Below are 54,913 nucleotides of genomic sequence, written 5' to 3' on the forward strand. Positions count from 1 at the left end.
GTGACGACGCCGAGTCGGTCCGCGCCGTTGAGCTCGTCGGTCATGCTGGCGACGGCGTCGGTCGCCGCGGTGATCTTCCGCCGGTCCGCGGCGGACTCGTCACCGTCGTAGTGGTACTCGGAGAACCCGCTATCCATCGATCCGGAGGTGTCCAGCACGACGACCACGTCCATGGGCTCGTGGTCGAAGCCCTCCGCCGAGATCCCGGAGTCGAGCCCCACGGTCAGGTAGTGTTCCGTCTCGTTCGAGAGCGGGTCCTCGACCACGCCCTGGCTGTAGGACGGGCAGAACCGCCGGTCGCAGTCGCTCTCGCCGGTGTCGAAGTAGTAGTCGTGGTACAGCCCCTCGTAGGTCATCGCCGACGGTCGCGGGACGTACCCCTCCTCGACGTTGCGCCGGAAGGCGGTCGCGTCCTGCGCGCCGCCGACGGAGGCGCCCAGCGAGGCGCTCCTGCCGGACGACGCGGCGTCGCCGCCGGTGAGGCCGGCGCCGCCGCCGGCCCCGGAACAGCCCGCCGTTATCGTGAGCAGTGCCACGCAGACAGTCGCGAGCGCGGATCGCATGCGAACTACTTGCACGGTAATTGTAAATAGCGACGTCGATGGCTCTAACGGCGCTTTCAGTGAAACGGCTGTTTCAGTAACGCCCGCGCTTCACGCTCCGGGCGACGTCGGCGGGTCGGCGACGACCGGTGAGCTATCGGTCGACGTCGCCCATGATGACGTCGAGGCTACCGATGGCGGCGACGAGGTCGGCCAGGAACTCGCCCTCGGCGACGGTCTCCAGCGACTGGAGGTTCGAGAAGGAGGGGCCGCGGATCTTGAACCGCGCGGGCGTGTCCGTGCCGTCCGAGCGTATGTAGATTCCCAGTTCGCCCTTCGCCGTCTCGACGGCGCTGTAGATCTCCGCGTCGCGGTCGGGCCGCAGCGTCCGCGGAACGTCGGACTGGATCTCCCGCTCGTCTTCCGGCCAGTCGGACAGCAGATCGACGCACTGCTGGACGATCCGGGCGGACTCCTCGACCTCGCGCAGGCGCACGAGCAACCGCGAGAAGTTGTCGCAGCCGTCCTCGGTGACGACGTCCCACTCCAGTTCGTCGTAGTAGCCGTAGGGGTCGTCCCTGCGGAGGTCGTAGTCGACGCCCGAGCCGCGAGCGACCGGGCCGGTACACCCGTAGTCCTTCGCCACCTCCGACGGGAGGACGCCGGTGTCGACGGTCCGCTTCTGGAGGATCTCGTTGCCCGTGATGAGGTCGTGGTACTCGGCCATCTTCTCGGGGAGGCCGTCGAGGAACGCCCGGATCTTCCCGAGGAACGCCCCGCGGGGCTCGGGCAGGTCCCAGGCGACCCCGCCCAGCCGGAAGTAGTTGAACATCAGCCGCTGGCCAGTCAGGTCCTCCAGGATCGACTGGACGATCTCGCGGTCCCGGATTGCGTACATGAACGCGGCGCAGAACTCCCCCACGATGTCCAGCGCGAACGTCCCGACGGCCAGGAAGTGCGACAGCATCCGGGAGAGCTCGGCGCTCATCGTTCGGACGACCTGCGCGTACTCCGGCACGTCGAGGTCGGCCAGCCGCTCGGCGGCGCGGGCGTAGGCCCACTCGTTGCAGAGGCCGGCCCCGCCCCAGTCCCAGCGGTCGGGGTAGGGCATGATCTGGTGGCGGTAGGTGCCCTGCTGGCACATCTGCTCCTCGCAGCGGTGGATGTAACCGATGTCGGGCTCGACGTCGACGATCTGCTCGCCGTCCAGCGACACCAGCAGGTGGAGTACCCCGTGCGTGCTGGGGTGGTGCGGTCCGATGTTCAGCAGCATCGTGTCCGAGCTGACCCGGGTGTCCTCGAAGACCTTCTGGTGCTCCCTGTACGGCACGATCTGCGGCTGGTCCTGGTCGTAGTCTTCCCTGAGGGGATGGCCCTGCCAGGTCTCCGGCAGGAGGATGCGCCGGAGGTCCGGGTGGCCCTCGTACTCGATTCCCAGCAGGTCGTAGGCCTCCCGCTCGTGCCAGACCGCCGTCTCGTAGACGGGCGCGGCGCTCTCGGAGACCGGGTCGCCCTTCGGCGTCGGGACGACCACGGAGACCTCGTCCGTCCGGTCCTCGTACGTCGCGAGGTGATAGATCGTCTCGAAGCGGTCGTCGTACTCCTGTGCGGTGACGCAGGTGCAGTGGTCGTACCCCTGCTCGCGCTTCAGCGCCGAGAGGACCGACTGGACCGCGTCGGCCCGGATCCTGATCGCCGGCGCGTTCAGGTGTTCCTCCCGCCCCAGGACCCCGTCGAGCCCCACCGTCACCGAGTCGGACGTGCCGTCGTGGATCGCCTGCTGCATTGGCTTTCGTACGGATCCAGGCCCGCCACCCACCTCGCCGTGGTGCCTCACCGACGAGGCGAATTTAAGTACCACCGGGGACACCCGGGACCGTGAAGTACGTCAGGCTCTCGCTCGACCACGACTCCGAGGCCAGACACCCCATGCACCAGTTCGTGGTCGACCACGAGGGGTTCGAGGCGTCGCGGCTGGTCGCCGCCTCGCCCGTGGTCGACGGCCTCCGGTCGGCCCTGTTCCACGTCCGCGGCGGCCCGATCGAGGACTACGAGGCCGCGCTCGACGGCGTCGCGTCGGTCACCGAGTACGCCGTCTCGCCGTGCCCCGACGACTCGTTCTACCTGTACACGCGCGACGAACTCTCCCCGGAGGGGCAGCGACTGGCCGACGCCTTCGCCACCGTCGGGCTGGTCCTGCTCTACCCCGTCGCCTACCGCGCGGACGGGACTATCCGCGTGAGCGTCGTCGGCCCGGGCGAGACGGTGCAGGCGGCACTGGCGGACCTGCCCGCCGGCGTCGCGCCCGACGTGCTGGAGGTCGGCGAGTACGGCCACCGCCGGCTCGCCGACGGGGAGCGCCTCACCGACCGGCAGTTCGAGGCCGTCCGCGCGGCCGTCGACTGCGGCTACTACGGCGATCCCCGCGACGGGAGCGTCGCCGACGTGGCCGAGGAACTCGGCTGCGCGCCCGGTACCGCCGCCGAGCACCTGCGGCGCGCCGAGCGGCGGGTGATGGCCGCGCTGGTCGACGGGTCGCAATCGCTTTCGGGACCGATTCCGTAGCCGGGCGCATGACCGACCTGGCGGGACTGGACTGGCGCGTGATCGGGGCGGAGGCCCGCCCCGGCGCGGAGACGATGGCGCTGGACGAGGTGGCGGCGGCGACGGCGGGCCAGGGCGGCCCCGCCACCGCCCGGGTGTACCAGTGGTCGCCCAGCACGCTCTCGCTGGGCTACTCCCAGGACCCCGAGACCGTCGACTGGGACTACTGCGAGCGCGAGGGCGTCGACGTCGTCCGCCGGCCGACCGGCGGGGGCGCCATCTACCACGACGAGTTCGGCGACGTCTCCTACTCGATCGTCGTCCCGGCCGACGCCGTCCCCGGGGACCTCATGGCGTCGTACGAACTGCTCTGCCGGCCCGTGCTGGAGGCGTTCGCCGCCATGGGCGTCGAGGCCGACTTCGCGAGCGAGGAGCGCCCCGCCGTCTACGAACCCGCCTGCTACCTCCGGCCGCTGCACCCCGCACACGACGTCGTCGGACCGGACGGGCGCAAGATCAGCGGCAACGCCCAGTACCGCCGGCGCGACGCCGTGGTCCAGCACGGCTCGCTGACCTTTCGCCGTGACGCCGACCGCCACACCGCCGTCTTCGACGCGGACCTCGACCCCGACGCCTTCCGCGACCGCGTGACTGCGATCGAGGCCCACGCCGACGGCTCTCGCGAGGCGGCCGTCGCGACGCTGACCGACACGCTGACCGACTGGGCCGGCGCGGACCCCGGCTCGTGGACCGACGACGAACTCGACCGGGCGGCCGCGCTGGTCGACGCCAAGTACGGGACCGACGCGTGGACGCGCGACGGCGAGGACCCGACCTGACGAAAGATTCTCACGAAGGCAACAAACGGTAGCGTCGACGGTCCGGAACCTCTTTGCCGGGTCGCCACAGAATCCAGCGCATGCGCGTCGGAGCACACACGTCGATCGCTGGCGGGGCGTACAACGCGGTCGACGAGCAGGTCGAGTACGGCGGGACGTGCGGGCAGATCTTCAGCCACTCGCCGCAGGTCTGGCAGGACCCGAACATCGACGACGACGAGGCCGAGCAGTTCCGGGACCTGACCGACGACCACGGCGTCGGCCCGTGGGTCATCCACTCCTCCTATCTCGTCAACCTCTGCACCCCCAAAGAGGACCTCCGCGAGAAGTCCATCGACTCCATGCAGAAGGAGGTCGACGCCGCCGACAAGCTCGGCGTCGAGTACGTCAACGTCCACCTGGGCGCCCACACCGGTGCGGGCGTCGACCAGGGGCTGGACAACGCCGCGAGCGCGCTGGACGAACTGGACATTCCCGACGGCGTCACCGTCCTCGTCGAGTCCGACGCCGGCAGCGGCACCAAGCTCGGCGGCGAGTTCGAGCACCTCGCCGAGGTCCTCGACCGCTCCGAGCAGGACCTGGAGGTCTGCCTCGACACCGCCCACATGTTCGCCGCGGGCTACGACCTCTCGACCCCCGGGGGCGTCGCGGACACCGTCGCCACCTTCGACGACGTTGTCGGGCTGGACAAGTTGGCCTGCGTCCACCTCAACGACTCCAAGCACGACTGTGGCACCAACAAGGACGAGCACGCCCACCTCGGCGAGGGGAAGATCGGCGAGGACGGGATGGAAGCCATCCTGACCCACGACGACCTCGCGGGCGTCCCCCTCGTGCTGGAGACGCCCACCGAGGACGGGAAGGGCTTCGCGTGGAACATCGAGCGGGCGAGAGAGCTGGGCGACTCGTAGAGTCGCCGAATGAGCGAGCGGGAGCGACCGCAGGGAGCGACACGCGAGCTGGGCGGCGCGTAAGCGTCACCGGACAGGCGAGCGGGAGCGAGCGATCGACCTATTCAGACCGGCCGACCGTTTCTCGGAGCCCGTCGACGCCGACGCCGAACGCGAGCCACCCCGCGATCAGCAGGGCCGTCGCAGTGAGAAGGAACGTTCTCGACCTGCGAGCGAGCCAGACCCACGACGAAGACCTGACCGACGAACAGCACCGCTACGGTGCCGACCACGAACAGCCAGACGTCCGCGACGGTCGCGTCGAGCCGGTCGGCACCTCCCCGGACGAACCGGACGGCGACGACGGCGGCGGCGACCGTCCCGCCCAGCCACATGCGCACCTGCGTGAACGGATCGGGCGGGGCGAGCATCGGGGTGAGCCCGAACACGAGCGGCACCAGCGCGACGAAGGTCAAGAGGACGGCCAGCGAGTCTCTCATCGACGGTTCCGTGACGTCCATCGGTGAAAACAATGTCCGTCCACCGGCGAACTCGACCCCGGCCGCTCCGGAGCGGACGCGATCGAACGGTTCCCGGAACGACCCTCGACGCGGCGAAGACGGGCGAGGGGTCCCGCCGCTCTAGGTCGACGTTATTCCGATAACCGGGACATATCCTTCCCCGCGAGTCACCAAGGGTAGGTATGGTCGACGTCGTCGGACACCTCGGCATGGCGCTCGTGTGGCTCGCCCCCGCGTGGTTCTTCGTCGCGGAGGCCAGGACCGCGGTGACGTTCGTCGGCGCGGGCGTCTGGTTCGGGATGCTCCCCGACCTGGACCTCTACCTGCGGGGGATCTTCCCGACGGTACAGCACCACGGCGTGCTCCACACCGTCCTCGCCGTGTCTCTGGTCGCCGCCGTCGCGGGCCCGATACTCGGATGGATCCTGAAGCGGACGCTGGACGACAGCCGCTGGTTCTCGGAGCGCGCGGAGAACGACGCGTTCGCGCTCGGCTTCCTGGCCGTCTGGATCCCCGGGCTCGCGCACGTCTTCGCTGACATGCTGTCGGCCCCGGACATCGCCCAGGCGGTCGAGCCGTTCTGGCCGCTCTACCGGCAGTCGCTCGGCATCGACGTCGTCTGGTACAACAACCCCTGGTTCAACTGGGGACTGCTGATCGCTGGCCTCGCGCTCAACCTCGCCCTGTACTGGCAGTACTCGCGGACCGCGTCGCCGGTGCCCGCCGGCCAGTAGCGGCCCCGACCGCTCTCACCCCGCGAACTCGACGCCGGTCACCTCGAAGCGCGCGCCGCCCTCGTCGCCCTCGATCACGCTGCCCTCCCAGCCGTGGGCGTCGACGGAGAGGCGGCCGCCGTCGGCGTTGATCTCCCAGGCGTCGCTGGCGGCGCGCTCGAGGGAGACGGCGCTAGAGCAGGTCTTCGAGCACCCGATGAACGAAGCCGCCGGCGTCGTCTTTCGCCATCCCCTCCAGCGGACGCACGTGCCCGATACCTTCGCAGGTAATATCTGGCAACGGGCCTACGAGGCCTACGTGGCCGACCCGGACCCGCTGCCGGCGTCCTACGAGTCGGTCCCGCGGGCGGTGCTCAACGCAGTCCTCCACCTGCGCGAGAATCGGGGCCTGCGACCCGCCGTAGACGGGCGGTGTGTCGAGCGCTGCGAGCGAGCGACCGTCGCGGGCCCGGTCTGTCACGTCCGCCAGAGCTTCGTCTCGCCGGTGACGAGTTCGTCCTCCGTCGAGAACGGGCTCCACGTCCGGGTCGACGGCGAGATGATATCCGTCGGCGGATCCGGGGCCTTCGTCGAGGACGTCGAGGACGTCGAGGACGTCGAGACGACGCTCGAACCCGCCCGATCCGCGGTCGCGTCGGAGCGGTCACCGGGTCGGTTCGCGGCCCGCGGTGACCAGCAGCGAGTAGGCGATGACCGCGAACCCGACCGCTGTCAGCGCCGTCTCGACGACGAGCGCGGTGCCGGAGCCGACCGACAGGAGCTGGTCGGCGACGCCGGCCAGCAGCGACCCGAGCGTGACGACGCCGAACCCGGTCGCGAGGTAGGCCAGCCCCTCGGATCGGGTCCGCAGGGCGGCCCGCGCGGCGAGGGCGGTAACGAGGCCGCCGAGCAGCAGCGTCGCGGTCTTGAAGCCGATGGCGACGGGTGGAATGGAGTCGATCACACTTCTTCGCTGACCTCCTGCCAGAGCCGGGCGAGTCGTTCGTCGGGCGATTCCCGCTCGCGGAGGACCTCGACGTCGAAGGGCCGCTCGTCTTCGACCGCGACCCAGACCCCGGAGCAGTCGCGCTCGTAGGTCGTCACGTGGTGGCCGTCCGCGCGGACGCCGGTGGCCTCGGCGAGGAGGTCCGCTTCGGTGAGCCGCTCGAGCTTCCGGTAGGTCGAGGTCTGCGAGAGGTCGCAGGCGTCCGCGACCGCCTGGGCGGGCAGCGGCTCGTCGAGGGTCGCGAGGATGTCTCGACAATCGGGATCGGCCAGCGCCTCGAAGACCGCCTGTCGGTCCGCCGGTCCGTCGTCGGTCACGGCGGATCCCTCCCGGTCGTCTGCGGGGCCGAAGGGGCGGGGAGCGTCATGGTCTGGACTGGATGCGTTTCGTCGCAACGCTCCGGGCGGGCCGCCGTCATACTGTCGGTCTCGCCCGCGACGTGGCGGGCGAACGCCGCCCGCGTCCGGACGGTCGCAGTCCGTACCACCGGTTTCGTCTGTACGGCCCGACACATTAAGGGCGGCTGTCGCTTTTCAGATTCTGGAAAGCGGCGCCCGAATTATCCCGTCTGTGGGCGTAGCCCGAGCCGTAATGGAGCCCTCCAGTACCCGCAGACGGCTGCTCAGATCCGCCGGCGTCGCCGGCGTCGTCGCGCTCGGCGGTTGCGTCTCAGGACGCGGCGCCGACAGTTCGGACCCGACCGAGACGGCGGCCGACGGGGCCGCGACGGACCAGACCGGAACGGCGACGGATCAGTGCGAAACGGCGACGGAGTACACGCCCGCCTCAGAGCTGTCCCCGCCCGAGTCGCTCGAAGAGTGGCTCGCGGACGCGAACGGCTACGGCGAACCGATCCGGGCGGCGCCGCCGGAGACGGAGATTCTGGTCGGCGACCCGACCGACGGCGGCCTCGCGTTCGATCCGCCGGTCGTGAAGATCCGCCCGACGACGACGGTCCGGTGGCGCTGGACCGGCCACGGCGGCCCGCGCAACGTGGTCGCGCTCGACGGCACGTTCGACAGCGGCCGGCCCAACGCCCAGCGGAACACCGGCTACCACCACGTCTTCACCGAACCCGGGACGTACGCCTTCGTCTCCGAGCCCCAGCGCGAAGCGGGGATGATCGGTGCCGTGATCGTCACGAACACGCTCGACACCGGCAACGGGAAAGTCGACGAGTGGCTCTACGAGGTCGGCAACTCCGACGGGACCATCGCCGACCTGACAGACGCGGACGCCCCGACGGTGGCGGTCGGCGCCGAGGGCAACGGCGGCAACTTCGCCTTCGATCCGCCGGCTATCCGCGTCTCGACCGGGGCGACGGTCACCTGGGAGTGGACCGGCGAGGGCGGCGCCCACGACGTCGTCTTCGAGGACGCCGACGTCAGTTCCGGCGACGTCGTCGCCGACGCAGGCGAGACGTTCGAGCACGCGTTCGACGAACCCGGGACGTACCTGTACGTCTGTCGACCCCACGAGGGGATCGGCATGAGGGGCGCCGTCGTCGTGGAGTAGCTTCCGACCGGCTTTTGACCACGGGCGCCCACGTCCGGGACGTGCGGCAGTTCGACGCGGAGTATCTCGACCGGACGCGCACGGGCATGTGGGCCGACTCCCGCGAGGCGCTGGCGGACCTCGCGCTCGACGACTGCGAGCGCGTCCTGGACGTGGGCTGCGGGACGGGCGTGCTGACGCGGGTGCTCAGAGAGGAGACGCCCGGCGAGGTCGTCGGGCTCGACGCCGACGCCGACCTGCTCGCCGCCGTCGACCCGCCCGTCGTCCGGGGCGACGCCACTCGCCTGCCGCTCCGGGACGACGCCGTCGACCTGGTGGTCTGCCAGGCGCTGTTGATCAACCTCCCCGATCCGGCGGCGGCCCTGCGGGAGTTCGCGCGCGTCGCCGACGACCGGGTGGCCGTCGTCGAACCGGACAACGCTCAGGTGTGCGTCGAGTCGACGGTCGGGGCCGAACCCGCGCTGGCCCGGCGAGCCCGGGAACTCTACCTCGACGGCGTCGACACGGACGTCTCGCTGGGCGCGAGCGCGGCCGACCTGTTCGAGCGCGTCGATCTCGATGTGGCGTCGACGCGGCGCTACGACCACGTTCGGACGACCGCGCCCCCCTACTCGGAGTCGGCCCTGGCGGCGGCCCGCCGGAAGGCCACCGGCGAGGGGCTCGACGACCGCCCGGAGGTCGCGACCGGTGCCGACGACGCGGCCGCCTACGACGCCCTCCGCGAGGACTGGCGCGAGATGGGACGGACGGTGATCGACCAGATGCAGGACGGCGACTACGAGCGCCGCGAGACGGTCCCCTTCTACGTCACGGTCGGCCGCGTGCCTGAGTGATCCGGCCGCCGGCCGCGCGTCGGAGTGATCGGACTGGCGACGGTGCGTCAGACCACGTCGCCGCGGACGGACGCGCCCTCCTGTTGCTCGCGGTAGGCGCGGACGGCGTCGGCGGCCGTCTCGGCCTCGTCCTCGTCCATGCCGAGCATCTCCAGCGCGCCCGACAGCGTCGGGAAGGCCAGTTCGCTCTCCCGGAGCTTGCGGAGCGCCTCGTCGCTGCGCTCGCCCTCCGCCCACAGGCAGACGCCCCGTGGGTCGAGGATCTGCTCGTAGTTCTCCCGCGCGCGAGCCCCGTCGAGGCGCTGGGTGACGTTGTCCTCGAAGGAGGCGTTGCACACCTCCAGGTGGATCGGCTCGCCGTCCTCAAGCAGGTGCGCGGCGAGGCACTTCTCCGGGGCGACGTGGCCGTTCGCGTTCGCGCGGACGTAGTCGGGGTGCTCCTCGGCCCACTCGGCGCGGACGGTGGCACCGATCCCCGCGACGCCGAGTTCCCGCTCGAACCGCTCGGGGTCGCCCTCGTCGCGCATGAGGATGTCCTTGGTGAGGTAGACGTCGACCCGCTCGACCGGGTCCAGCCCAAGCGCCACGTCGCCGAACACCCACACCTCGCGGACGGGAACGGGCATGGTCTCCCCGGCGACGGCGTCGACGATCGCCTCGACGCGGTCGATGGCCGCGTCGCGCGACAGTTCGGTCATCGGACGAGCCTACCGGCCGCGCGCCCAAAGACCCCTCGGACCGGCGGGCCGGCCGGGCCGTTTGTACGCCGCACGGCCACATTCATCATGTTTTACCGGGAAGGTAACGTAGATGGAAGGTATGCGCCTCCGGACGCGGGTCCTCGCGGCACTCCTCGTGGTGGCCGTCGTGCTCTCGCTGGTCTCGCTGGCGGGATTCACGTTCTACCGGGACGAGGTCATCGCCCAGGGGGAGCGCGACCTGGTCACCACGGCGGAGTCGGTCGCCGACCGGCTCGACACGGTCCTCGATGAGAAGGAGGAGATGGTCTTCCTGTGGTCACACAGGCCGGGCATCGGCGACCACGGCTCGGCGTCCCAGCAGGTGGCACTGCGGACGTTCGTCGCCACGACGGACTTCAGCGGGGCGTCGGTCATCGCGCGCAACGGCACCATGACCGCCATCGACGGGGTGGGCATCGAGCGGGAGGAGGACATCGAGGGGCAGAACTTCAGTGATCGACAGTACTTCCAGCGGGCGATGCGCGGCGAGACGTACGTCAGCGATCCGGTGCGCGCCGAGAGCGACAACGTCGTCGTGACTGTCAGCGCGCCAATCGTCCGGGCGGAGCAGACGCTGGGGACCTTCAACGCGGCCTTCCACGTGCAACGGGGGGACCTCCCCCGGACGCTCGGGGTCGTGACCGACGAGACGGAGCACGTCGTCGTCGAGGCCGACGGGACCACCGTCTTCGAGACCGGCGACCCGCCGGCGGACGCCGCCATGCGGGCGACCGCTACCGTCGAGAACACGGGCTGGACGGTCGTCGCGACCAGCAGCGACGCCGCGCTGGCCGCGGAACTACGGACGGTCACGCTCCTGCAGCTCGGCACGCTCGCGGCGGTCGTGGTCTCGATCGCCGCCCTGGGCGGGTGGCTCTACCGCGAGTACGTCCACAACTTCGAGCGCCTGGTGGCGGGGTTCGGCGCGCTCGTCGTCGGCGACTACGGGACGACCGTCTCGCTGTCCGGGTCGACCGAGTGGCAGGAGGTCGGCGACCACTTCAACGAACTCAGCGAGACGCTGGCCCGCCGGCGCGTCGAGGTGGCCGTGCTCAATCGGGTGTTGCGGCACAACCTCCGGAACGCGATGACCGTCGTCACCGGGAACGCCGACTACCTCGCCGACCACGTCGAGGACGACCGACTGGCCGACGTCGCGATGCGGATCCGGGACCGCAGCGAATCGCTGCTCGCGCTCGCGGAGCGGGCGCGAACCGTCGAATCGACGCTGCGCGGCGGCGGGCGGGCGCCGCCGTCCCGTCCCGTGGCCGACGTCGTCGAGGAGACCGTCGCCGGTCTCCGCGAGGAGCACCCCGAGGCGACAATCACGGTCGAGCGGGCCCCGCCGGGCGTCGCGGTCCCCGGCGGCGACCTCGTCTCGGTCGCCGTCGACGAACTGGTCGCAAACGCCATCGACCACGGCGGCGGGACGGTCCGGATCGCCGCCGACGCGGACGAGGAGGCGGTCTCGATCGTCGTGGCCGACGACGGGCCGGGCATGCCCGTCGTCGAGCGGCGGATCCTCGAGGAGTCGTTCGTCGAGAGCTCCACCGAGCACGGCTCCGGGCTCGGCATGTGGATCGTCACCTGGATCGTCGACCGCCTCGACGGCGACGTGTCGGTCGACGTCGACGCCGGGACCACGATCACCGTGCGGCTCCCGCTCGCGGATGGGATCGATCGGAACGACGTCGCAATATCGTAATCCATTCACACGGGCGCGCGCACGAGACGACCATGTCGTGGCTCCTCCTGCTCGTCGCCGGCCTGTTCGAGGCGATCTGGGCCATCGGCCTGGAGTACTCCGACGGGTTCACGCGGCCGGCGCCGACCGCTGTCACGCTGGTCGCGCTGGCCGTTAGCATGGTCCTGCTCGCGCGGGCCGTGCGCGACCTCCCCATCGGGACGGCCTACGCCGTGTGGACTGGCATCGGCGCGACGGCGACGGCGATCTACGGGCTCGTCGTCCTCGACGAACCGGCCGGCCCCGCGCGGCTGTTCTTCCTCGGCCTCGTCGTCGCGGGCATCGCCGGACTCCACATGACGAGCACCTAACGCTTAGGTGGGCGGCACGAGTCCGGCGACGCATGATCGACGGCGAGGTCCGGACCGACCTGCTTGCCGGGTTCGAGCAGCACGGGCGGTGGATCGAGTGGTACGGAACGGAATAGCGGCGTTCGGAACGCGACGCGGAGCCACCCTTTTCTGCCGGGCGTCCCACCTCGTCGCATGGAATTCCGGACGTTCGGGGACGGCGGCGACCCGGACTGCCTGTTCGTCCTCGGCTGGGGGAACCGCCCGTCCCACGAGCCAGTGCGGTGGCTGATCGACCGACTCGTCGGCGACGGATGGCGGGTCCACGCGGCGACGCTCCCGCCGCACGTCACCGACGTCCAGCGCCAGTGGGTCCGGCCCGTCGAGCGCTACGCGGCCGACCTCGACCGGCCGGCTCTGCTGGGTCACAGCGCGGGCGGCCTGACCGCCGCCCACGCCGACGTCGACGCCCGCACGCGGACGTACCTCAGCCCATGGTGGGGCGAACCGCCCGCCAGGCAGAACCCCGTCGTCGACCTGCTGGCGCGCGTCCCCGGCGACTACCGGTTCCTGCCCAGCGGCATCGACGACGGCTCGCTCCTCGGCGTCCACGCCACCGAGCGCCAGCTCCGGGAGGGACCGGACCGCGTCTCGCCGGCGTTCCTGCGAGCGACGCGCCGGGCGCACCGGACGCTACCGCGGATCGGCGACGGCGCGCTCGTCTTCTGCTCGCTGACCGATCGGATCGTCTCGACCCGCGCTATCGGTGAGCGCGTCCCCGCAGACCGGACCGTCCTCTACGACGGCGGCCACGAACTGTTCTCCTCCCGGTCCCGCGAGGAGCACCTGCCGACGCTGCTGGCCGCGCTGGAGCAGGGGGTCGCGGCCCTCGACTAGACGTGGCCCTGCGTCGGGCACAGAGCGAAACCCTCACCCCCGCCCGCGCGTAACGCCGACCAACGATGGCGGACTGTGACAAGTGCGGCGCGCCCGCCGCCATGCACGCCGCGTACTCGGGGCTGCACCTCTGCGAGGACCACCTCTGCCGGTCGGTCGAGGAGCGGGTCCGCCGCCGCGTCCGCGAGGACAACCTGGTCCCGCGGGACGCGACGCCCGAGGACCCCGAGACGTGGGTGATCGGGCTCTCCGGGGGCAAGGACAGCGTCGTCCTCACGCAGATCCTCCAGGAGACCTTCGCCGAGGATCCCCGAATCGAACTCGTCGCCCTGTCGATCCACGAGGGCATCGAGGGGTACCGCGACAGGTCGCTGGACGCGTGTGAGGAACTGACCGACGACCTGGGGATTCGCCACGAGGTCGTCGCCTACGAGGACGAGTTCGACGTCCGGATGGACGACGTCGTCGAGGACGACCCGGAGGGCATGGCCGCCTGTGCCTACTGCGGGGTCTTCCGGCGCGACGTCCTCTCCCGCTACGCGGAGGACCTGGACGCCGACAAGCTCCTGACCGGGCACAACCTCGACGACGAGGCCGAGACGGCCCTGATGAACGTCCTAGAGGGCGACGTCGACCAGATGGCCAAGCACTTCGACGCCTCGCTGGGCCCCTTCGCGGGCGGGGACGCGGAGCGGACCCGCGCTGAACAGGACCACCACATTCCACGCGCGAAGCCCCTGCGGGACGTCCCCGAGAAGGAAGTCGCCCTCTACGCCCGCTTCCGGGACCTCCCCGCGCACATCACCGAGTGTCCCCACGCCGAGGAGGCCTACCGCGGCGAGATACAGGAGCTGATGCTCGGTCTGGAGGAGAACCACCCCGGGACGCGCCACTCGATCATGGCCGGCTACGAGAAGCTCGCCGCGCTCGCCGCCGCCGAGTACGGCGGCGACGCCGACGACCGCGAGTTCGGCGAGTGCGACCGCTGCGGGGCGCCGACGGCGAGAGAGCTGTGCCGGAAGTGTTCGTTGCTCGACGCACTCGAAGCGGTTTAGCGCGAGAGCGTTGAGCAGCGAACATCGCGAACTGTTGGACGCACTGGAGGCCGTGTAGGCCGAGAGCGTCGAGAAGCGACCGTCGTGAGCGACTGACGCACAGCGGCTCGGGGGCACTAACCCGATCGGTCTCGTCCTTCACTCGGCGAGCGACGCGAGCCGGAAGTCGGAAGACACGTACCGTGGTCCGTAGTCACGCCTCGTCGTCGTCGGTCGGGTGACCGAGTGCGACGTCGAAGGCGTCGGCGTCGTCGAGGTCGCAGGCGAGACGGTCGATGCGCTCTCTGAGGTCGGCCAGTCGGCTCTGGACGCGGACGCGGTCCGCCGCGTCGCCCCCGTCCGACAGGTCGGCGTAGTGCTCAGCGAGCCCGTAGTAGCGATCGAGCAGCCGGTCGTATCGGGCGCGGCGGTGGAGGCGCTCGACGGTCTCCCGGAGGTCGGGCGCTGCGACCGGCGTCTCCAGACGTGCGTCGAGGCGGTCGTCGGCCGCTGCGTCCGCGGCGACCAGGCCAGCGACCTCGAAGTGCAGCCCCTGCTCGTCGCGGTGACGGAGCGCGGCGTCCAGTGTATCGGTTTCCACGCCGCCGACGACGAGGACGGAGACGTCCCGGTCGAGGCTGGCGCTCTGTTCCCGCTCGTCGCGAGCGGTCCGGACCGGCCACTCTTCGCGGAGCGCGGCCGTGATCCGTCGACTCCGGTCGGGGTCGGCGACGGAGACGAGGACGACGTCGGAGGTCGACGTCACGGTGAAGGTCGTCTTGCTCATGGTTTCGGTAGCACCCGTCCGGCCGGCTGTCGGTGGCCACCCGGCGCGTCGATTCGTCCGTCCGTGCGTCTGCTGGCGTCTGGCACGTCACTCACGCTCGAGGGCAGTCTCCGTCGTTGCACTCGACGACCACGTCGAACAGCGTCGAGAACAGGGCGATCGTTTCCTCGTCGTGCGCGGCGCTATCGATGTGGAAGTGTGCTCGAGCGCCTTCCGCCTGCACGCGGGACACGAGCACGTGGAGGAACTTGAACGCGGTATCTCTGTCGACGTACTCCAGGAGATCGGTGATCGAGTCGAAGCAGACCGCCGTCTCCGGGCCGGACTCGATCTGCTCTACGATCGTCATACCGAAGCTGTCGAGTGGCGTCACGTCGTCGACGCGCTCGACGGTCGATAGTTCCAATTTGCCCGCCGTTCCCGCCTGGGCGGCCGCGGACCGCGATGCGCCGTTCACTGAAACGAAGGCGTACGACGGAGCAGTTCCCACGTCTGCTCGCCACGTCGAGTGCTTGCTCTCCGGCGAGTCCGCGATCGTGACCCCGACCACCCGGTCCGGGTCCGTCTCTCCCGCCCGCAGTACATCGCAGCACAACTCGTCGTGCGCGTCGTCGAGTGCTGGCGTGACGACGAGCACGTTCGACGCGTCGGCGACTGCCGAGCTTCCGTCGAAGTCCTCGGTCATACAATGGGTCGTCTGCCTAATCGCGGTACGGTTGGTCCGGCCATCGAGTTACAGATCTAAACTGTCCGCGGATATTTTTATCGATTGGCCCGATATTCTGCCATCTTATTATCAGCGAACGTGTTATTACATCGTTAATCCATCTGCGTTAAATATCATAATTATCTAATTAATTTTATAGTTCCCGGCCCTGTTTCTACGAGTGCGTATGAGCCAGACGATGTCTGTCAAGGAACGGATCGCATCGCACCCGAAGCTGATCGGTATGCTGTTCACGACGCTGCTGTTCCTCTCGAAGGCGGGCGCAGCGGCGGCGGGCAAAACCAACTACGCCGGTCCCTGACGACTCCTTGGACGCCTGATCGTATTGAGAACGATATCCCGCTACTGTACTCAACCACGGTGGGATTAACTCCAGAAGTGCTTCTCGCTGGAATCATCCGTTCTGTCTACTGACAATCGGTAGAGCGGACACTGTACTCGCACTCTCTCTACACAAAGCCGAGAGTGGTTGGTCTCGGAGCTTCACAGCGCTTCTATCGGTACGTCGTCACTCCAGTAGAGCGTACCGTCGACGACCACAGGGAATACCTGTGTCTGCAGAAGCTCCCTGAGTTCTGACTCAGAGAGCGAATACGTGTCGAGTTCACCGGAATTGAGATAATACTTGGTTACGCCAGAGACGTGAGGACGCGTAATTGCCCCAAGCTGGTAATGCTTTGACGGATATCCCGTGATCGAGACGCTGTGTTCGTTCTGCTCCCCTGTACGCACCGTCGCCGAGAACGGTGAACCCGTTCTGCTCTCTACGGGAGTCATGTTACCGTCACCGACGACCATGTACCGCTGGGCGAGGCGGTTCCGTTTTTCGAGCAGATCGAGCATCGAGAGCAGCGAGAACCCCTGGTTCAGGAACCGGGCGATACTCATACCGATCTCCGTGGCGGTGGGATTCAGGACGTCGGTCAGGGTGACGATGCCACCGAGAGCGCCGGCGTCGACGAGAGCGCGACCCTGCTCGTAGGACTGGCAGGCGTTGAGCAGAAAGGCGTTCACGTCGACCTGGTCGAGCGTTCGGGCGTCGAGGTGGCCGTCGACGCACCGTAGCCCCTCCTCGTCGGCGTGGCCGATGTAGTGGAGGAAGTCCGCTTCCCGTTCGAGGAGGGCGGCCAGCTCCGCGGTAGTGAGCTGATCGTACGTGCTGATGTCGAACTCCAGCCACTCGCGGGCCCCGTAGGTCCCCTCGACGGCGTTCTCCTCGTCCATCTCGGGGTCGTTGCAGACGACGCGCACGCGGATCTGGCGCTCGGGGTCCGACTCGAAGTCGAGGCGCCGGTAGTACTCGTCGACGGACATCTTGCTGGCACCGATCGGGACCCCGTCGCCGACGTACGTCTGCTCGATGCTGTCCGCCGGCTCGGGCGTGAACACGTTCCCGTCCAGCGAGCCACCCGAACCTCCCGCGTCGCGGCGGCCCGTGGACCGCCAGACGGCTCCGCGCTCGCCGCCGAACACCGACTTCACCGCCGGGGACAGCGACTCCGTCGACTGGCCCGCCGCGGCAGGGTCGTCGGGACAGCGGATCACGGCGAGTTCGTCGGCGAGGAACGGGAGGACGGGGACCGACTCCGGGTCCGGGACGACGTCGGCGGTCAGTTTCCACTTCGGAACGGCCGGAGCGACGTCGTCGTACGGGACGTCCAGGTAGCGCCCGACCCGCGCACCGATCGGGAGCTCGTACAGCCGCTCGAAGTCGAGGTCGACGGCCGCTTCGACGAGCGCTCGCTCGTGTAACGGGACGTCGTACAGCCCCTCGGTACGGGTCACGCAGTCGAGCAGGAACGTCTGCTTCAGGACGCGCTCGACGGTCGCCTCGAACCCGTCGCCCCGGTCGAGCGCGAACGGCTCGCCGTCGGCGATCAGGATCGGCTCGTCGCCGATCTCGACGGTCGCGCCGAGGTAGTAGGCCAGCGGCGCGATCGGGAAGAGGCGGTCGAAGGCCGGCGGGACCTCGATCGCGACGTCCGCGTCGGGCGGCTCGATGCCGTCCGGCACCGACAGGCCGTCGCCGACCTCGACGAGCGGCGGGTGGCCGCGGAGCGTCGGGAAGGATCGCTCGCAGCTCGTCGTCTTGAGCGCCGATCCCAGGTGCGACAGCGCCGCTGCGACCGACCCGGGATCGCTCGCCGTCTCGATGGTCGCCGCCGGGTGTTCGTGCAGGGACCGGACCCCGACGCGGACTGCGGCGGCGCCGGGAAAGGAGAGCGACACCCCGTCGTCGCCGGGCTCGAAGGCGACCCCGCCGGTCACGTGCAGGTACAGCTTCATCTTGGCCGACGAGATCTCGAGATAGTACTCCCCGGGGTCCACGCTCGTCCGCTCGCCGCTGGTGCAGTCGGCGACGATGTTCATGTCCGCGTCGCGTACGAGCGCGCCGACCTGGTAGAGCGTCTCGAGTCGACTGACGGGAATCGATGCGGCCGTGTCGACGGGCGGTTCGAAGGCAGACGGGTCGATCGGCTCCGGTTCCACCGCTCGCGGCGTCAGCAGCGTGAACTGCACGCCCTCGATCGGGTCGGTGAGCCTGATACCGCGAGGTCCGCTGGTCGATCGGATGGCAGGTGAGCGGTGCGTTGTCATTGTCTGGTCGTCCCGCGTCCGGCCGACGCTCGGGACCGGAGCGATCGGCAGACCGCCCTGTGTCAGCGTGGACGGGACGCAGGCGAAAAAGCGCTTTCGCAGTCGACGATCAGAAGGCAAGCCGCGGTGACTGACTCGACAGGCGATCGCGGTCGCCGACCGTCAGTCGTTCGTCCGGATGACGTCGAGGCCGTTGTTCTTGTCGTCGGCGTCGCGGCCGCCGTCGGTGTGGCCGTACGCGCCCTGATCGTCGAACTCCTCGACGTTCTGGCTGGCGTCGAAGGTGGACTCGTCGTCGACTTCCTGGATGGCCTGGCGGGACTTGTCGGCCTGCTTCTGGGTCGAGGGGCCCAGTACCTGGGCGGACTGGACGCCGGTCATGATCGCCATGACGCGGACCTTGCCCTTGTACTCCTCCTGGATGCGCGCGCCCCAGATGACGTTGGCGCTGGCCTCCAGGCGCTCGGTGATGTTCTGGGCGATGCCCTCGGCCTCCTTCAGCGTGAGGTCGGGACCGCCGGTGATGTGGACCAGACCGCCGCTGGCGCCGCGGTAGTCGACGTCCAGCAGCGGGTGGTTCATGGCGTCCTTGACGACCTCCTCGGTCTTGTTCTTGTCCTGGGTCTCGCCGACGAGCATCACCGCGACCCCACCCTGATTCATGATGGAGGTCATGTCGGCGTAGTCCAGGTTGATGAGGCTGGGCTGGGTGATGGTCTCCGAGATGCCCTTGACCGTCTCGGCGATGATCTGGTCCATCACCGAGAAGGCCTTGCCGATCGGCAGGTTCGGCACGTAGTCGAGCAGGCGGTTGTTGTCCAGCACGATGATCGAGTCGGCCTCGTTGCGGAGTCGCTCGAGGCCCTCCTCGGCCTTCACCGTGCGGGCGCGCTCGACGTTGAACGGCGTCGAGACCATGCCGACCACGATGGCGCCCTGCTCCTTGGCGATCTTCGAGACGACGGGCGCGGCGCCGGTACCGGTGCCGCCACCCATGCCGGCGGTGACGAACACCAGGTCGGCGTCGCCCAGGACGTCCTTGATCGTGCCCTGGGCCATCTCGGTGGCGCGCTCGCCCATCGAGGGGTCGCCGCCAGCGCCGAGCCCGTTGGTCAGGGACTTGCCGACGAGGATCTTCGTGTCGGCCTCGATCATCTTGAGGTGCTGCTTGTCGGTGTTGATCGCGACCGTGTCGGCGCCCTCGACGCCGATGTTGTACAGGCGGTTGACGGTGTTGTTACCAGCGCCGCCGCAGCCGACGATGACGATGCGGGGATCGCCGAACCCGTCGACGTCCTCGTCGTCGAGCGCCTGCTGCTCGGCCTCGTCGCGTTCGAGGGCCTCCTTGACGATGTCCTGCATCGTCAGGCCCTCGCCCACGTACGGCGCTTGCGCTTTTCGGACGGACGGTCCTGCCCGCCTTCCTGCTCGGCGAGCATCTCCCGTACCGCGGCCCGGATGGCCTCGCTACGGTTGGGGTACTCCCCCGTTTCGACCATTCGTTCGACCTCTTCGATCTGCTGTTTTGGAATCCGCAGTGTCACACGCTCCATGTTTCGTTCCCCGGTAAGACGGCCTGCGTTTACACGTGAGATCGGCCGGGTGTGCGGCCAAACCGCGGGACGGCGGCGATCTCATCGCCGCGCGCCGCGGGGTGTAAGACGACCGTCTTACGCACCAGTTACCACATGGGCATATCGTATAAAACTTCTGGCGAGCGTATGACGTACATGCGTTTACCGACGTAAACGCACTCTCGCGACTGTTTTCACCGTCTTACGGACTGTCGAGGACGTCCGCTGCGGGGGTGCGGCGGCCGCAACTGGGACAGAACGCCCAGTCCGACCGGAGCTCGTCGCCGCATTCGCAGAAGACACGCCGGGCGGCCTTCTCGCCGCAGTTCGGGCAGTACACGTGGTCTCCCGTCACGTTTTCGCCGCACTGGGGGCACGTCTTACGTCCGCTCGGAGCGCCGTCGTCGCCGCTGTGCTCGTCCGTCTTACGATCATCCGCCGCGTGTGACGCGTCGCGGCGGGCCTCGCGCGCGCTCTCGTCGACGCCGGCGTCCGACGTCGCGTTCGCCGCGTCGAGGGAGATGTTGACGTTCACGTCGCGGCCACCGCGGCCGTCGCGCCGGTCGAGGTGTTCGTTTACGCGGTCCCGGATGATCGCGTCGACGCGGTCGACGAGCAGATCGTCGATGCTGTCGTCCCCGCCGGCGTTCACGTTCCCGCTGGCGTCGGCGTCCGCACCGGCATCTCTCGCCGGAGGGGTACCGTCGCTCTCGCCGAGGAACTCCCGGAGCGCCCGACGCATGACCTCGCTCTTGGAGTCGTCGAACTCCTCGAGCCGGTCGACGAGGTCGTCGTCGGCGCGGAACGTGATCTTGCTCATCCGACTCGTACGAGTCGTTGCAGGCCGGGTATTTCAATCTTGCCGACCTGCGTCTGACGCCTGTCTGACCGGGGCTTCGGCCCGGTGGCCCGTAGCGCGACGGCGGCCGGGGGCCTCACCTGGTCCGCGAGATGGGTTCGGGGTTGGCCTCGTGCCACTCCTCACAGAACGCCGCGATCTCCGCGACGCCCGCGTCGGGGTCGACGTCGACGGGGACCTCGCGGCGGGTCCTGCTCTCCAGTTCCGCGTCGCCGGCGCGGCTCTCCTCGTTGGGCTCCTCGGCAGTGAGGTACGCCTCTTCCACGACGGCGACCGGCTGGCCGGTCTGGGTGCGGCGGGACTCGTCGGTGTGCACCTCGAACTCCCGCTCCAGCGTGTGGACGCGACCGTCGTCGTCGCGGTAGGTGTACGAACCGAAAAAGCCCACGTCGGCGTCGGCCGACTCCGCGAGGTTCCGCCGCTGGAATTCCCGGTCGATGACGTTCGTCCCCGGATGGTCGCTGGTGTCCATGTGGTCGTGAGCGAAGTCGGAGAGCCACGTCCACCCGTGCTCCTCGCCGAACTCGGCGACGGCGTCCCCGAGCGTCTCGTTCTCGTCCAGGTCGCGCCGCTCCGCCTCGTCGACTGTCGCGTGTCCGGCGTCCTCGTCGACTTCGGCCCGGTAGACGGCGTGATCGTCCGGGTCGTACACGCGCGGGTTGCCGAAGCCGGCGCCGCCGCCGACGCCGATCCACTCGAAGTCGTCCCGGCGCTGGCCCTGATAGACGATCGGGTAGTCCCGGTAGTGAGTCGTCTCCTCGTCCTCCGGCGTCTGGTTGTCGGACATGGAGTACTACACCTAGTAACCGGGTGTCCTTCAGAAAGCGGACGCATATACGTTCTAACGTCGGCTTACTTGCCATGAACGCGCTACGCTGACGATCGAGTGGACTCTCGTGCGCGGACGTGAGATCGTATCACACCGGCGCTATCGGCCGTTCTACCCCGCCGCCGTCGGTCGGAATGATAACCGTTAAGTTCGACAACCCCGCTACGTTCGAGTGCAACTGACCGCCCTTAGCTCAGACTGGTAGAGCAGTCGACTGTAGATCGACTTGTCCCCCGTTCAAATCGGGGAGGGCGGACTTTTCCTGCGAACGAAGTGAGCAGTGAAAAGTCTCCGTGACACGATTTGAACACGCCAGTCGCAGCCCCGCGCAGCGACCGGAGGGAGCGAGCAGGAACGTCTGGCATCTGTTCAAATCGGGGAGGGCGGACAGGGCGCCCCTCCGCCACGAGTCACCGTGCGTACGCGTCGAAGGGGTTGTCCTGCGTCAACCGCGTCACAGTCCCCTCGCCGACGCGCTCCCGGAGCTTCGGGAGGAAGGTCTCGGGGAGGTAGGTGTAGGGCCGCTGCTGGCCGCCGCCGGGTTCGGAGGGGTCGTACCAGCCGCGGTCCTGGCTGAGGAGGAGGCGGTCGCGGTGGCCGGCGTCGAGCATGCGCTCGATCAGGTCGAGGTATCGCTCGTCGTCCTGGTCGTCGCCGCCGATCCAGTCGTACTCGACGTAGGCGCCGCGGTCGGCGACCGCCTCGTGATGGTCGGCGTCGTCGGCCTGCGCGTGGATCCAGATGAACCGGTCGGCGTCGTAGCCGGCGTCCTCGATCACGTCGAGTTGCTGGTGGACGACGCCGCCGTGGAGCGTGTGGATCCCGATGGCGGCGCCCGTGTCAGCACCGGCGCGGGCGGCCGCACGCAGGATCTTCGCCTCGTCGGCGGAGAGGCCGGTGGGATCGTCGTCGTCGGTGCTGACCTTGATCCAGGCCGCGCGCACGCCGGTGTCCTCGACCCCTTCGGTCAGTTCGGACAGCAGCCACTCGTAGAGGTCGTCCTCGCTGGCCTCGCGGGCCCAGTCGGGGATCTTCGGCTCCTGGTAGATCCCGGTCGGGACGACGACGGGGAACTCCGCGGCCTCCGAGACCGCGAGATCGACGTCGACCCGGCGGCCGACGCCCTCCGGCGTGGCCTCGACAAGCGCCGTGACGCCCGCCGCCCGCGCGCGCTCGATCTCGGGCGCCATCACGTCGACCACGTCGTCTGGATCGGCGTCGGTCCAGTTGGCCGCCGCCATCGGCCCGAGATCCACGAAGACGTGTTCGTGCGGGAGTATCAGCCCCAGGTCCTCGCGGTCGTACGCGCCCAGCGTGGTGATCAGTTCGCTCACGTCGGACTCCTCCGGCCACACGGACATAACTTCGACCCCGCGCGGCGCGGTCGAACGAGATTGTCCACGGTGCCGTCCGCGAGCGACGCCGGAACCGCCGGCCAGTAGACGAGAGATCCTCTCTGCGGTGACAGATTCGGCCGGTAGGGGGCCGTACGCTCGGGAGATGACGACGGACACTTGTACCGGGACGCACCTGAACGCGACCGTGAACGGAGAGGAAACCGAGCAGTCAGGCGCGGACGCGGAGGGGGCGTCGTTCGTAGAGTACGGCATCGACGATCGCCCGTCGCTGTCGAAGTCGACGGTCCTCGGCCTCCAGCACTACCTCACGATGGTCGGGGCGAACGTGGCGGTGCCGCTCATCCTGGCGGAGGCGATGGGGATGCCGGACACCGTGACGGCCAGGTTCGTCGGGACCTTCTTCGTGGTCTCGGGGATCGCGACGCTGGTCCAGACCACGCTCGGCAACCGGTACCCCATCGTGCAGGGGGCACCGTTCTCGATGCTGGCACCGGCCATCGCCATCGTCACGACGGTCAGCGTGACCGGCCCCGAGCCGGCCTGGCAGGTGCGCCTCCAGGCGCTCCAGGGCGCGATCATCGTGGCCGGGGCGGTCGAGGTGGCCATCGGTTACTTCGGCATCGTCGGGAAACTCAGGCAGTACCTCTCGCCGGTAGCTATCGCGCCGACCATCGCGCTGATCGGCCTCGCGCTGTTCAACGTGGGTCAGATCACGTCCGCGACGAACGACTGGTGGCTGCTGGGGCTGACGCTGCTGTTGATCGTCGCGTTCTCGCAGTTCCTGGACCGGCGCCACTGGGCGTTCCGGCTGTTCCCGGTCATCCTCGGGCTCGCGATCGCGTGGGCCGTCGCCGCGGCGCTGTCGGTGGGCGGGATCTACCCGCCGGACGCGCCGGGCTACGTCGACCTCGGGACGGTGGCCGAGGCCCCGCCGCTGCTGCCGATCTATCCCCTCCAGTGGGGGATGCCCACCTTCCAGCTGTCGTTCGCCATCGGGATGTTCGCCGGCGTGGTGGCCTCGATCGTCGAGAGCTTCGGCGACTACCACGCTGTCGCCCGGCTGGTCGGCAGCGGTGCCCCCAGCGAGCGCCGCATCAACCACGGCATCGGCACGGAGGGGCTGATGAACGTCTTCTCCGGGCTCATGGGGACGGGCGGGTCGACCTCCTACTCCGAGAACATCGGGGCCATCGGCCTGACGGGAGTGGCCTCCCGGTTCGTCGTCCAGGTCGGCGCGCTCGCGATGCTGGTCGTCGGCTTCGTGGGCTACGCTGGCCAGCTGGTTGTGACCATCCCCGACCCCGTCGTCGGCGGGCTGTTCGTGGTCATGTTCGCCCAGATCGTCGCGGTCGGGCTGTCGAACCTGGCGCACGTCGACATGAACTCCTCGCGCAACGTCTTCGTCGTCGGGTTCGCGCTGTTCGTCGGGCTGGCGATCCCCGAGTACGTGGCGGCCGTCGGCGACATGGCGACGTTCCGCGAGGGGCTGGCCGGCGTGCCCGTGCTGGGTGCCGTGCTCGGAACGCAGGTGGTCGCGAACACGACGTACGTCATCGGGAGCACCGGTATGGCCGTCGGCGGGCTGGCCGCGGTGGTCCTCGACAACGCGCTCCCGGGGACGGACGAGGAGCGCGGCCTCGCGCGGTGGGAGCGTCGCGCCGAGTCGCCGACGGCGTTCCGGCCCATCTGGCGCAACTGGTTCGGCGGCGACGCCGACTCCTCCGACGCCGACTCCTCCGACGCCGACCGGTGACCCGCCGGTCTGACGCTCCTTCGTCGGCAGTGATCGACTTCGTGCTCGCTCTGGTACGTGCGTGGCTTCGATCCGGCCCAAATCGTGCAGCAGTTTATATCTGTCTGGCACGTAACTCGCAGCGACCCGGTAGACGACGTTTACCACCAGACGGCGGTCGGACGAACGAACCGTAAACGATCGGCCCGCTTTTTAGTGGTTCCCGACGACCTCACAGGCGTGGTCGCCGATGGGAGTGTTAGACAAAGCACGGGACCTCTCCCGCCGGGGGAAGTCCAAGCGCCGCCCGTACGTGTGTGTGACGTGCGAGACGGCGTTCGAGGTGCAGTACCACGCCTGTCCGGCGTGCGGGGGATACGACGTGCGCCGGACGGAGTGGGTGGGTGACTGATACGGACTGCTGTAGCTGCGTTCCGGTTCGCCCGCACGACTACGGGCAGTCGCGCCGGCAGTGAACTGCAGCAGTCCGGACAACTCCCCGCGTCCACCAGGCACGACGCCTGACACCGGTCCAGCGCTCGCTGGGCCGTCCGGCACAGGCGCTTGCCGTGCCGGCCGCACCCCCTCACGGTTTTCGATCTTCCAGCAGCTGCCGGTCCGCGCGCACTGGGTTCGGCCGACCGTCGCCCGACGGTCACGCCGAACGAGCGCTCGGTCCCGGTCAAGTATGGTGGCTCAGGTACGGAATACGACCAAAAGGAGCCATTAAATTGTGATGTTGCGTAGGACGGATTTACAGTGACAATAGAGTTGCCTATTCTGGCTCGCCGAGCGGCCCCTCGGCGTCGACCGGCTCGGCGGTAGCCCGTCTGGTGTCGTGGTTCCGACGGTCGCCGCTGGGCCGCTTCGCGACCCGCGGTACCGCACTGTTCAAGTGCACTTGCCCGAATCACACTCGCGTGGCGGTATCGTTCGACTGCTTCGGGACGTTGGTGACCGTCGACCGACCCGGAGAGCCGTGGGCGGCGGTGGCGTCGGCACTGGCCGACCGCGGCGTCGCCGTCCCGGACGACTGGGAAGCCGCGTACCGGCAGTCCCACCGCGAGTACGACCCGGGGCGGGAGGCGCCGCTCGACGAGCACGTCAGGCTGGCGCTGGCCAGCCGCGGCGTCGACGTCGACCGGGAGACGGCGCGCGAGGCGACCCTCGCGGCCTTCGACGGCGCCGTCCGCCGCCGTCCGGGCGCGGACGCGGCCCTCACCGCCGCGCGCGAGCGCGGCCCGGTCGCCGTCTGCTCGAACTGCAGCGTCCCCGGCCTCGTCGAGCGGACGCTGGCGCGGGTCGACCTCGACGTGGACGCAGTCGTGACGAGCGTAGACTTCGGCTGGCGCAAGCCCCACGAGCGAATCTTCCGGGCGACGGCCGACGCCCTCGACGTGCCTCCGACGGCGCTGTGCCACGTCGGCGACGACCCGCGGACGGACGGCGGAGCGGAGCGGGCCGGCGGGACGGCTCTCGTCGAGGCCGACCCGGACCTCGCGCGGATCGCCGACCGGCTCGGAGACGGGGACGTGGCTGGTGAGAGCGAGGAGACGGGAGGATGGGAGGGATCGACGTGCTGATCGGTGCCCTCGCGGTGGGCGTCGCCGGCCTGCTGGAGGTCGGCGTCGCCGAGCCGCCCCGTCGCGCCCATCCGGTCGCCTGGTTCGGCCGGGCCGTCGCCCCGCTAGATCGGACGTGGGAGTACCCCCGACCCGTCGGGCTCGTCGGCGCCGCAGTCCTCCCGCTGGCCGCGGCCGTCGCGGTGGGCGGCGCCGTCGCCCTGGCCGCGACCGCACACCTCCGACTCGGGGCCCCCGCCGCCGGGCTGGCGCTGTTCGCGACGACGAGCCTCCGGATGCTGCTGGGCGAGGCGCGGGCGGTCGTCGCGGCGAGCGAGATCGACCTCGACCTGGCTCGCCGGGACCTGCGCGCGCTGGCCGGCCGGGACGCCGACGCGCTGTCTGCCGGCGAGGTCCGCAGTGCCGCCGTCGAGAGCGCCGCGGAAAACCTCGCCGACGGACTGGTCGGGCCGCTGCTGTTCTTCGTCGTCGGCGTCGCGGGCGCCGCGGTCGCGGGGGCCCCGACCGCCGCCGCGCTCGCGGCCGGCGCGGGCGGCGCGGCGTGGGTCAAGGCGGTCAACACGATGGACTCGATGCTGGGCTACCGCTCGAAGCCGGTCGGCTGGGCGCCGGCCCGGCTGGACGACGCCGTCCAGTGGGTGCCCGCCCGCGTCGCAGCGCTCGCGCTGGCCGTCGCGGCGGCCCGCCCGCGCTCCCTCGCCGACGCCCGGGACTGGCTCGACGCCGTGCCGTCGCCCAACTCCGGGTGGCCGATGGGGACCCTCGCGGCCGCCGCCGGTTGTCGGCTGACCAAGCCGGGCGCGTACGACCTCAATCCCGACGCGGACCTCCCGGACGCCGAGACGGCCCGCGGCGCCGTCCGGACCGTCGCGCTCGCTGGCGCGCTCTCCTATCTCCTCGCCGCGGGGGTGGTCGCGTGGCTCTGACCGCGGTACGCGGGGCGCTGGGCTTCCTGACGCGCCTGCCGGTCGGCACGGACGACCGCGCCTGGGACGCGTTCCGGCGGACGCCCGCGGCCTTCCCGCTGGCGGGCTACGTCGCGGGCGCGCTCGTCGCCGTCCCCGTCCTCCTCCCGCTGCCGGACCCGACGGTGGCCGCGGCGTTCGTCGCGACCGTCGTCCTCGTGACGGGCGTCAACCACGCCGACGGGCTCGCGGACCTGGGCGACGCCGCCGTCGTCCACGGCGACCGTCGCGAGCGCCGCGAGGTCATGCACGACACGGCGGTCGGCGTCGGCGCCGCGCTGGCGCTGGGCGTCGGACTGGTCGGGCTGACGACGGCCGGACTCGCGCTGGCGGCGCTGCCGACCTTGCCCGCCGTCGGCCTCGCGCTCGCGGCGGAGGTGGGCGCGAAACTGGCGATGGCGACGCTGGTCTGCGCGGGCGAGCCCAGCCACGAGGGGTTCGGCGCGCAGTTCCTCGGGCACGCGGACCGCGGTGACCTCGCCGTCCCGGTTCTGGCCGCGCTGCCGGCCGCCGTCCCGGTGCGGATTCCGGGCCTCGTCGCCCTGCTCGCCGCGGTCGCCGTCGCCCTCGTCGTCCGCCGGTGGGCTGCCCGGCGGCTGGGCGGCGTCGGGGGCGACGTCCTCGGCGCGACCAACGAACTCGCGCGGATCGCCGCGCTGCACGCGGGGGTGGTCGCGTGGACGCTGTCGTGATGGCCGGCGGCAGGGGCACCCGCCTCGACGCCGACCGGGAGAAGCCCCTGGTCCGCGTCGGCGGGCGGCCGATGGTCGACCGGGTGATCGACGCGCTCCGGGCCAGCGGCGTCGGTCAGGTCTACGCGGCCACCTCGCCCCACGCGCCCGCGACGTGCGAGCACGTCTCCGCGCCCGCGATCGAGACGCCCGGCGAGGGCTACGTGGCTGACCTCGAGGCGGTCCTGGCCGACGACCAGATCGAGCGGCCCGTGCTCACGGCCGTCGCCGACCTCCCGCTGCTTTCGGCCGACGCCGTCGACGACGTGCTGGCGGCCCACGAATCGGGGTCACTGACCGTCGCCGTCCCCGCAGACCTGAAGGCCGAACTGGGCGTCAGCGCCGACACGACGTTCGAACGGGAGGGGAGCGAGGTCGCGCCGGCGGGCCTGAACGTCGTCGGCGACGGCCCCGACCGGACGCTCGCGATCGAGGACCCGCGCCTCGCGGTCAACGTCAACCGTCCGGGCGACCTCGCAGTCGCGCGCGGCCGGGCCTGAAACGGGCGTTCTTCGGGGTCTCGACGTTCGTCCAGCGAACGGACGCGGCGCGAAACCGTTATCCCGCGCACTCTCGACGTCCCAGACATGGACCCCGACGCCGTCGACGACCTGCATTCAGGTGCCCACGAGGGCAGCGGCGTCGACGAGTCGGGACACGTCCCCCACGGCAGCACCGACGACCCGCAGCTGCTGGACTTCAGCGCGAACACGAATCCCCGGACGCCGGAGGGGGTGGCGCGGATCTACGAGGCGGCGCTGGCCGAGGCCAGGGCGTACCCGTCGACGGACTACTGCGGGTTCCGGACGGCCGCCGCCGAGTACGTGGGCTGCGAGGGCCGTCAGGTGATCCCCACCGGCGGGGGCCTCGGCGCGATCAGGCTGACGCTGGAGACCTGCGTCCGCCCGGGCGACACCGTGCTCGTCCCGGCACCGAGCTTCGGCGAGTACGCCCGCGAGGTCCGCCTGCAGGGCGCCGAGCCGGTGTTCGTCGACCACGACGCCGTCGACGAGCAGGACCCGGCCGATCACGCGGCGGCCGTCGTCTGCAACCCGAACAACCCGACCGGTGACGCGTACGACCGCGAGCGGCTCCGCGCGTTCGCCGAGCGCTGCCGCGAGTCGGGGACCGTGCTGCTCCTCGACGAGGCGTTCATGGACTTCGCCGACCGACCTTCGCTGGCCGGGACCGACGGCGTCGTCGTCGCCCGCTCGCTGACGAAGATCTTCGGGCTGCCGGGCCTGCGGGCCGGCTTCGCCGTCGCGACGGGCGACCTGCGGGACCGCCTGGACGTCGCCCGGACGCCGTGGACGATGGGCGGCCCCGCGGCCACCGTCGGCACCTACTGCCTGCGCCGGGAGCCGTTCGTCGTCGAGACCCGCGAGCGGGTCCACCGGGAACGGGCGCGCATGCGCGAGCGCCTCTCCCAGCGGTTCGCGGTCACGGGCTCCGACGCCCCCTTCCTCCTGCTCGAACTCGATTCCCCGGGCGACGTCGACGACGTACTCTCGACGCTACGGGAGCACAACGTCACCGCCCGGGACGCCCGCACGTTCCGCGGGCTGGACCGCCACGTCCGCGTCGCCGTGCGGACCCGCGAGGAGAACGGTCGCCTGCTCGACGCGCTCGATGTTTGAGGCGACCGTCCGCGACGGCGTCTGTCGCTGCCGGCGGCCGAACACTCGCTGGCTGGCTACCGGCCCCGACGGCGGGTTCCGGACGGCCGACGCGGCCTACGACGTCACAGTCCCGGAGGGGTTCGACCGGACGGACCTGCGAGCGTACGCCGCCGAGCGGCGCGACGCGGCGGCCTTCGAAGCGCCCGGGCCGACGCTGTTGACCGGCGTCGACGTCGCCCACGCCCGCTGTGCCAGCGACGGGCCGGTGACCGTCCTGGCGACGGCGGGCGTCTCGAACCCGGCGGCGCTGCCCGTGGCTGGAGGCACCGTCGGGGAAGGAACTGCGGACGCGCCGGACTGGCGGCCGGGCACGGTCAACCTGATCGCCGTCACGGACCGAGCGCTGGGCGAGGGGACGCTCGCGGAGCTACTGGCCACCTGCGTCGAGGCGAAGGCGGCGACGCTCGCGGCGGTCGCCGGCTACCCCGGCACCACGAGCGACGCCGCGGTGGTCGGCTGCGACCCCGACGGCGACCCGGCCGAGTTCGCGGGCAGCGCGACCGAGGTAGGCGCCGCGACGCGGGCCTGCGTGCGCGACGCGGTCCTGGCGAGTCTCGGATCCAGGTACCCCGACGGCGAGTTCCCCCGTCGCGTCGCCGAGGCCGAGCACGGCGTCGTCACCGACCGCGAGCCCGACGTGTTCGCGCCGGCGTGAACCGGGTCCGCGGGACGGCCTCGCAGCAGCAAGCCGGTCGCTGATTGCCGTTCGCGGCGAAAGACGGACGTCGATGTCTCCGCCGAGGCCGCTCCACGGACTTGTCGGTGAGCCACTGCGTGCGTATCGCCCCGCCCGCTGTCGACACCGTGCGCGAGATGCACCGACGGTCAGGCGCCGGGTCCGCGGGAGCGCCGGCGGATGACCGCCGTCGAGACGGCGCTGGGAGCCGCCGTGCTCGTCGGAACGGTCCTCGATGTACTCTGGACGACGCTGTGGGTGTCCGGCGGTGCCGGGCCGCTCACCGCGCGCCTGGCCACGTGGACGTGGCGGGGGTGGCGGGCAATCGGTCGGGACAGCCTGCGAGTCCGCTCGCTTGCCGGCCCGGTGATCCTCGTGCTCGGCCTCTTCTCGTGGATCGCGCTGCTGTGGGCCGGCTGGGTGCTCCTCTTCTCGGGGCTCGAGGCGCCACTGCTCGACACCCGCGACGGCGGACCGGTCTCCCTGACCGAGCGCTTCTACTTCGTCGGGTACTCCCTGTTCACGATGGGCAACGGTGACTTCGCGCCCAGGGACGGGGCCCCGCAGGTCGCGACCGCGCTCACGACGGCGAGCGGGATGCTGTTCGTGACGCTGGCCGTCACGTACGTCCTCTCAGTGCTGGACGCGGTCACGCAGAAGCGCTCGTTCGCTCGGTCGGTCACCGGGCTCGGGACGAGCGGGGAAGCCATCGCGCTCGCGGGCTGGGACGGCGAGGGCTTCGACGATCTGGACCTCTCGCTGCAGGACCTCTCCGCCCAGCTCGACGCGCTCTCGTCGAACCACAAGGCCTACCCGATCCTCCACTACTTCTACAGCCCCGAGCGGGAGCGGGCCCCGAGCGTCGCCATCCCGGCGCTCGACGAGGCGCTGACCCTCCTCCGGTTCGGCGTCGACGAGGCCGAGCGACCGAACCGGGCAGCGCTGGGGAGCGCGCGGTCGAGCGTCGGAGGCTACCTCGACACGCTGACCACCACGTTCGTCTCCGCGGCCGACGAGACGCCGCCCCCGCCGTCGCTGGATCGGCTCCGGGCGGCCGGCGTTGACACCGTCGACGAGGACGCGTTCGCAGACGCGCTCGCGGACCTGCGCGAGCGCCGCCGGAGGCTGCTGGACGTGGCCCGGTCAGACGTCCGCGAGTGGCCGGAGTCGGACGGGGAGTGACGGCGAGCGTCGGTCGTCCGAGAGCAGAGCGGTGTTCAGTCCCCGTTGCCCGCCCGGCGCGCCTCGTAGGTCTGCCCGCGGAAGCGGAACCGGCGGCGGTCGCTGTCGTACCCGAGCGTCCGGTCGACGGCGCGCTCGTCGGTCCGGACGACGACGCGCTCGACGTCGTCCGCTGCGTGGGCGAGTGCGTTCCGGAGCGCGCGGTTGCGGTCGCGCATGAGAACCTCGGCGATGAGCCGCCGGTCTGCGGCCTCCCGAGTCGGAGACGACCGAGGGATCGACGGGCTTTGCTCGTCGGCGTCGTCGGCCGGCGCCATCGCCAGCGCCGCGTCGGCCGGCCGCTCGCCGTCGCCGTAGCTGTCGGTGGTCACCGTGACCGTCCCGCCGTCGCGCTCCGCCGCGGCGTCCCCGGTCGGGACCACCTCGACGGGGTCGCCCACCAGTTCGACCAGCGCGCCGCTGGCGTCGGCGTTGCGGCCGTAGCCCGCTACGACGGCGTAGATTCCGCCGCCGAGGAAGCCGGCCGTGAGGCCGCTGTGATCGTCGCAGGGGACGGGATCGCCGGTGAACGCGCGGAGCGGCCACGTTTTCCGGTCGCCGGGTGCGAGCCCGCGGCAGTCCGCCGTGTGTCCCCAGGGCGCGACGTGGTACCACTGCCCGTCGGCCAGCTTGTAGAGGTTCCAGTGGCCGCAGCGGAGCGTCTCGCGGCTGTGATTGACCATCTCGAACTCGATGCGGCCGTCCAGCGCCCGCCGCTCGACCGAAGGGCGCACGAACGCCCGCGTCGACGCGTCCGCCTCGTGGTACCACTGGACGGTCTGCTCGCTGTCGCCCCGGCTGATCACCGGCACCGACCGGCCGGCGAACCGGGACTCCGCCTCGGGTCCGGGGCCAGTCGTGTCCCAGACAGCGATCCGGACGGTCTCGTCGCGGCCGCGGAACTCGTAAGTTCCCGTCGGTCGCTCGGTCCCCTGCTCGCCGACGAGACGGTACTCCACGCGGACGCGCTCGCCGGGATCCAGTCGGCGGGTGTCGGTCATCCAGGGGCCGACGTCGGCGACGTACCAGTACCCGTCGTCGCGGGTGACCTCGGGCACCGTCTCCGCGAGGTCGTTGTTCGCCGTGGGGACGAGGTGGAGGCGCGCCTCGTGGTCGTACCCGTCGGGCTGTCTGCCGTGGACCCGTCCGACTGCGGGGAGCCACTCGACCCGGAACGTGCTCTCGAAGTCATTGGCGTTCTCGAGAACGCCGCGGACCCGCGCCGGGTGGTCGGCCGTGGCCGTGCGGTCGAACGCCAGGCGGACGTCCGCGTAGTCGTCGGTGTGGAACCGCGTCGGCCCCAGCGCGTACGTCCGCGGGCCGGTCTCCAGGTCGATCACGCTCGCCGGGTCGTCCGGCCAGCCGTCCGCCGTCGGGGACTCGTCGGTCGAGGAGCCGTCCGTCTCCGTGCCGTTCCCCGCCGATCCGTCGCCGGCCTCGTCGGGGACGGGCGCGGGCGTCACGGTCGACTGTTCGTCGCGGGGACTGCCGAGCACGCTACACCCCGAGAGCGTGGCCGTGCCGGTCGCCAGCGACGTGAGGAGGGCGCGTCTGCGCATGATCGGTGCAACCGGTGGCGACGGCATGGGCTTTCCGGAGGTTCAGTCGCAGTCGAAGCGTCGGGGCGTCGACCGCGGACGCTTAGTGGTCCCGCGCCGACGCCCGGATATGAGCGACGCCGACGGATCCCGTTCCGACGGACCCAGCGCCGAACCGATCGAACCGGCCGAGCCCGAGGAGCTCGGCCTCGTGCAGGTGTGGTGGGGCGACGGGAAGGGCAAGACCACCGCCGCGCTGGGGATGGGGATGCGCGCCGTCGGCCACGGCTACCGCGTCCACCTCCTGCAGTTCATGAAGGGCGGCACGGGCAGCGTCGAGGACGTCCGCGGCGAGTACAACGCCATCGCCGAGCTGCCGGGCTTCTCCTACGAGAACGCGGGCCACTACGGCTGGCACGGCTTCCTCGACGGCAGCGACGACGACGAGCACGCCGCCCGCGCGGAGGGCGCGCTGGCCCGCGCCCGGGAGATCGCCGCGGCCTCCGCCGAGGCGTCCGGCCCGCTCCCGCTCGACGGCCCCGCCGACGACGGCGTCCACGTGCTGCTCCTCGACGAGGTGCTGTACGCCGCGAACCGCGACCTGCTCGACCCCGAGGACGTCGTGGCGCTGGTCGAGGACGCGCCGGACGACCTGGAACTGGTCCTGACCGGCGGCCACGAAGAACCCAACTACCTCCGCGAGCACGCCGACCTGATCTCCGAGGTCGGCAAGCGCAAGCACCCCATCGACGCCGGCCAGGGCGCGCGGAAGGGGACGGAGTTCTGACGCCGGTCCCGCGGTCGCCCGGCGTCGGGATCAGGCGGGGATCCATCGCTCGACCGTCGCCTCGGGGTCGTCGGTCCCGGCCGGACAGACGACGGTACCGGTCCGCTCGGCGTCGGTCGGGACGTGGGCGAACGTCAGCGACTCGTTCGCGCAGTCGACCGCTACCGTCACGGACTCCAGCCCCTGACTGCCCGGGTTGTCGACGCTCACTGTCGCGGCCAGGCGGCCGTCGTCCGTCGCCTCGGTCCCCGCGACGGTCGCGACCGGATCGGCGCTTGCGGGCGTCGTGACGGCGTGCCAGGCGACGTAGCCGAACAGCAGGAGCGTGACGGCGACGCTGACGACCGTCACGACCCACTCCGCCGCCGACGGTTCGTCGCCGCCCCCGGAGAAGGAGCTCACAGTATCACCCGCGCGGCCGCGCCGCCGACGGTGGTCGGGAACGACAGGACGACGACCTTCTGGACGTTCACGGCGAGCGAGTAGGTGAGGTAGCCGAAGGCCCACAGCAGGAGCGCGGCGACGGACAGCCCCACGGCGAAGACGACGCAGACCTGTCCGGCGTGGATCAGCGCGGACCACTCCCGGTCGACCGTCCGACGGGACTGGCCGCGGAACTCCAGCTCGTAGAGGAGCAGGTACGTGGTGCCCAGCGTCAGCGCGGCGATCGCGCCGAGTCGCGCCCAGTCGGTCGACGCCGCGAGGACGTTCATCTCCACGCTCGCTGCCAGCGGGAACGAGAAGAAGATCCCGCCCGCGGCGAAGGCGGCCAGGTTCCCCCGCAGCGTCAGCGACTCGGCGTCGTCGCTCTCGTCGTCTTCCGTCTCCCGGAGGAGCCGGTTCGACAGCGCCGCGCCGAACCCGAGCGGGACGGCCTGGACGAGGGCCATCCGCGCGACCACGTGCGCCGGCGTCGACAGGTCGACGATGCCGTACGCCCACAGGACGACGAGGGCCGCGACGACGCTCTGGAGGACGAGCTCGGCGGCGTCGACCGCCAGCCGGATCGGATCGTAGCGCGCCTCGTCCCCGTCGCCCTCCTCCTCGACGCGGAACCCGCTGCTGCGGGCGACGAGCAGCACGAGAGCGAGGCCCGCGACGGCGTAGCCGAGCACCTGCCACGCCGGTCGCTCCCACGCGATCCACCACATCTCGACGGTGAGCAGGCCCATGACGCCGGCGGCGATCAGTGCGCCCGTCACTCCGCGGACCTGGTTCCGGAGGACGCGGCTGACCGACGTCACGGCCATCGCCTCGCGTTCCGTGTTCCGGACACGCCCCTCACTACGCCGCTCAGGGGCTTAAAAGCAGAGACGGGGTGTCCGGCGACGGGGCCGCCGGCGGGACGGTCCCGTCGACGAACCGGTCGCGGGAGTCAGGGAAGGAGCGCCTCGTCGCAGGACTCGCAGACGCGCAACCCGTACTTGACGTCGACGTGCGTGGCCGATTCGCAGAGTTCGCACTCCTTTCGGGCGGTGAACATGCCGGGCTGTTCGATCCGTTTGTCGAGTGGTAGGCGCCGGGACTGGGACCGTCCGCTGTGGGTATTTGGTCCGAGCACGGCGTTCCCGCTAGGCGCTCGACGCGGAAGAGTCCAAGGCGGGCGAGGGTAGTCACGCCGAGTCCAGCAGGTCGTCTACGAGGTCACGCGCCGCTGCCACGGACTCGTCGGCGTCCTCGTCGCCGGTCGAGTCGACCTCCGAGAGCAGGCGGTCGACCTGCTCCAGTCGCTCCCGTCGAACGGCGGGGTCGAGGTCGCTCCGCGCGAGGTCCCTCGCGACCGCCTCGGCCTCGCCGAGCCAGCGGCTCGCGGTCCGCTCGACCGGTCGCTCGGCCGTCGCGGCGAGGTGTTCGTGTAGCTCGCGCAGACGGTCGTCGGTCACGACTGACGATTGCGGGCGACGCGTCAAAAGCGCACTGTCGAACCACTCTTGGCCCCGGGAAACGCAGGGGGGAGCGATGGCCGAGACCCTCCTCGTCGCCGGCACGGCGAGCCACGTCGGCAAGTCGACGGTCGCGGCGGGCCTGTGCCGGCTGCTGGCCGACCGCGGAGCCGACGTCGCGCCGTTCAAGGCCCAGAACATGAGCAACAACGCCCGCGCGGTGGCGAACGCGACGGGCGAGGGCTGGGGCGAGGTCGGCGTCTCACAGTACGTCCAGGCTCGCGCCGCCCGGATCCCGGCCACCACCGACCACAACCCGGTTCTCCTGAAGCCCCGCGGGTCCGGCGAGTCGCAGGTCGTGCTCCACGGCGAGGCGGTCGGCCACTACGCGGCCGGCGAGTACTACGACGACCACTGGGACGACGCGCTCGCGGCCGCCCGCGAGTCCCACGCGCGGCTCGCGGCCGACCACGACGTCGTCGTCGCCGAGGGGGCGGGCTCCATCGCGGAGATCAACCTCAGGCACCGCGACCTGGCGAACCTGGAGACGGCGCGGTTCGCCGACGCGGACGTCCTGCTGGTCGCCGACATCGAGCGCGGCGGCGTGTTCGCGTCGCTGGTGGGGACGCTCGAACTCCTGCCCGGGGACGTCCGCGAGCGGGTGGTCGGCTGCGTGATCACGAAGTTCCGCGGCGACCGGTCGCTGCTGGCCCCGGGGCTCGAGGAGTTCGAGGAGCGGACCGGCGTGCCCGTGCTGGGCGTGCTGCCCCACGACGACCCCGGCCTCCCCGAGGAGGACAGCCTCGCGCTACCGGACGAGGGCGAGCGGGCCGTCCGCGGGGCCGACGACGGCGTCCCCGACGAACAGTCCGTCACGGTCGGCGTCCTGCGCCTGCCGCGCATCTCGAACGCCACGGACGTCGAGCCGCTGGTCCGCGAGCCCGGCGTCCGCGTCCGGTACGTCCCAATCGAGGATTCGCTGGACGGACTGGACGCCCTCGTCCTCCCGGGGACGAAGAACACCGTCGACGATCTGCTGGCGGTGCGCGACGCGGGCACGGACGAGCGGATCCGGGCGTTCGACGGCCCGATCGTCGGCCTCTGCGGCGGCTACCAGCTGCTGGGCGAGCGGATCGAGAACGCCGCCGTCGAGGGGACGGGCGAGCGGGAGGCGGTCGAGGGGATCGGTCGCCTCCCCGTCGAGACGCGCTTCCGCGAGGACAAGGCGGTCCGGGCGGTCACCCGCGAGATCGCCGGCGCGGGTCCGCTCGCCGGCTTCGAGGGCGAGATGTCGGGCTACGAGATCCACATGGGCCGGACCGAGCGCCGCGGCGGGACGCCGGTCGGCGAGACGGGCGTCGCGAGCGGGGCGGTCCTGGGGACATACCTCCACGGCCTGTTCGAGAACCCGGGCGCGAGAGATGCCTACGTGAGAAACACGTACGAGGCGGCCGGACGCGAACGGCCGGCGGCCGCGCGGGAGCGAGGATATCCGGCGGATAGCGCCGCAGACCTGTTGCGCGAGCACGTCGACCTGTCCGTCCTCCGGAGATGAGCGCACCGCGTCAGAGATGGCAGCCGCGCAGCCAGTTGTATACCAGAAAGCTTTCCCCGCGGTAGCGTGACCAGTGAACGAATTCATGGTCCCCTTCACGCGACGGCGCGCCCTCCACGGAGCCGCAGGACTGGTCGCCGCGCTAGCCGGCTGTAGCGGCACCGGTTTCGGCGAGTCAGAATCGACTCGAACACACGCGCGGGAGACGCCCGCCGACGAGCCCGGACACGGTTCGGAGGCCGATCCGCCCCACGTGGCGGTCCGGTCGGCCACTGATCGGCCACCGGTGTGGTTCGCCGACGAGGACGGCGGCGGCCGGCCGAGTGTCGCCGAGCGACACTACCACGGCGACAGGACGGTGATCGACGGCGAGGACCGGGCCGGCCGCGTCCGGGTCGCCGACGGGGTGGACACCGAGCCCGTCCGATCGTTCCTCGACGAGACCGACTTCGAGAGCGAGACCGTCTACCTGGAGGTCAACCAGGTCGAGGAGTGCTTCCGGCTGGAGCTGTGTAGCATTCAGTGGCAGCCCGACGAGGTCCGGACCGACTACGGGCGCGTCCTCCGTCCGTACGACGAGCGCTGCGAGGCCGACGCGAAGGTCTACGAGGCCCGCCTGATCCGCATCCCCGACGCGCTCGACCACGAGGACGTGAACGGCTACGGCTCTTCGGTCGGCGGCGGTGCCTGCGGCGAGCGGATGGCCCGCGCGAGGGCCGAAGGCGATAGCGCCAGCAGCAGTGGCAGCAGTAGCAGCAGCGGGGCAGCCGATGGCAACGCCAGCGCTTCCACAACGGGAGGTGCCCAGTGATGCGCGACGGCGGACGGATCACCCGTCGCGGACTGCTGGCGCTGGCGGGGTCGACCGCACTCGCCGGCTGTAATACCCTCGAGGGTATTAGGAGTGGCGGCGAGCCGACGATCAGCGCCTACGATCTGCCCGACGTCGACGAGGAGGCCGAGCCCGCGGTGGTCGCGTCGGTACCGGTCGAGATCGGTGCCGAGTACCTCGGCGGCGCCCGCGACCGGATCGACGACCTGCTGTCGACGCTGCCGACGCCGTTCGGCCCGGACGAGATTCCCAACGGTCACGTCCGGGAGCGACTCGTCGACGCGGCCGAGCACGCGACGACCGACCAGAGCGAGGCCCGCCGAGCGGAGACCGAGTTCGAGGCGCTCCGGTCGCTCCGGCGCGGGCGGGAGAACGCCCGCTACGCGGCCGCCGGGTGGGCCGTCGCCGACGAGGGGCTGACTGTCGAAGACGTCCGCGCGGAGCGACGGGAGGCCGTGACCGAGGCCGCGGAGTTCCGGGAGCGCCGCGAGTACGTCGGCGCGGACCCCGTGCGCGCGGCGCTGGTCCACGCCCGCATCGAGGACGCCCTGCGGTGGGCAGTCGAGGACGACCCGGTACACCGATCACAGCGGGACGGGGCGCTCCTGACGGTCGCCGAGTGGGGCGAGGCGGCCGAGTCGACGCGGGCGCACGCGGCGGATGCCCGCCACCTCCAGGAGCGGTTCGCCGCGTCGCTGCCCGACGACGCCGGCACCGTCGACGCGACGCTGACCGGCGCGGCCGAGGCGCTGCTCGCTGACGTCCGCGACCGGCAGTCGTCGCTGCCGCCGGAGCCGACCGTCGATGACCAAGAGCGGGCCACCAGACTCCTCGACGAACTCCACTGGGAGGCCGAGTCGGGGACGAAGCAGCTCGCGGAGGCGGCTGGACCGGCCAGCGCCGTCGTCGACGCGACTGGTCAGCTCGCCCACTTTCGGGCGTTCGACCAGGTCCGACAGCGCGTCGACGACGGCGAGCGGTTCCGCGTCGAGAGCGCCGAGGCGGTGCGGACCCTCCGGTCGGACGCGCTCGACGCGCTGCAGTCGGCTCTGGCGGAGAGCCCGTCGTCTGGGCTGGCGCGGACCGTCGTCGCCGACGTCGCCTGGCGCGTGGCGAACGGCGACCGGAACCTCGCCCGCCTGAACGGGGAGGTTCAGGCCTCGCGACTGGACCGCCCCGTCAGGGAGTACGTCGTCGCGACGGCAGTCGCTCGCGCCACACCGTGGGCCGTCGAGCAGGGCGTCGACGCGCTGGCGTCGAACTGACCGGTCGGAGCGGGCGGCCGCTGGTCCGGGGTGGTTCGATTCTCCGACAGTATTTTAAAATAAGGCGGCACAGTGGAGGTAGAATGGTCGAGGCGTTCGCGGTGGCCAGCGGGAAGGGCGGGACGGGCAAGACCACGAGCACGCTCGCCCTCGGCATGGCGCTGTCGGCGGACTACGACGTGACGGTCGTCGACGCGGACACCGGGATGGCGAACCTGCTCTTCCACGCCGGCCTCTCGGAGGTCGACGTCACGCTCCACGACGTGCTCGGCGGCGAAGCGCCCGTCGAGGCGGCGACCTACGAGCGGTTCGGCATGACGGTAGTCCCCTGCGGGACGAGCCTGGACGGGTTTCGCGACGCCGACGCCGCGCGCCTGCGGGAGGTGGTCGCGACGCTCGCGGCCGACACCGACGTCATCTTGCTCGACTCCGCCGCGGCGCTGGGCAGCCGCTCGGCCGTGCTGCCCATCGTGCTGGCCGATCGCGTCGTGGTCGTCCTCCAGCCGACGATCCCGTCGCTGTCGGACGCGCTGAAGGTCCAGGAGTACGCCACCTCCTACGGCACCGGCGTCGCCGGCGTGCTGTTCAACAAGGTTCGAGAGGACGACGCCATCGACCGCGTCGCCGAGCAGTCCGAGCGCTACTTCGAGGGGCCGACGCTGGCGACGGTGCCGGCCCACGAGGCCGCCCGGGAGGCCCGCCGCGCCGGACGCCCGCTGCTGGCCCACGCCCCAGACTCGCCGCCGGCCGAGGCCTTCCGCGCGGCCGCCGCGGGCATCGAGGTGCGCGACCGCGCCTCGGAGGACGTGGCGGATCGGTTCCGCAGCGCGGTCGTCCCCGAGTCGCCATGAACCTCCCCGACGGTCGCCTCCTGAAGTCCCGGGTCGTCGACGACCCCCGGGACCCGCTCGCGGCGGCGCTGGACCGCGCGGTCACCGGCTACGCCGTCCTCGAACCGCAGGAGGCGCTGCTGCTCGACACCGGGGGCACGGGCGTCCTGACGTTCCGCGACGGCGTCCCCGAACTGGCCTACCACACCGGCACGGACCGGGGCGGCCCCGAGGCGCTCGCCGACCTCGCGACGCCGGGGTCCTATCACGTCGAACTGTACGACCTGGCCCCGGACGCGCTCGACGCGCTGGGCGACCCCGACGCGCTCTCCGTGCCGCCGGGGATGCCCGCCGAGCGACTGGCCGGCGACCCCGCGCTGGCGGCCAGCACCCGCCGGGCCGCCCCGGAGCCCCGGGAACCTGACCCGACCGCCGGCGACGGCGGGGAGCGGGACCCCGGCGCAGTCGAGGCGTTCCTCCGCGACGAGGCGAAGATCGAGGCGATTCGCGAGCAGGCCCGTGCAGAGGCCCAGCGGCGCGCCGAAGAGTGGGGCTTCGACTGCGAGTGATCCGCCGCGACCGCCGAGCCGACGCCGAGGACGACGGTCCGCCGTCGCGATCGCCGAGGCCGTGCTCCGACGGCCGACCGGCGACGGGGCGTCTCACCTCGTGAGAGCGGTCCCCTTCCTATAACTTGCCGGCGTCCTTCGTTTCAGACGATGTACGATCGAATCCTGCTCCCGACCGACATGAGTCCCGGAGTGGACCGGGCGATCGAGCACGCGGTCGACGCCGCACAGCGGTACGACGCGGAGCTGCACGTCCTGTACGTCGTCGACGCGGAGGCGTACAGCTCCTACCCCGGCGACGAGTACGTCCACGAGTTCGAGGGGCTGGAGAACGCGCTCGAGGAGGCGGGCGGCGACGCCGTCGAGGACATCGTCGAGACCGCGTCCGCGGCCGGCGTCGACACCGAAGCGGTGATCAGACGCGGCGTGCCCCACGAGGAGATCCTCGCGTACATGGACGAGGCGGACGTCGGCCTGACGGTCCTCGGCTCGAAGAACCGATCCGGCGAGTACCGGCGACTGCTGGGGAGCGTCGCCGAGCGAGTCGCCCGGATGGCAGAGCGGCCCGTCACCGTCATCAAGACGCCCGTCGACGAGTGAGCGACGGGGCCGGGACCGGCGGCGTCGGCCGACCAGCGGCACCGCAGTCGGACCCGGGCCACGGTGGTCCCGAGCGAATGCGGGTGCTCCACCTCTCCTGACTGCGAGTGCGCTGGCCGGTCCGCCGGCACCGCGTCCGTCGCTTCAGTCCATCGTGACGGGGATCCACCACACCCGGCTGCGCCCGCCGACCTTCTTGCTCGTGAGGTCCGTCTCCTCCTGGAGGTCGTGGAGCTTGTTCAGCGCGGTCCGGCGCGAGCAGCCCAGCCGATCCGCCACCTCCGACGCCGTCAGGGGTTCGGCGTAGTCCTCGCGCTGTTTGAACACCTCGATGACGTCCGATTCGGTGTACTCGACTTCCCGCCCGGGTGGAGACATGGGTCCGGCTTGGGGTTGGGCCTATTTATCTGTAGTTGCGAGAAGGGATTCTTTGGTCAGGAAGTCTGGTAACCGATAGGGGAGAACCGCTGGAGAGCGACGCACGAGGCCCGTGGAACGGGGCGTCTCCCGCGGTCGATCGCGGCCGGCGCTCGCTGGCTGGCGGCGGTCGCCCGCTCTGCGATCGGATGTTACAGCCCCTGTAACACGTCCGGGATCGGTACCGATCGACGGGAGGTAAGTATAGGCACCCGGCTACGCTGGCAGACGATGGGGAGTGGTAATCCGCCAGTGTCTCACCGTCCCCGGAACCGGTCCGGTCCCTTCACGGACTCCCCGCTTCGATCCCGCTGACGACCCGCTCCGGCCACCTCGACCGCCGATCGACGGGTCCTACTCGTCCGACAGGGCTTCCTCGAGGGGTGTCGCCCTGTCGACGACGTGCCCGTAGGTCCGCTCGGCCCACGCCCTGACGTCCTCGTTTTCGGAGACGAACAGGCCACGGAGGTTGTTCGCGTCGTCGTAGCCGGCGACCAGCGCGCTCCCGTCGCGGAGCGTCAGCCCGAACGACAGTGGGTCCGGGTGAACGAACACCTCCACGCCGCCGTGCTCGCGGGCCCGCGCCAGCGCGTCCGGGAACGCCGACGCCGACTGCTGGAGCACGCCCTCGTCGATCACCATCTCGAAGGTCGTCCCCCGTTCGAGCAGCGACATCGCCGTCCGGTTGAACGTCCGCGCGACGATGGGCGTGACGAGACGGAGGTGCCCGCCCGCGCCGGCCTCGAGCCACTCGATGAGGCGGTCGACCGCCGCGAGCGGCTCCTGCTCCGTCGCGACCGTCACCTCGGCCGTCTCGTAGGCGGCGTCGGGAAGCTCGCCGCAGGCGTCGCCGAGGTCCGCGACGATGGGGCCCAGCTGGCGGGCGCGCTCGACGGTCCCGACGAACTCCGCGTAGGCCTCCCTCACGCGGCGCCCGGTACCGGTCACGTGGTACCGGCCGTCGCGCTTCACTACCCAGTGTCGCTCCAGAAAGCCCGCCAGCACCCGCTGGACCGTGGTCCGCGTCACCGGCACGCGGTCGCACAGGTCCGTCGGCCGGGCGGGGCCGTCGCACAGCGTATCGAGGATCGCCACCCGCTGTTCGGACCCCGTGAGAAACCGGACGTCCCCGAATACCTCGTCGTCGCCCATGCTGTCGGGTGCTGAAGATAGTCTCGTTGATAGTTCTGGCGGGACGGTCGTCGCTCGGCCCCTCTCAGAGCACGAACGGCCCGCGCTGGCGGACGGGCTCACCGTGGGGACGGCCGCGCGGAGCTCTCTCCGTATGCGTGTGAGAGGACGAAACGATCGTCCGTGGACCCGATGACCGACGGTGTTGTGGGAGTGTCCGACTACTCCACGGAAAGCCTCGGGGTCGCCGGACGCCGTCGTCTTCCGGGATGACGAGAGAGCAAAGCTCTCTCGATCCACTTGACCCCGAGGCGGTTCACCGTTGTTCGCTCTCGGCGGTAACAGCAATTCAGTGGAAGACCTGCCAGTTCCTACCGGAGAGACTTCTCAACAAAGACAGACGCCGTCTTCACGAATCTGGTCGACCGTGAAGTCGTGGATGGCTTCCGCGAGCGCCGCCATCGCGTCCTCTTTCTGCGCAGTCGGCACCTGGCCGCCGTAGTAGTGTTCCGTTCGGTTAGACCGATACAGCGATCGCAGTGAGTCCGCGGTATCTGTCTCGAGTAGCCCGACCTGGACGATCCGATCGTAGACCGTCGTGTGGTCCATGAAGTCCTCGAGCGAGTCGTTCGTCGCCCAGAGCAGGTATCCCTCGAGCGTCCGCTCGATGGCTCCGAAGGAGAGTTCGACGACGGCGCCGTTGAATCCGTCCTGGCTCCGGAGCGTCCTGACCGCTTCCAGGTATCGACAGCCCTTCGTAAGTTGCACCTTCCACTCCTCGCCCTGGTCGATACCCGCTTCGAAGTCGGGCTGACCGAATCCGGCATACTCGAAGGCGTCCTCCGCCTGTTCGATCGCCGTCGTGACTGCTGTCGGGTCGCTACTCATCCGTCTGCTGGTGCGTCAGAATATTCTGCAGCGTCTGGAACGCTTCAGTCTCATAGACGGTAATCCCGGACACGACGATCTCTCGAATGTCGTCCGTGAAGGCGGGGATCGAGTCGACTGACTCGACGGCGATGTGAAACGCGTATCGCTCCCCGCCGAATCGTCGCTCTTCGAGTTCGTCCGCGATCCGGTTCACTGCCCGTTGCGCGGCAGCCCTGCTCTCGTCGACGGCTACCCACAGGTCGATGTCACTGCGACGGTCGGCCTCCCCGCGAGCGACGCTTCCGTAGAGAACGATTCCGAGCACCTCGTCGAGATCGGATTGCAGTCGATCGACCGCAGCCTTCACCGGTTCGTGGTACTCTTCCTGCGGAACTCGAAGTAGTGGATCGTCCGGGACTGCAAGCCTGGTACGGTTGATCTGAACCGGTTTCCTGTTCCCTTCGGGCTTGTACTCCACGAGGTCGTTCTCTGCGAGCACGTCTACTGCTCTCCTGATCGTCATCTCCGAGTGGTCGATCCACTCTTCGAGCTCTCTCGGCGTGAAGGACTCGTATCGATGCCGAGATAAAAACGACAGGATGTCGTCAGTGGCGTCGGATCCGTACAGACCGGGTTCGTTAGCCGGAACAGGGACCTGTATCGATATTCCCGAGGACGTATTCGACCGCACATTCTGGGGCATACCACAGATTTCGAGGCGTTAATATATAAGCTTTATATTGATACCGGCGACCTCTTTATATACTACTCCAACGTGGTCCGACTGGATCGGTCAACGCACTCCCTGCTCCGTCCCACTCGTCCACTCAGAGCACGAACGGCCCGCGCTGGCGGACAGGCTCACCGTGGGGACGGCCGGCGACGGCGACGGCGCGGAGGTCGCCGTCGCTCCGGACCTCGACGGACCGGGCGTCCGTGACCGGGAGGACGTCTCCCTCGGAGAAGGCCGCGCCGTCGGCCGTCCCCTCGCCCGACACGCCGTAGAGGAACCCGGACCAGCCGTCGGGGAGCGACCAGGTCCACGCGCCGTCGACGGCGACGTCGAGGTACTCCGTCGGCGTGTGGAGGGCGATCGGCGACCCCTCGCCGACGACGGTCGTCACGGTCGCGCCGTCGCGCTCTTCGGTCGGGAGCTCTGCGGCCGCCGCGTCCTCGTAGTCCGGATCGACCTCCTTGCGGTCCCGCGGGAGATTGAGCCACAGCTGGAGTCCGTTACAGCCCTCGTCGCCGGCGGGGAACTCCGAGTGTCGGATCCCGGCACCCGCGGTGATCCGCATGACTTCGCCCTCGCGGGCGGTGTTGGTCACCCCGAGGGAGTCCTCGTGGTCCATCCCGCCTTCGAGCATGTACGAGACGATCTCGAACCCGCGGTGGGGATGGGTCGGGAACCCCTCGCCGGGCTCGATGTAGAACCGCTCGAACAGGACGAACGGGTCGAGGCTCGACGGGTAGCTGTTCGTCGGGAACGCCCGATTCGAGGTCACGCCGGTCCCGTGCTGGACGGGCTCGCCGGCTATCGGCCCCCCGGGAGCCCCGCTCGTCTCGTCGGATGCCATGGCAGACGGGACGTGACTGCCGCTGAAAAGGGAAGCGCCTCCGGAAACCGCGAGCTTTCATCGATAGTGATGGGACGCCTCCGGGACGGGAGACGACATCACGAGCAGGCGAGCTGCGTGGAGACACGAGCGACACTCCGGTGACAAACCACTTGTAGAACCGTTGCAGGGACCGACGTCGGGCGGTATATTTTTCCCTCTAGGGTAACTCCTGGCGTACCGTGAGTGATCCCACACCAGTTCCGATCGGACTCGCAGAGCCCGAGCACGGAGAGGGAGTTGATCCTCGCCCCCTGCGCGGTCAACACTGCGTCAATTGCGGGTACGACATGTTCTGGGGAGCAATGGCGTTCAGTTCGGAACCGGAACCGACCGAACCGGCAACGGGAGACTGTCCGAAGTGCGGGGCGAGATACGAACTCTTCGCCGTTGCTCTGCCCGAGGACCGCGACGAGTAGTCGGACGGGAGCGTAGACGTCTATCTACTTTGTTTGGATTTTACAACAAAATTATAACTTATGCTTCCGGATTCATCATATTTTTCTAAGACCTCTTCAATCGGGATCACATGAGACGCGATGGTAGCCGATTCGGTCTCGCTACAGGTGGGATGGCCCTGTTCGCGTCCCTCGAGCTCGCCCTGCGGTCGCTCTCTGACGTCGTTCCGCTAGTCGATCTGATGGGGACGGTGCTGTCACTCGCTGTGCCACTCGCCAGTGACCAGCCGACACTGACGTGGATGGTCGGGTGGTTCTTCCTCGCGACTCTCACGTACAAGACGTATCGGCGTGTCGACGAGCTTCGCGGCGCGTCGGTTTCACTTCGGAAGTACGAGTGCTTCGCAGCGGCACTCGTCGCGACGGCGGTCGGCGTCACGGTCAAACAGCAGATCTTCACGGGGACGTTCGACCACGGGTCGATCCCGTCGCCGTTCGCGGAGAACGCCGCGTTCCTGCTCCTCGGTGCCGTCGGGCTCCGGTACGCGCTGATGCGGGACCGGTTCGTCGACGACGTCCTCCTGGCCGTCGTGCTCGGGCCCGCGATGGCGATCACTGCGACGCTGTATCCACTCCCCGAAGTCGCGGTCGTCGTCTGGGTTATCGGAGCGATCGGGGTCAATACGGTCCCGTTCGGCCCGCAGCTCGAGAAGATCCTCAACGACCCGATCGAGCGGTTGATGATCGGTATCGCAGCCGCGAAGTCGGGAGCGACGGGTCTGGTTACGTCGCTGTACGTCTTTTCGGGGCTGATCTTTTCGCTGGCTGCGATTATCGACTCCGGTGGCACGACGCGGGGCAACATTCTCACGCTCGTTCAGAGCGCAGCCGCGGGCGGTCAATCCGGAGCGTTCGTGACCACAGCGCTCTCCACAGAACTCTTCCTGTTTTTCGTCATGTTCTTGCCGGCGATTTACGGCGTCTGGTACTGGCTCCGGATAGTCGAGCGGTTACCCTTCGACCTGGGATTCGTAACGCCGTCCTCGGAAGGGACGTGGCTCGAGGCGGGCAACGACGGGCCACAGATCGACCACCTGGAGTACCGCGCTATCCCGCCCGGCTACGGGCTTCCGATAGCGCTCCTGTACGCTCCGCTGATCGTGTACGTGAACGTGTTCGGGTCTGTCTCGGACGGTGTCCCGCTGGGATATCTCGCCGCGACGGCCTGTCTGGCGCTGATCGCGATCGGTACCGTGATTGCGACGCGACGGAGCGACCCGCAGTCGCAGGACGTCGACGTGACGCGGCTCGCGCCGAAAGCGCTCGCGCTTCAGGCGGCCGTGATCGCGATCGCGGCAGAAGGACCTGTCCCACAGGCCGTTCACAGTTTGCTGACTCTGTCCTCACTCGGTGGTCTCGAAGGGAGCGTGCTGTCGGCAATTGCCACGACCGTGATCTTCGCGGGCGGCGTGTACGTCCCGTCCTACATTCCGTCGCTGCTGGAGACGAATCCGACGCTGGGGGTGAGCATCTCGGCGGTCGTCGTCGGTTTCCTGATCGGACTGTTCGGAGGCGGCATCCAGTTTATCGAAGCGATCGGCGGTCTCGTCATGATCGCCGGCCTCCTCGGTTCCGCGTTCGGCCTTTGGGAGGAGATCGAGGACTTCGTCGCGACCGACTGATACCGTTTCCATCCGGTGGTCTCTCTGACCGAAATCGGATCCGGTCAGCCGCGTTCTCGGACAGGCGAGCGCTATCGAGGTCGATAGCACGGACGGGGTCAGAGGCTTTACCACGGAGTCCCAGAAGGGGGTACGGATCATGCCAGCGACGCTCCGCTGTTCGGTCTGCGAATCTGAGTACGAGGACCGGTGGCGCTGTACCTGCGGCAGCCCGCTCGACTACGCGAACCCGTCGCGCCCGGACGGCCCGCCGCCCGCGCTCACTGTCAGCGACGTGGGCGACGGCCTGTGGGCGTTCGACGACTTCCTCCCGATGGACGCGCACGCGACGCTCGGCGAGGGGTTCACGCCCCTCGTCGACGCGCCCGACTGGGACGCCGCGTTCAAACTCGAGTACGTCTCTCCGACGGGGAGCTTCAAGGACCGCGGCGCGGCGACGACCGTCTCACGGGCCGTCGAGTGCGGCGCCGAGACGGTCGTCGACGACTCGTCGGGGAACGCCGGAGCGGCCCTGGCCACCTACGCGGCGCGGGCCGGCGTCGACGCGGAGGTGTACGTCCCCGCGTCGGTGAAAGACGCCAAGCTCCGGGCGATCCGACGTGCGGGCGCGACGCCCGTGCGCGTGGAGGGGTCCCGGCAGGACGTGACCGACGCCTGCGTCGCCGCCGTCGAGGACGGCGACGCGTGGTACGCCTCCCACGCGTGGAACCCCGCCTTCTTCGCCGGGACCGCCACGTTCGCCTACGAGGTCGCCGCGCAGCGAGGCTGGCAGGCACCCGACGCCGTCGTCGTCCCGCTGGGCCACGGGACGCTGTTCCTGGGCGCGTATCGCGGCTTCCGCGCGCTCCGCGAGGCCGGCTGGACGGACTCGATGCCCCGGCTGCTCGGCGTGCAAGCGGCGAGTCAGTCGCCGATCGCCGACGAGTTACACGGGGGCCGGACGGGCGAGAACGACGTCGCCGACGGCATCCAGATCGCGAACCCGGCCCGGAGGGACCAGATCCTCGACGCCGTCGCGGCGACCGACGGGGACGCCATCGCCGTCGACGCCGCGGCGACGGAGGCCGAACTCGAATCGCTGCACCGGCGCGGCCTCTACGTGGAACCGACGTCGGCGGTCGCTCCCGCGGCGCTGCGCGCGTACCGGGACAGCGGCCTCGTCGACGACGATGACGACGTCGTGGTGGCGCTCTCGGGGAGCGGGCTCAAGACGTAGCCGTTCGGGGAGCGGGACGCGCAGTCTGCCCCGTCGATGCGGGAAAGAATGCGACGGCGTCGCGTCCCGCCCGGCCGCCGCGACCGGCACCGCGTCACACCGTCTGGCCGCCGTCGACGACCATGGGGTGCCCGAGCACGAAGGAGGCGGCGTCCGAACGCAGCCACAGGACGGCCTCGGCGATCTCCCCGGGCTCGTCCATCCGGCCGATCGGCTCCCGGTCGATCACCTCCTGGCGGCCGTCCTCGGTACCACCGGTGAAGGTGTCCTTCATCGACGTGTCCGACACCTCGCGCTCGTCGTCGCGGGTGCCGACAACTCCGACGGCCTCGCGAGCGGAGTGGAAGCGATACGGATCACGCGGTCGGTTGGTTTTCGCCGGATCGACCGTCCGCCGAGACCAGCAGTCCGAGCGCCGCACCGCCGAACCCGAGGGCGGCGATGCCGTCGGCGAGGTCGACTGTGGCGACCGTGACCATCGCGAACCCGATGCCGCCCAGCGACTGGATCGCGAGGAGGATCCACGGCCGGGTCGTGACCCCGTAGACGAGGTTCGGGGTCGTGAGGATCGCCCCGCCGCCGACGAGCAACACCCCGTCGAAACCGGGCCGGCCGCTCGCGCGTTCGGGACATCCCCGTTTCTTATGGGTTCTGCGGGCGTCAGCCAGGACGATGGACTACGAACTCGACGACGTCGACAGGGAGATTCTCCACGCGCTCCAGGAGGACGCTCGCAACCTCTCGTCGGGCGAGATAGCGGAGCGGACCGAAGCCTCGTCGAGTACGGTGCGCAAGCGGATCCAGCGGCTGGAGTCGGAGGAGGTTATCAAGGGCTACAGCGCCGACATCGACTACCAGGAGTCGGGCTACCCGCTCCGGATGCTCCTGTTCTGCACCGCGCCGATCCCGGAGCGGGGCGCTCTCCTCGGGGACATCCTCGAGATATCGGGCGTCGTCTCGGTCCAGGAACTGGTGACCGGCGACGAGAACCTCCTGGTGACCGTCGTCGGCGAGCACGACGAGGACATCACGTCGGTCGCGCAGGAACTGCTGGACATGGGCGTCACCGTCGCCGACGAGGTCCTCGTCCGGAGCCACGAGACCACGCCGTTCGGCGGATTTTCTTCGGACGAGGAGTGACCGGCGGGAGCGGCCGGCGGTCCGCGGGCGCACGCGCCGAGACCTGGAACTGCTGATCGCGATCGTTCAGCCGCTGCTGTGGACGGCGGACCCTGGCCCTGCGACTGACCGGGCCTCGCAGTCGACGACCGGACGGGCTGACCCGCCGCCAGGTTTGCTACCCGATACCATAATGTTCTTTCGCACGATTCTATCGAACGTTTTGATCGAACAGAAAGCATTATAACCAGTTCGTTCGCTACACTGGGTTGAAGCGACCACTCCGTGATGGGGTCGCCGACCCACACGACCGGCGACGAACGCCCGTCCGGGACGAGACCTCACGATGACCGACAACACACGTCCGAACGACGCCGTACCGCTCTCGGAAGCGACGACATCGTCGAGCCCGTTCGTCCCGCGAGCGTCGACGTGGCTGGTCTGGGGCCTGTTCCTGCTGGCCGCGGGGCTGCTCGCCGTGACGACGGCGGGCGGATACGAGCTGACGGTCCCCGGACCGTTCGCCGTCGACGGGCTGACGGTGCTCATGTGGACCGTTGTAACCTTCTTCAGCGGCATCGTCCACAGCTACTCCCGCCGCTACATGGCCGGCGACGAGCGCGTCGAGGGATTCTTCGCCCGCGTGCTCGGGTTCACGCTCGCGGTGATGACGATGGCCGCGGCCGACCACCTCGCGCTGTTCGTGGCCGCGTGGCTGGCGATGGGCCTGCTGATGGCGTCGCTCATCGGCCACGACCGCGAGTGGCACCAGGCCAGGGCCGCCGCGGGGCTCGCGCGCCGGTACTTCGTCGCCTCCAGCGCGCTCCTCGCCGTCGCGGCGGCGATCCTGGCGTGGGCGACGGGCACCGCGACGATCACCGGAGTTCTCGGTAGCGTCGACGGGATTCCGACCGCGGCCGCGCTCACGGCCGCCGGCTGTCTGGTCCTCGCGGCGATGATCCAGTCGGCGCTCCTGCCCTTCCACCGCTGGCTGCTGTCCTCGATGACCGCGCCCACGACGGCGTCCGCGCTGATGCACGCCGGGTTCGTCAACGCGGGCGGCGTCCTCCTGACCCGGTTCGCGCCGCTGTTCGCCGACCGGGTCGCCGTCATGTCTGCCGTCGTCGCCGTCGGCGCGGTCAGCGCGCTCGCCGGCCAGGCGATGCTGCTCGTCCAGACGGACGTCAAGCGCAAGCTCGGGACCTCCACCGTCGCCCAGATGGGCTTCATGATCCTGCAGGCCGGGCTGGGCTTCTTCGCCGCCGCGATCACGCACCTCGTCCTCCACGGGTTCTACAAGGCGTACCTGTTCCTCTCTTCGGGCGCGGCCGTCGAGCAGACCGCACCGAAGGGGAGCTACGGCGACGGAGGCGGCCTCGCGACGCTGGCCGTCGCGGGCCTGACCGCGATCGGCGGCGGCGCGCTGTTCGCCGCCCTCACTGGGAAGGGGATCGCGTTCGACGGCGGCGTCGCCCTGACGTTCGACAGCGGCGTGGTCCTGACGCTCGTCGTCGTCGTGACGACGCTGCACGCGGCGCGGGACGTCCTTCGCCGGACGAAGCTGTCGCCGATCGTCAGGCTCGCCGCGACGCCGCTGCTCGTCCTGACCGCCATCGGCGTCTACGGCCTGCTGTTCGAGGCGATCTCGACGGTGATGGCCGACGTCCCGATGTACTCGTCACCGACCGAACTGACCGCCGTCCACGGCGCCGTCGCCGCCCTGTTCGTCGCCGGCTACGCGGTGACGGACCTCGGCTGGCACCGGTCCAGCCGGCGGCTCTACGTGACGCTTCTGAACCTCTCGCAGCCGGATTCGGACACCGTTCTCACCCGCAAGGAGGACTACAATGACGCGTAACGCCCACCTCGACGACCGCATCGATCGCGCAGCCGAGACGGTCGGCACGGTCTGGCCGCTGCACTCCTTCGTCACGGCCAACCCGCTTGCCGGACTCGAGGACCGGCCGTTCCACCGTGCCGCCGCGGAGGCCGAGCAGTTGTTCGGCGGCCGGGGCTATCCGCACCCATCGGTCTTCCGCCGGGCCTGGGAGAACGGCCAGATCGACCCCGAGGTGCTGCGCGAGGAACTCGACGCCCGCGGCGTCGACGGCGAGCCCGAGGCCCTCCTGGACGAGATGGCCGCGGACGAGGCCGAGGCCGACGACGCCGGCTCCGACTCGCCGGCCGACGAGCTCGACCGCGTACTCTCGAAGTGGCTGGCCGCCTTCCTCGATCAGGGCCAGGCCGAGTGGGCGATGCCCGACCGCGAGGCGGGGTTCTACGCCGCCTGGCGCGCTGTCGCGCCGCACGACGGCGACGTCCCGGGCTGCGAGCGGGCGTCCGAGCTCCCCGATACCGCGACGGCGGCGCTGGAGGCGGCCGTCGACGGGATCCCCGAGGACCGCTGGGGGGACGTCTTCGAGCACCACCTCGCCGCGCTGCCCGGCTGGACCGGCCTCGTCAAGCAACGGGAGGACGCGGACGCCGACCCGTGGCAGGGCGAGTTCCCGATCTCGCTGCGCGAGTACCTGGCGGTGCGGCTGACGCTGGCCGACAAGCTCGGTGCGCCGATCGACCCCGGGGAGACCCCCGGCGAGAGCGACGACGCTGACGCCGACGAGGTGCCCCTCGAAGAGGTCTGGCTGAGCGCGTGGGAGAAGAGCTACCGCGACCGGCTCGTCGACGGCCTCGACGACGACGTCGAGGCGTCCTCGGCGGGCACGGACGGGTCGCGCCCGGCCGCCCAGCTCGTGTTCTGCATCGACACGCGCTCGGAGATCGTCCGCCGGCACATCGAAGACGCGGGGCCCTACGACACGCACGGCTACGCCGGCTTCTTCGGCGTCCCGATGCGCTACGAGGGCTACGAGTCGGACGTGGCCGTCGACGCCTGCCCGCCCATCGTCGACCCGGAGCATCGGGTCGCCGACCGGCCGGCCGAGGACTGCCGGGACGACGCGTCGGCGTACGACGGCTGGCGCCACCTGGTCTCCGCGGGGCGCAAGCACCTCAAGTCGCTCAAGACCGACGTGGCCGCGGCCTTCACCTTCGTCGAGGGCGCCGGGAGCGCCTACGGCGCCGCGATGGCCGGCCGGACGCTGCTGCCCGCCGCCGTCCACGACCTCGCCGACGCCGTCGACGAGCGGACGCCCGATTCCCACGAGTTCTGCTCGCCGACGGTCGAGCGCGAGGGCGAGGCGCACGCCAACGGCGGCCTCCCGCGGGGGATGACCCTCGACGAGAAGGCGGGCTACGCCGAGGCCGCCTTCGACCTCATGGGCTGGGAGTCGTTCGCCCGCCTGGTCGTCTTCACGGGCCACGCGAGCGAGACGACGAACAACCCGTTCGAGTCGAGCCTCGACTGCGGCGCCTGCGCCGGCAACCCCGGCGGGCCCAGCGCCCGCGTGCTCGCCGAGATCTGCAACGACCCCGCGGTCCGGTCGGAACTCCGTGACCGCGGGCACGAGATTCCGGCGGACACCGTCTTCCTCGCCGCCGAACACAACACGACGACCGACGAGATCGCGCTGTTCGACGGCGACGTGCCCGAGAGCCACGCCGAGGACGTCGAGCGCCTCCGCGAGGACCTGGCCGAGGCCCGCGCCGCCGCGGCGGCCGAGCGCACCGAGTCGATGCGGACCGGCCGCGACGACGGCGTCCGCGAGACGGAGCGCCGGGCCGCCGACTGGGCCGAGACCCGCCCCGAGTGGGGGCTGGCCGGCAACGCCTCGTTCGTCATCGGCCCGCGCGAACTGACCGAGGACCGCGACCTCGACGGCCGCGCGTTCCTGCACTCCTACGACTGGAGCACGGACCCCGACGGCGACGCGCTGGAGGCCATCGTGACGGGGCCGCTCGTCGTCACGCAGTGGATCAACAACCAGTACTACTTCGCCACCGTCGACAACGCCGTCTACGGCAGCGGCTCGAAGGTCACCCAGAACCCCGTCGGCAACGTCGGCGTCTACCAGGGCAACGGCGGCGACGTCATGACCGGGCTGCCCCTCCAGTCGCTCAAGGTCGACGACGACCAGCCCTACCACCAGCCGCTCCGCCTGACCGCGGTCGTCCACGCGCCGGTCGATCGGGTCACCGAGATCCTCGGCCGCCACGAGGAGGTCGCTCAACTGTTCGACAACGGCTGGATGCGCCTGACCGTCGTCGACCCCGAGCGGGGCAACGAGCCAGTCCACTACCAGGGCGACCTGGAGTGGGACGCCGCGCCGCAGAAGGTGGCCGCGCTCGCGGACTGAGGTCGCTGTACTTCCGGGGTGCGGATCGGCGACGTCGTCGGGCACCAGAGGGGCGGATCGCCCGTCGCCCCGGACCCGTGCGCTCCAGGGGACTTCGTCGACTGGTTCGCGCCTCAGCGTCGCCCGAACAGCTCCTCAGTCAACGACCGGCTCTGTGGTCGCTCGGCCAGGAGAACGCTCGCGTCCACGTCGTCGACGACGTCGACGAAGAGCGCCCCGCGGACGATCCGCGAGAGGAGACCGCGCTCGGTCACTCCCAGGATCAGGAGGGTGTGCTCGGAAGCCGCGTCCTCGATCGCGGCCTCGACGTCGCCGGACTCGACCGCGAGGGTCGCGTCTCGAAGGCCGTGGTCTTCGGCCCACTGGTTCAGGAACGCTCGGCCCTCGGGCTCCTCGTCGGCGACGTGCAGCAGCGTCACGCGCGCACCGGTCACGTCTCGAAGTGCGGCCGCGACTTCCGCGGAGAGGTCCGAGGAGGGGCCGCCCGCCGTCGGGACCAGCACTCGCTCCGGGTCCAACGAGTTCCCGTCCAGCACGAGTACGTCGCACGGCAGTTCGTGAGCGAGTTCGTCCAGGGTCCCTTCGGCGCGTCCCGCAGCGAGGTGGTTTCCGCCGCGCCCCATCACGAGCGCGTCGGCGTCGTCCTCGGCGGCATCGAACACCTCCGCGAGGCCCCTGTGAGAGACGATGGTCCGGGTCTCGACCGGGACGTCGAAGGCCTCGGCATCGCGCCTCGCGTCTGCCAGCAGGCGTTCGGACTCGGTCTCGGTGCGCTGGGTCTGGACCACGTCCAGCGGCGTCTGGTCGGGAACGGTCACGACGTGAATCGCGAGGACCGTCCCGCCCTTCGCAGCGGCCAGGGCGCCCGCGAGCGTGACGAGCGCGCCCTCGGACCGCGGGTTCGAGAGGGCGACCATGACGGTCG

Annotated in this window: 58 protein-coding genes, 1 tRNA gene and 1 pseudogene (2 of these 60 running past the window's edge); 34 read left to right on the plus strand and 26 right to left on the minus strand. The window is 70.3% G+C overall.

The genetic code is table 11. The features are described from left to right. Both LCY71_RS11380 and LCY71_RS11385 read right to left on the minus strand, forming a co-directional pair. On the minus strand, positions 1-563 hold the 5' portion of the coding sequence (locus LCY71_RS11380; RefSeq protein WP_225333265.1) for a vWA domain-containing protein. It extends 1,087 nt beyond the left edge of the window; only the first 563 of its 1,650 coding nucleotides appear in the window; its start codon is at positions 561-563; the stop codon falls past the left edge of the window. A gap of 133 nt (positions 564-696) precedes the next feature. After that, positions 697-2,328, minus strand: a complete 1,632-nt coding sequence (locus tag LCY71_RS11385; protein WP_225333266.1) for an NADH-quinone oxidoreductase subunit D — start codon at positions 2,326-2,328, stop codon at positions 697-699. Positions 2,329-2,420: 92 nt separating this feature from the next. On the opposite strand from LCY71_RS11385, the gene LCY71_RS11390 reads away from it, so the two are divergent. The 3 genes from LCY71_RS11390 (at position 2,421) to LCY71_RS11400 (ending at position 4,836) form a co-directional block, all read left to right on the plus strand. Continuing rightward, complete coding sequence (locus LCY71_RS11390; protein WP_225333267.1) at positions 2,421-3,107, plus strand: helix-turn-helix domain-containing protein; 687 nt, start codon at positions 2,421-2,423, stop codon at positions 3,105-3,107. Positions 3,108-3,115: 8 nt separating this feature from the next. Further along, positions 3,116-3,925 carry a lipoate--protein ligase family protein gene (locus LCY71_RS11395; RefSeq protein WP_225333268.1) on the plus strand — a complete coding sequence of 270 codons (810 nt, stop codon included), beginning with the start codon at positions 3,116-3,118 and terminating at the stop codon, positions 3,923-3,925. An 80-nt stretch (positions 3,926-4,005) separates the two neighbouring features. Next, positions 4,006-4,836, plus strand: coding sequence for a deoxyribonuclease IV (locus LCY71_RS11400; protein ID WP_225333269.1), 831 nt, complete (start codon positions 4,006-4,008; stop codon positions 4,834-4,836). A 104-nt stretch (positions 4,837-4,940) separates the two neighbouring features. On the opposite strand, the gene LCY71_RS11405 is transcribed toward LCY71_RS11400, so the two are convergent. Then, the gene (locus LCY71_RS11405) at positions 4,941-5,315 is read right to left on the minus strand and encodes a hypothetical protein (protein WP_225333270.1); all 375 of its coding nucleotides are present in this window, start codon (positions 5,313-5,315) and stop codon (positions 4,941-4,943) included. Between the two features lie 203 nt (positions 5,316-5,518). On the opposite strand from LCY71_RS11405, the gene LCY71_RS11410 reads away from it, so the two are divergent. Continuing rightward, a complete protein-coding gene (locus LCY71_RS11410) occupies positions 5,519-6,070 on the plus strand; it encodes a metal-dependent hydrolase (RefSeq protein WP_225333271.1) in 552 nt (183 codons plus the stop codon). A gap of 196 nt (positions 6,071-6,266) precedes the next feature. Further along, positions 6,267-6,593: pseudogene (locus tag LCY71_RS21695) on the plus strand (hypothetical protein); the annotation flags it as partial. 120 nt (positions 6,594-6,713) lie between these two features. Here LCY71_RS21695 and LCY71_RS11420 read toward each other — a convergent pair. Beyond that, on the minus strand, positions 6,714-7,013 hold the full coding sequence (locus LCY71_RS11420) for a DUF7521 family protein (RefSeq protein ID WP_225333272.1): 300 nt from the start codon (positions 7,011-7,013) through the stop codon (positions 6,714-6,716). Beyond that, the gene (locus tag LCY71_RS11425; RefSeq protein ID WP_225333273.1) at positions 7,010-7,372 is read right to left on the minus strand and encodes a winged helix-turn-helix domain-containing protein; all 363 of its coding nucleotides are present in this window, start codon (positions 7,370-7,372) and stop codon (positions 7,010-7,012) included. Before LCY71_RS11425 ends, LCY71_RS11420 begins: the two co-directional genes overlap by 4 nt. Positions 7,373-7,646: 274 nt before the next feature. Here LCY71_RS11425 and LCY71_RS11430 point away from each other — a divergent pair, with 274 nt between their 5' ends. Both LCY71_RS11430 and LCY71_RS11435 read left to right on the plus strand, forming a co-directional pair. Then, complete coding sequence (locus LCY71_RS11430; RefSeq protein ID WP_225333274.1) at positions 7,647-8,570, plus strand: halocyanin domain-containing protein; 924 nt, start codon at positions 7,647-7,649, stop codon at positions 8,568-8,570. A 41-nt stretch (positions 8,571-8,611) separates the two neighbouring features. After that, the gene (locus tag LCY71_RS11435) at positions 8,612-9,403 is read left to right on the plus strand and encodes a class I SAM-dependent methyltransferase (RefSeq protein ID WP_373325132.1); all 792 of its coding nucleotides are present in this window, start codon (positions 8,612-8,614) and stop codon (positions 9,401-9,403) included. A gap of 47 nt (positions 9,404-9,450) precedes the next feature. Here the strand turns inward: LCY71_RS11435 and LCY71_RS11440 are convergent, their stop codons facing one another. Continuing rightward, entirely contained in the window at positions 9,451-10,092 is a 642-nt protein-coding gene (locus LCY71_RS11440; RefSeq protein WP_373325167.1) for a DUF7095 family protein, read from the minus strand. Between the two features lie 130 nt (positions 10,093-10,222). Between LCY71_RS11440 and LCY71_RS11445 the strand changes: the two genes are divergently transcribed. The 4 genes from LCY71_RS11445 (at position 10,223) to ncsA (ending at position 14,129) form a co-directional block, all read left to right on the plus strand. Then, positions 10,223-11,848: a sensor histidine kinase gene (locus tag LCY71_RS11445; RefSeq protein WP_225333276.1), complete on the plus strand. Its 1,626-nt coding sequence runs from the start codon at positions 10,223-10,225 to the stop codon at positions 11,846-11,848. 32 nt (positions 11,849-11,880) lie between these two features. Next, a complete protein-coding gene (sugE, locus tag LCY71_RS11450; RefSeq protein ID WP_225333277.1) occupies positions 11,881-12,198 on the plus strand; it encodes a quaternary ammonium compound efflux SMR transporter SugE in 318 nt (105 codons plus the stop codon). Between the two features lie 174 nt (positions 12,199-12,372). After that, the gene (locus tag LCY71_RS11455; protein WP_225333278.1) at positions 12,373-13,074 is read left to right on the plus strand and encodes an alpha/beta fold hydrolase; all 702 of its coding nucleotides are present in this window, start codon (positions 12,373-12,375) and stop codon (positions 13,072-13,074) included. Positions 13,075-13,139: 65 nt separating this feature from the next. Beyond that, the gene (gene ncsA, locus LCY71_RS11460; protein ID WP_225333279.1) at positions 13,140-14,129 is read left to right on the plus strand and encodes a tRNA 2-thiolation protein NcsA; all 990 of its coding nucleotides are present in this window, start codon (positions 13,140-13,142) and stop codon (positions 14,127-14,129) included. A 193-nt stretch (positions 14,130-14,322) separates the two neighbouring features. Here ncsA and LCY71_RS11465 read toward each other — a convergent pair whose 3' ends face one another. Then, positions 14,323-14,895 carry a DNA-binding response regulator gene (locus LCY71_RS11465; protein WP_225333280.1) on the minus strand — a complete coding sequence of 191 codons (573 nt, stop codon included), beginning with the start codon at positions 14,893-14,895 and terminating at the stop codon, positions 14,323-14,325. Between the two features lie 91 nt (positions 14,896-14,986). Beyond that, positions 14,987-15,580: a DUF7504 family protein gene (locus LCY71_RS11470; protein WP_225333281.1), complete on the minus strand. Its 594-nt coding sequence runs from the start codon at positions 15,578-15,580 to the stop codon at positions 14,987-14,989. Positions 15,581-15,788: 208 nt separating this feature from the next. Here LCY71_RS11470 and LCY71_RS21455 point away from each other — a divergent pair, with 208 nt between their 5' ends. Further along, a complete protein-coding gene (locus tag LCY71_RS21455; RefSeq protein WP_263654035.1) occupies positions 15,789-15,923 on the plus strand; it encodes a DUF7503 family protein in 135 nt (44 codons plus the stop codon). 182 nt (positions 15,924-16,105) lie between these two features. Here the strand turns inward: LCY71_RS21455 and LCY71_RS11475 are convergent, their stop codons facing one another. From LCY71_RS11475 to LCY71_RS11495, 5 genes are all read right to left on the minus strand, one after another. Next, on the minus strand, positions 16,106-18,220 hold the full coding sequence (locus LCY71_RS11475; RefSeq protein ID WP_225333282.1) for a hypothetical protein: 2,115 nt from the start codon (positions 18,218-18,220) through the stop codon (positions 16,106-16,108). A 162-nt stretch (positions 18,221-18,382) separates the two neighbouring features. Continuing rightward, positions 18,383-19,582 (minus strand): cell division protein FtsZ, encoded by a 1,200-nt coding sequence (gene ftsZ, locus LCY71_RS11480; protein ID WP_225333283.1) that lies wholly within the window; start codon positions 19,580-19,582, stop codon positions 18,383-18,385. 2 nt (positions 19,583-19,584) lie between these two features. Further along, on the minus strand, positions 19,585-19,773 hold the full coding sequence (cdrS, locus tag LCY71_RS11485; protein WP_225333284.1) for a transcriptional regulator CdrS: 189 nt from the start codon (positions 19,771-19,773) through the stop codon (positions 19,585-19,587). A gap of 223 nt (positions 19,774-19,996) precedes the next feature. Next, positions 19,997-20,614: a double zinc ribbon domain-containing protein gene (locus tag LCY71_RS11490; protein ID WP_225333285.1), complete on the minus strand. Its 618-nt coding sequence runs from the start codon at positions 20,612-20,614 to the stop codon at positions 19,997-19,999. A gap of 115 nt (positions 20,615-20,729) precedes the next feature. Beyond that, positions 20,730-21,440, minus strand: a complete 711-nt coding sequence (locus LCY71_RS11495) for a hypothetical protein (RefSeq protein WP_225333286.1) — start codon at positions 21,438-21,440, stop codon at positions 20,730-20,732. 224 nt (positions 21,441-21,664) lie between these two features. Between LCY71_RS11495 and LCY71_RS11500 the strand changes: the two genes are divergently transcribed. After that, positions 21,665-21,738: transfer RNA gene (locus tag LCY71_RS11500), tRNA-Tyr, on the plus strand. A gap of 154 nt (positions 21,739-21,892) precedes the next feature. On the opposite strand, the gene LCY71_RS11505 is transcribed toward LCY71_RS11500, so the two are convergent. Then, positions 21,893-22,843 (minus strand): phosphotriesterase family protein, encoded by a 951-nt coding sequence (locus tag LCY71_RS11505; RefSeq protein ID WP_225333287.1) that lies wholly within the window; start codon positions 22,841-22,843, stop codon positions 21,893-21,895. 139 nt (positions 22,844-22,982) lie between these two features. Between LCY71_RS11505 and LCY71_RS11510 the strand changes: the two genes are divergently transcribed. From LCY71_RS11510 to LCY71_RS11550, 9 genes are all read left to right on the plus strand, one after another. Continuing rightward, positions 22,983-24,593 (plus strand): uracil-xanthine permease family protein, encoded by a 1,611-nt coding sequence (locus tag LCY71_RS11510; protein WP_225333288.1) that lies wholly within the window; start codon positions 22,983-22,985, stop codon positions 24,591-24,593. Between the two features lie 229 nt (positions 24,594-24,822). After that, the gene (locus LCY71_RS11515) at positions 24,823-24,984 is read left to right on the plus strand and encodes an FmdB family zinc ribbon protein (RefSeq protein ID WP_225333289.1); all 162 of its coding nucleotides are present in this window, start codon (positions 24,823-24,825) and stop codon (positions 24,982-24,984) included. 508 nt (positions 24,985-25,492) lie between these two features. Continuing rightward, complete coding sequence (locus LCY71_RS11520) at positions 25,493-26,155, plus strand: HAD family hydrolase (RefSeq protein ID WP_225333290.1); 663 nt, start codon at positions 25,493-25,495, stop codon at positions 26,153-26,155. After that, the gene (locus tag LCY71_RS11525; RefSeq protein ID WP_225333291.1) at positions 26,134-27,081 is read left to right on the plus strand and encodes a CobD/CbiB family cobalamin biosynthesis protein; all 948 of its coding nucleotides are present in this window, start codon (positions 26,134-26,136) and stop codon (positions 27,079-27,081) included. The genes LCY71_RS11520 and LCY71_RS11525 overlap by 22 nt, the downstream gene beginning before the upstream one ends. After that, positions 27,072-27,812 (plus strand): adenosylcobinamide-GDP ribazoletransferase, encoded by a 741-nt coding sequence (cobS, locus tag LCY71_RS11530; protein WP_225333292.1) that lies wholly within the window; start codon positions 27,072-27,074, stop codon positions 27,810-27,812. The genes LCY71_RS11525 and cobS overlap by 10 nt, the downstream gene beginning before the upstream one ends. Further along, on the plus strand, positions 27,812-28,351 hold the full coding sequence (locus LCY71_RS11535; RefSeq protein WP_225335911.1) for an NTP transferase domain-containing protein: 540 nt from the start codon (positions 27,812-27,814) through the stop codon (positions 28,349-28,351). The genes cobS and LCY71_RS11535 overlap by 1 nt, the downstream gene beginning before the upstream one ends. 87 nt (positions 28,352-28,438) lie before the next feature. Beyond that, entirely contained in the window at positions 28,439-29,488 is a 1,050-nt protein-coding gene (cobD, locus tag LCY71_RS11540; protein ID WP_225333293.1) for a threonine-phosphate decarboxylase CobD, read from the plus strand. Continuing rightward, positions 29,481-30,185 (plus strand): adenosylcobinamide amidohydrolase, encoded by a 705-nt coding sequence (locus LCY71_RS11545; RefSeq protein ID WP_225333294.1) that lies wholly within the window; start codon positions 29,481-29,483, stop codon positions 30,183-30,185. The genes cobD and LCY71_RS11545 overlap by 8 nt, the downstream gene beginning before the upstream one ends. Before the next feature lie 201 nt (positions 30,186-30,386). After that, positions 30,387-31,388, plus strand: coding sequence for a potassium channel family protein (locus LCY71_RS11550; protein ID WP_225333295.1), 1,002 nt, complete (start codon positions 30,387-30,389; stop codon positions 31,386-31,388). Positions 31,389-31,423: 35 nt separating this feature from the next. On the opposite strand, the gene LCY71_RS11555 is transcribed toward LCY71_RS11550, so the two are convergent. Next, a complete protein-coding gene (locus tag LCY71_RS11555) occupies positions 31,424-32,986 on the minus strand; it encodes a hypothetical protein (protein ID WP_225333296.1) in 1,563 nt (520 codons plus the stop codon). Positions 32,987-33,095: 109 nt separating this feature from the next. Between LCY71_RS11555 and LCY71_RS11560 the strand changes: the two genes are divergently transcribed. Further along, a complete protein-coding gene (locus LCY71_RS11560; protein WP_225333297.1) occupies positions 33,096-33,752 on the plus strand; it encodes a cob(I)yrinic acid a,c-diamide adenosyltransferase in 657 nt (218 codons plus the stop codon). Positions 33,753-33,782: 30 nt separating this feature from the next. On the opposite strand, the gene LCY71_RS11565 is transcribed toward LCY71_RS11560, so the two are convergent. From LCY71_RS11565 to LCY71_RS11575, 3 genes are all read right to left on the minus strand, one after another. After that, positions 33,783-34,154, minus strand: coding sequence for a hypothetical protein (locus LCY71_RS11565; protein ID WP_225333298.1), 372 nt, complete (start codon positions 34,152-34,154; stop codon positions 33,783-33,785). Further along, positions 34,151-35,002: a DUF2391 family protein gene (locus tag LCY71_RS11570; protein ID WP_225333299.1), complete on the minus strand. Its 852-nt coding sequence runs from the start codon at positions 35,000-35,002 to the stop codon at positions 34,151-34,153. The genes LCY71_RS11565 and LCY71_RS11570 overlap by 4 nt, the downstream gene beginning before the upstream one ends. Before the next feature lie 363 nt (positions 35,003-35,365). Continuing rightward, a complete protein-coding gene (locus LCY71_RS11575; RefSeq protein WP_225333300.1) occupies positions 35,366-35,635 on the minus strand; it encodes a DUF8152 family protein in 270 nt (89 codons plus the stop codon). Between the two features lie 76 nt (positions 35,636-35,711). On the opposite strand from LCY71_RS11575, the gene LCY71_RS11580 reads away from it, so the two are divergent. The 6 genes from LCY71_RS11580 (at position 35,712) to LCY71_RS11605 (ending at position 41,286) form a co-directional block, all read left to right on the plus strand. After that, positions 35,712-37,190, plus strand: a complete 1,479-nt coding sequence (locus LCY71_RS11580; RefSeq protein ID WP_225333301.1) for a cobyric acid synthase — start codon at positions 35,712-35,714, stop codon at positions 37,188-37,190. Between the two features lie 85 nt (positions 37,191-37,275). Next, complete coding sequence (locus LCY71_RS11585; RefSeq protein ID WP_225333302.1) at positions 37,276-38,001, plus strand: hypothetical protein; 726 nt, start codon at positions 37,276-37,278, stop codon at positions 37,999-38,001. Continuing rightward, positions 38,001-39,287 (plus strand): coiled-coil domain-containing protein, encoded by a 1,287-nt coding sequence (locus LCY71_RS11590; RefSeq protein ID WP_225333303.1) that lies wholly within the window; start codon positions 38,001-38,003, stop codon positions 39,285-39,287. The genes LCY71_RS11585 and LCY71_RS11590 overlap by 1 nt, the downstream gene beginning before the upstream one ends. Positions 39,288-39,370: 83 nt before the next feature. Beyond that, entirely contained in the window at positions 39,371-40,138 is a 768-nt protein-coding gene (locus LCY71_RS11595; protein ID WP_225333304.1) for a nucleotide-binding protein, read from the plus strand. Beyond that, positions 40,135-40,686, plus strand: coding sequence for a DUF8054 family protein (locus LCY71_RS11600; RefSeq protein WP_225333305.1), 552 nt, complete (start codon positions 40,135-40,137; stop codon positions 40,684-40,686). Before LCY71_RS11595 ends, LCY71_RS11600 begins: the two co-directional genes overlap by 4 nt. Before the next feature lie 150 nt (positions 40,687-40,836). Next, positions 40,837-41,286 carry a universal stress protein gene (locus LCY71_RS11605; RefSeq protein WP_225333306.1) on the plus strand — a complete coding sequence of 150 codons (450 nt, stop codon included), beginning with the start codon at positions 40,837-40,839 and terminating at the stop codon, positions 41,284-41,286. Positions 41,287-41,430: 144 nt separating this feature from the next. On the opposite strand, the gene LCY71_RS11610 is transcribed toward LCY71_RS11605, so the two are convergent. The 5 genes from LCY71_RS11610 to LCY71_RS11630 form a co-directional block, all read right to left on the minus strand. After that, positions 41,431-41,664 carry an HTH domain-containing protein gene (locus tag LCY71_RS11610; protein WP_225333307.1) on the minus strand — a complete coding sequence of 78 codons (234 nt, stop codon included), beginning with the start codon at positions 41,662-41,664 and terminating at the stop codon, positions 41,431-41,433. 393 nt (positions 41,665-42,057) lie between these two features. Beyond that, the gene (locus LCY71_RS11615) at positions 42,058-42,855 is read right to left on the minus strand and encodes a helix-turn-helix transcriptional regulator (RefSeq protein ID WP_225333308.1); all 798 of its coding nucleotides are present in this window, start codon (positions 42,853-42,855) and stop codon (positions 42,058-42,060) included. Positions 42,856-43,221: 366 nt separating this feature from the next. Continuing rightward, entirely contained in the window at positions 43,222-43,722 is a 501-nt protein-coding gene (locus LCY71_RS11620) for a DUF8154 family protein (protein ID WP_225333309.1), read from the minus strand. Next, a complete protein-coding gene (locus LCY71_RS11625; protein ID WP_225333310.1) occupies positions 43,715-44,407 on the minus strand; it encodes a nucleotidyltransferase domain-containing protein in 693 nt (230 codons plus the stop codon). The genes LCY71_RS11620 and LCY71_RS11625 overlap by 8 nt, the downstream gene beginning before the upstream one ends. Positions 44,408-44,531: 124 nt before the next feature. Continuing rightward, complete coding sequence (locus tag LCY71_RS11630) at positions 44,532-45,281, minus strand: pirin family protein (protein ID WP_225333311.1); 750 nt, start codon at positions 45,279-45,281, stop codon at positions 44,532-44,534. 568 nt (positions 45,282-45,849) lie between these two features. Between LCY71_RS11630 and LCY71_RS11635 the strand changes: the two genes are divergently transcribed. Next, the gene (locus LCY71_RS11635) at positions 45,850-47,400 is read left to right on the plus strand and encodes a hypothetical protein (protein WP_225333312.1); all 1,551 of its coding nucleotides are present in this window, start codon (positions 45,850-45,852) and stop codon (positions 47,398-47,400) included. Between the two features lie 139 nt (positions 47,401-47,539). Further along, on the plus strand, positions 47,540-48,616 hold the full coding sequence (locus tag LCY71_RS11640) for a pyridoxal-phosphate dependent enzyme (protein WP_225333313.1): 1,077 nt from the start codon (positions 47,540-47,542) through the stop codon (positions 48,614-48,616). A gap of 94 nt (positions 48,617-48,710) precedes the next feature. On the opposite strand, the gene LCY71_RS11645 is transcribed toward LCY71_RS11640, so the two are convergent. Both LCY71_RS11645 and LCY71_RS11650 read right to left on the minus strand, forming a co-directional pair. Then, positions 48,711-48,890 carry an SDR family oxidoreductase gene (locus LCY71_RS11645; protein ID WP_225333314.1) on the minus strand — a complete coding sequence of 60 codons (180 nt, stop codon included), beginning with the start codon at positions 48,888-48,890 and terminating at the stop codon, positions 48,711-48,713. Between the two features lie 82 nt (positions 48,891-48,972). Next, positions 48,973-49,206 (minus strand): hypothetical protein, encoded by a 234-nt coding sequence (locus LCY71_RS11650; RefSeq protein WP_225333315.1) that lies wholly within the window; start codon positions 49,204-49,206, stop codon positions 48,973-48,975. An 82-nt stretch (positions 49,207-49,288) separates the two neighbouring features. Here LCY71_RS11650 and LCY71_RS11655 point away from each other — a divergent pair, with 82 nt between their 5' ends. The 3 genes from LCY71_RS11655 (at position 49,289) to LCY71_RS11665 (ending at position 53,988) form a co-directional block, all read left to right on the plus strand. Continuing rightward, positions 49,289-49,756, plus strand: a complete 468-nt coding sequence (locus LCY71_RS11655) for an Lrp/AsnC family transcriptional regulator (protein WP_225333316.1) — start codon at positions 49,289-49,291, stop codon at positions 49,754-49,756. Between the two features lie 325 nt (positions 49,757-50,081). Further along, on the plus strand, positions 50,082-51,593 hold the full coding sequence (locus LCY71_RS11660) for a proton-conducting transporter transmembrane domain-containing protein (protein WP_225333317.1): 1,512 nt from the start codon (positions 50,082-50,084) through the stop codon (positions 51,591-51,593). Continuing rightward, positions 51,583-53,988, plus strand: coding sequence for a DUF2309 domain-containing protein (locus LCY71_RS11665; RefSeq protein WP_225333318.1), 2,406 nt, complete (start codon positions 51,583-51,585; stop codon positions 53,986-53,988). The genes LCY71_RS11660 and LCY71_RS11665 overlap by 11 nt, the downstream gene beginning before the upstream one ends. Positions 53,989-54,101: 113 nt before the next feature. On the opposite strand, the gene LCY71_RS11670 is transcribed toward LCY71_RS11665, so the two are convergent. Then, a protein-coding gene (locus LCY71_RS11670) for an amino acid permease (RefSeq protein ID WP_225333319.1) crosses the window boundary here: on the minus strand, positions 54,102-54,913 show its end. Its footprint extends 1,435 nt past the window's final position; the window shows 812 of its 2,247 coding nt (coding positions 1,436-2,247); the start codon falls outside the window, past its right edge; its stop codon occupies positions 54,102-54,104.

The sequence above is a fragment of the Halomicrobium urmianum genome, from assembly GCF_020217425.1.
GTDB classification, from domain to species: domain Archaea; phylum Halobacteriota; class Halobacteria; order Halobacteriales; family Haloarculaceae; genus Halomicrobium; species Halomicrobium urmianum.

Excerpts from the sequence above, each read along its gene's own strand:
- LCY71_RS11385 (WP_225333266.1), bottom strand. The coding sequence starts at position 2,328 with ATGCAGCAGGCGATCCACGACGGCACGTCCGACTCGGTGACGGTGGGG.
- LCY71_RS11395 (WP_225333268.1), top strand. The coding sequence starts at position 3,116 with ATGACCGACCTGGCGGGACTGGACTGGCGCGTGATCGGGGCGGAGGCC.
- LCY71_RS11400 (WP_225333269.1), top strand. The coding sequence starts at position 4,006 with ATGCGCGTCGGAGCACACACGTCGATCGCTGGCGGGGCGTACAACGCG.
- LCY71_RS11405 (WP_225333270.1), bottom strand. The coding sequence starts at position 5,315 with ATGAGAGACTCGCTGGCCGTCCTCTTGACCTTCGTCGCGCTGGTGCCG.
- LCY71_RS11410 (WP_225333271.1), top strand. The coding sequence starts at position 5,519 with ATGGTCGACGTCGTCGGACACCTCGGCATGGCGCTCGTGTGGCTCGCC.
- LCY71_RS11430 (WP_225333274.1), top strand. The coding sequence starts at position 7,647 with ATGGAGCCCTCCAGTACCCGCAGACGGCTGCTCAGATCCGCCGGCGTC.
- LCY71_RS11445 (WP_225333276.1), top strand. The coding sequence starts at position 10,223 with ATGCGCCTCCGGACGCGGGTCCTCGCGGCACTCCTCGTGGTGGCCGTC.
- sugE (WP_225333277.1), top strand. The coding sequence starts at position 11,881 with ATGTCGTGGCTCCTCCTGCTCGTCGCCGGCCTGTTCGAGGCGATCTGG.
- LCY71_RS11455 (WP_225333278.1), top strand. The coding sequence starts at position 12,373 with ATGGAATTCCGGACGTTCGGGGACGGCGGCGACCCGGACTGCCTGTTC.
- ncsA (WP_225333279.1), top strand. The coding sequence starts at position 13,140 with ATGGCGGACTGTGACAAGTGCGGCGCGCCCGCCGCCATGCACGCCGCG.
- LCY71_RS11465 (WP_225333280.1), bottom strand. The coding sequence starts at position 14,895 with ATGAGCAAGACGACCTTCACCGTGACGTCGACCTCCGACGTCGTCCTC.
- LCY71_RS11470 (WP_225333281.1), bottom strand. The coding sequence starts at position 15,580 with ATGACCGAGGACTTCGACGGAAGCTCGGCAGTCGCCGACGCGTCGAAC.
- LCY71_RS21455 (WP_263654035.1), top strand. The coding sequence starts at position 15,789 with ATGAGCCAGACGATGTCTGTCAAGGAACGGATCGCATCGCACCCGAAG.
- LCY71_RS11475 (WP_225333282.1), bottom strand. The coding sequence starts at position 18,220 with ATGACAACGCACCGCTCACCTGCCATCCGATCGACCAGCGGACCTCGC.
- ftsZ (WP_225333283.1), bottom strand. The coding sequence starts at position 19,582 with ATGCAGGACATCGTCAAGGAGGCCCTCGAACGCGACGAGGCCGAGCAG.
- cdrS (WP_225333284.1), bottom strand. The coding sequence starts at position 19,773 with ATGGAGCGTGTGACACTGCGGATTCCAAAACAGCAGATCGAAGAGGTC.
- LCY71_RS11490 (WP_225333285.1), bottom strand. The coding sequence starts at position 20,614 with ATGAGCAAGATCACGTTCCGCGCCGACGACGACCTCGTCGACCGGCTC.
- LCY71_RS11495 (WP_225333286.1), bottom strand. The coding sequence starts at position 21,440 with ATGTCCGACAACCAGACGCCGGAGGACGAGGAGACGACTCACTACCGG.
- LCY71_RS11505 (WP_225333287.1), bottom strand. The coding sequence starts at position 22,843 with ATGTCCGTGTGGCCGGAGGAGTCCGACGTGAGCGAACTGATCACCACG.
- LCY71_RS11510 (WP_225333288.1), top strand. The coding sequence starts at position 22,983 with ATGACGACGGACACTTGTACCGGGACGCACCTGAACGCGACCGTGAAC.
- LCY71_RS11515 (WP_225333289.1), top strand. The coding sequence starts at position 24,823 with ATGGGAGTGTTAGACAAAGCACGGGACCTCTCCCGCCGGGGGAAGTCC.
- LCY71_RS11525 (WP_225333291.1), top strand. The coding sequence starts at position 26,134 with ATGGGAGGGATCGACGTGCTGATCGGTGCCCTCGCGGTGGGCGTCGCC.
- LCY71_RS11535 (WP_225335911.1), top strand. The coding sequence starts at position 27,812 with ATGGCCGGCGGCAGGGGCACCCGCCTCGACGCCGACCGGGAGAAGCCC.
- cobD (WP_225333293.1), top strand. The coding sequence starts at position 28,439 with ATGGACCCCGACGCCGTCGACGACCTGCATTCAGGTGCCCACGAGGGC.
- LCY71_RS11545 (WP_225333294.1), top strand. The coding sequence starts at position 29,481 with ATGTTTGAGGCGACCGTCCGCGACGGCGTCTGTCGCTGCCGGCGGCCG.
- LCY71_RS11550 (WP_225333295.1), top strand. The coding sequence starts at position 30,387 with ATGACCGCCGTCGAGACGGCGCTGGGAGCCGCCGTGCTCGTCGGAACG.
- LCY71_RS11555 (WP_225333296.1), bottom strand. The coding sequence starts at position 32,986 with ATGCGCAGACGCGCCCTCCTCACGTCGCTGGCGACCGGCACGGCCACG.
- LCY71_RS11560 (WP_225333297.1), top strand. The coding sequence starts at position 33,096 with ATGAGCGACGCCGACGGATCCCGTTCCGACGGACCCAGCGCCGAACCG.
- LCY71_RS11570 (WP_225333299.1), bottom strand. The coding sequence starts at position 35,002 with ATGGCCGTGACGTCGGTCAGCCGCGTCCTCCGGAACCAGGTCCGCGGA.
- LCY71_RS11580 (WP_225333301.1), top strand. The coding sequence starts at position 35,712 with ATGGCCGAGACCCTCCTCGTCGCCGGCACGGCGAGCCACGTCGGCAAG.
- LCY71_RS11585 (WP_225333302.1), top strand. The coding sequence starts at position 37,276 with ATGGTCCCCTTCACGCGACGGCGCGCCCTCCACGGAGCCGCAGGACTG.
- LCY71_RS11590 (WP_225333303.1), top strand. The coding sequence starts at position 38,001 with ATGCGCGACGGCGGACGGATCACCCGTCGCGGACTGCTGGCGCTGGCG.
- LCY71_RS11595 (WP_225333304.1), top strand. The coding sequence starts at position 39,371 with ATGGTCGAGGCGTTCGCGGTGGCCAGCGGGAAGGGCGGGACGGGCAAG.
- LCY71_RS11600 (WP_225333305.1), top strand. The coding sequence starts at position 40,135 with ATGAACCTCCCCGACGGTCGCCTCCTGAAGTCCCGGGTCGTCGACGAC.
- LCY71_RS11605 (WP_225333306.1), top strand. The coding sequence starts at position 40,837 with ATGTACGATCGAATCCTGCTCCCGACCGACATGAGTCCCGGAGTGGAC.
- LCY71_RS11610 (WP_225333307.1), bottom strand. The coding sequence starts at position 41,664 with ATGTCTCCACCCGGGCGGGAAGTCGAGTACACCGAATCGGACGTCATC.
- LCY71_RS11615 (WP_225333308.1), bottom strand. The coding sequence starts at position 42,855 with ATGGGCGACGACGAGGTATTCGGGGACGTCCGGTTTCTCACGGGGTCC.
- LCY71_RS11620 (WP_225333309.1), bottom strand. The coding sequence starts at position 43,722 with ATGAGTAGCGACCCGACAGCAGTCACGACGGCGATCGAACAGGCGGAG.
- LCY71_RS11625 (WP_225333310.1), bottom strand. The coding sequence starts at position 44,407 with ATGCCCCAGAATGTGCGGTCGAATACGTCCTCGGGAATATCGATACAG.
- LCY71_RS11630 (WP_225333311.1), bottom strand. The coding sequence starts at position 45,281 with ATGGCATCCGACGAGACGAGCGGGGCTCCCGGGGGGCCGATAGCCGGC.
- LCY71_RS11635 (WP_225333312.1), top strand. The coding sequence starts at position 45,850 with ATGAGACGCGATGGTAGCCGATTCGGTCTCGCTACAGGTGGGATGGCC.
- LCY71_RS11640 (WP_225333313.1), top strand. The coding sequence starts at position 47,540 with ATGCCAGCGACGCTCCGCTGTTCGGTCTGCGAATCTGAGTACGAGGAC.
- LCY71_RS11645 (WP_225333314.1), bottom strand. The coding sequence starts at position 48,890 with ATGAAGGACACCTTCACCGGTGGTACCGAGGACGGCCGCCAGGAGGTG.
- LCY71_RS11655 (WP_225333316.1), top strand. The coding sequence starts at position 49,289 with ATGGACTACGAACTCGACGACGTCGACAGGGAGATTCTCCACGCGCTC.
- LCY71_RS11660 (WP_225333317.1), top strand. The coding sequence starts at position 50,082 with ATGACCGACAACACACGTCCGAACGACGCCGTACCGCTCTCGGAAGCG.
- LCY71_RS11665 (WP_225333318.1), top strand. The coding sequence starts at position 51,583 with ATGACGCGTAACGCCCACCTCGACGACCGCATCGATCGCGCAGCCGAG.